The sequence below is a fragment of the Candidatus Rickettsia colombianensi genome (assembly GCF_003664375.1).
In the GTDB taxonomy this organism is placed as follows: domain Bacteria; phylum Pseudomonadota; class Alphaproteobacteria; order Rickettsiales; family Rickettsiaceae; genus Rickettsia; species Rickettsia tamurae.
Window position 1 is genome coordinate 1 of sequence record NZ_RAQN01000006.1, and the last position, 43,832, is coordinate 43,832.

Sequence of the window (43,832 nt, forward strand, 5' to 3'; positions counted from 1 at the left end):
CCACAGGCCTCCAACCTCAACATTTTAAGTTTTTAGAAAAAGCAGCTCAAACTTTACCTGTTTTATATTCTGCAAATATGAGTATAGGAGCTAGTTTGCTTAGCTATCTAGCTAAAGAAGTAACAAAAATACTAGATGATTACGATGTTGAAATTCTAGAAACGCATCACCGTAATAAAAAAGATTCACCCTCAGGAACTGCTGTTATGCTTGCTGAAACAATTGCAAGCAAAAAAGGATTAAATATAACATTTAATCGTGGTAATAGACTAAGAAGCGAAAAAGAAATAGGTATTTCCTCACTTCGTGGTGGAAATGTTCACGGTATACATGAAATATCTTTCCTAGGTGACGATGAAATAATCACCTTAAAACATGAAGCTCTGAATAAAAATTCTTTTTCTATTGGTGCAATTAAAGCCGCTATTTGGCTACAAGATAAACCTTCTGCTTTATATTCAATGCAAGATATTTATAAAATATAATTAATATAGCTTGAAATAGCTTGAAAAAATACCTTTAAGAGGCTATCTGCAGAGATATTTTAAATGATAATTAAAGAACTTTTATAGCGAAAATTAATAAGATTTTTGCTGGAATAGTTACTTATATTTCAAAAAATCTTATAATTTGCAGCAAAAAAGAATTTAATTAGCTTTAAAATATCTTTACAGATAGCCTCTAAACGACTATATTTTATGTAAATAACATAATCCTAAGGTTACTTATGATCGATTATACAAAAACTTTAACTGCCGCCTCAAAAAATAAAACTTTTGATGAAGGCTTAAGAAAATACATGCTTAAAGTATATAATTATATGGCTTTAGCACTTTTACTAACTGGTGTAGCAGCCGTAACGACTATATCAGTTGAGCCTATTTATAATTTAATGTTTCAAACAGGTTTCGGTACTATTATAATGTTTGCTCCGCTCGGTATTGCTTTATATTTCTTTATGGGCTTCGGACGAATGAACCTGCAAACGGCACAAATATTATTTTGGATTTATGCCGGTTTAACCGGTATGTCGCTTGCATATTTAGCTTTTATTTATACCGGTGCATCAATAGCTCGTACTTTCTTTATTTGCTCTTCCGTTTTTGGAGCAATGAGTTTATACGGTTATAGTACAAGTAGAGATTTAACATCTATGGGTTCATTTTTTGCAATGGGTCTTATAGGTCTTATCATTGCTTCATTAGTCAACTTGTTTCTAAAAAGCTCGGCTCTTTCTTTTGCTACTTCTCTTATTGGAATAGTAATATTTATGGGATTAATTGCTTGGGATACTCAAAAGATTAAGTCTATGTATTACACGGCAGGAAACGATGAAGTAGGACAAAAGCTTTCTATTATGGCAGCCTTTACTTTATATTTAGATTTTATAAATCTTTTCCTATATTTAATGAGATTTTTAGGCAATAGAAGAGATTAATTGGTATCATTCTTGCAAAGTCATGATTTTATTTCATTGCTTCGTTTTTTCATTGTTATATCACGATCAAATCTATAGTACTGAATAGTTTTTAAAAAGACCTCGATGTCATAATCCCCGCAAAAAAGCGGGGGCCTTGTTGCACGGCTTGGAAAACTTATTCAATGTCATTCCCACGTGGCATTGTTGCATGGATACCGAATCGTCATTGCAAGCGGTCGTAATGAACTCAGCAATCCAGAAAAAATAATAAAAAAATTCTGTAAATCAGAATGTTTACTGGATTGCTTCGTCAATTGCTGCACGGTTTTCTCACAATGATGAGGATTTTGACCCACGCAACAACACTTTTTCACTATTAGTTAGGTTATTTTTATGTATAAAGAGAAAACTCAACAGGCGTTATTATTACAAGAGCAACTTTTTAAAGCCCTGAAAACTAACGATACAGAATTGAATGCCAAAATATCTAGAGCCTGCGAAGGCATTGCTGAATCTGTTATTGACCTTTCTAATGACCAATCTTCTACTGCTGAAAGCCTATATATTAGCTATATGGCCCTAGCCGATTTAAACACTAAGGATTTAGCTAAAGTTACAACAATAATAAAAAACTCGTTTCCAGGAGATAAAAACAAGGAATTAAGGGAAATAATCGATGCACCTCTTTTACAGCATTTAGTTATGGCAGAGGCAATTGAACAACAGGTTGGATTAGATGATAGCCGATATAACGCAGATTACAGACAACTTGAAGGAATAAGAAATCCTAATGACCCTAAAAAAGCAATTGATGCTATGCTACGTGATAAGAGGGTGGCACAGCAAGCTGAGTTTGAGGGGAAAGGAAAAAAGGCAGCAGGAGTCTCGGCCGGTTATGTTGCTAAAGATAACGCCGGTAATACTTTTATTTTAAAACATTTTTATAAAACTCATGCTGCATGCCAAAAAATACAAGATAATAAGGCACAAAAACAGGCTATTGCTGACCGAAGAGACGGAGTACAAGAATTAATAGGCTCTACCATGTATCAATTTTTATTACATGATCGCGCACCAAAAGAAGGGCTGGTAACAGCGGATGAAAAACACCCTGATTCACTTTATGTACGTTCTAAATTTTTTGATAATGCTGTAACACTAACAGAATTTTCCGGTTTATCAGGTCAAACTAGAGTCAGAGCTAATGATCAAAATTTAAAAAAGTTGGAAGGATTTGAAAAAGCCATAGCTGCTTGTCATATGCTGGGGGAAGTAGATTATCATGCTGGTAATTTAATGGTGCAGGATGGTAAAACAATAACCAAAATTGATCATGGTCGCTCTTTTTTAGCATTTCACAAGAATTTTGGCAGTATGATTCAATCAACAGCTAAAATGTTTGCACATCCTGGTGTTGGCTACAGTGCTGCTATTAACGCAGGTAATTTCTCATTTAGTATAGATAAATATAGCGAATCGTTAAATCAAATGATAAGTCAATTTGATGAGAAACAGATGGAAGCAATAGTTGATCAAAAAATTGATGAATTAAAAAAAGCTGGGTTTAATCCAAAAAATATTGCGTTATCCACTAATATTAAAAATTTTGATGATTTGAGAAAACACTATAAAGACAGTATAAAAGAAAATCTTGTTAATATGCAAGAAGTGGCCAAAGGAGCTGAGATAGTAACAAAATTCAGTAATGTTTTACCTGAATTTAACAATGGTGGTTGGTTAGAGGCTTTCGCTAATTCACCTGTAAAAGACCCGGTACTCTATGCAATAGATAATAACATTACAATTGAAGGTAAAGATGCTAAAGAGTGGGCGTATGAAAATAATTACCAAATTAAAATTTCTATAGGCTTGAAAAAAGAAATAATCAAGGAACAACAATGGAGCAAAGATTTGGACGGAAAATGGAAAGAAAAAGAAGTTGATGTTATTAAGACAGGTAAAGTAGAAGTACTAATTTCTGATCCTGCAAAATCAATGCGTATACAAGACAAATCTACAGGCGAAAAATTGGCATCACTAATTGTTGATTTTACAAAGCAGGCAACAACTAAAAACGTAACCGATAAAGCAGTAGCAAAATTCTACGACAATATAATGAAAGCGCTAAAAAAAGCAACTTATCTTACCGAGCAAGATATTGAGGGTATAAAGAAAAATTTAAAATATCAGGATAATATCGAAAACACAACCAACTTATTAAATGCTAAATCTTTCAAGTTAACTGCTAAAGATATTATATATTACAAGGTAGGAAGTTTTTGTGAAAAGATAGGTTTACCTAGTATCTCAAATTATTTTATGAAACAAATTTCTCCTGAGAATTTAAATAAAATTCATAATACAGAAAAACTTATAGCGGAAAGTATAAAAATTGGTAATGTACTACAACAGCAAGAAGGACTCCAAACAAAAAGAGTAGAAACGGTAAAAGGAATCGCATTCTCTAAATTACAAGCTAGGAAGGAAAGACATCAACAAAGTAAGCACTGTTGAGTGTATACCTTAAACGTCATTGCGAGCAGTCACAGAGTCGTTGCATAGTCCTAATGTCATTTCTAGCTAAAAGCGGAAAGCCAGTACTTTTCGCTGTCATACCGTGGCTTGACCACGGTATCTAGAAAAAAATTTAAAAAAGACTAGATCCTGCGATCAAGTCGCAGGATGAGATTAATAGTTACTGGCTTTCCGCTTTTAACTAGAAATGACATACTATAGGCCAAGTTGCGGTATGACATAATAACATACAACAACTATACATTCTTATTCTTTTTCTACATTTTTTCTAGCAGACGGTGAGAGCATAATGCTTAGCTCTTTTAGAGCTTTATCCTCTACATAGCTTGGGGCGTTCATTAGCAAATCTTCAGCCTGCTGGTTTAAAGGAAACGCAATTATTTCCCTTATATTTGTTGCTTCCGCAAGCAGCATAACGATTCGGTCAATACCGGGTGCTATTCCACCATGTGGTGGAGCTCCAAACTTAAATGCTCTAATCATCCCTCCAAATCTCTTATCAACTTCCTCTTCACTATAACCTGCTATGGAAAATGCTTTATACATAATTTCCGGCTTATGGTTTCTAATAGCACCGCTGGAAAGTTCAATACCGTTACAAATAATATCATATTGGTATGCGGTAAGTTCTAATAACTCTTCAATGGTTTTAGCTTGCTCTAAAGCATCTATTCCGCCCTGCGGCATAGAAAACGGATTATGGCTAAAATCAATTTTTCCTGTTTCTTCATTTAACTCATAGAATGGAAAATCGGTAATCCAGCAGAATTTAAAACAATCTTTTTCAAGTAAATCAAGCTCTTCACCAAGTCTTATTCTAACCTTACCAGCAAGTTTAGCAGCTTTCTCTTTCTTATCGCTAGCGAAAAATACAGCATCACCGTTACTAATATTAGCTGTAGCTTTTAGACTCTCTAATTGCTGCGGGCTTAAGAATTTTACTACCGGTCCTTTTGCTTCACCGGTTTCACTAAACTGAATATAGCCAAGTCCACCTGCTCCTTCTGATATCGCAAACTCTATCATTTTATCGAAGAAACTACGAGGCAGTGCAGCTGCCTTAGGTACAGGAATTGCACGAACTATGCTACCTTTTTTAATATTCTCTCTAAAGATTGTAAAATCGGAATCTCTAAATATCTCAGTTACATCGGCAATTATAATAGGGTTACGCAAATCAGGCTTATCAGAGCCGTATTTTAGCATAGATTCATTATATGGAATACAAACGAAAGGAGTCTCTGATACTTTCTTATCAGTGAATTTAGTGAATAAATCATACATCACAGGCTCAATAGTACTAAATACGTCTTCCTGTGTAACAAACGACATTTCTACATCTAGCTGATAAAACTCGCCGGGTGATCTATCGGCTCTTGCATCTTCATCCCGAAAACAAGGAGCAATTTGGAAATAACGATCAAAGCCTGATACCATCAATAACTGCTTGAATTGCTGAGGTGCTTGCGGTAATGCATAAAACTTACCCGGATGCATTCTACTCGGTACTAAAAAATCCCTAGCCCCCTCAGGTGAGCTTGCTGTTAAAATCGGAGTTTGAAATTCGGTAAAACCGCTTGCCGTCATCAAATGACGAATATGAGAAATAATGTGTGAGCGGAGTATTATATTATTATGTAATTTCTCACGTCTCAGATCTAAAAAGCGATGTTTAAGCCTAGACTCTTCAGGAGCGTCTTTTTCAGTATTAATAACAAAAGGTAGAGTGTCCGCAGCTGACTCAACACTAAATTCCACAGCTAGCACTTCAACATGACCTGTCGGAAGCGTATTATTAATCGTGTCCTCTGATCTTGCTACAACTGTACCCCTTACCGTAATTACCGACTCATAACGCAAACGACTTGCATCCTCCATAAGCTGAGGGTTTTGATCGGTAAACACGATTTGAGTTATACCGTAATGATCACGTAAATCTATAAAAACTAGATTCCCGTGATCTCTTCTTCTATGTACCCAACCGGATAGCTTAACTTCTTTTTCTACATCGGATATTTGTAATTCGTTACAATTATGAGTTCTGTATTTATGCATTTTTATTTTTTTATTATACGATTTCCCCTATATTATATACATAAAATCGCAAATTTTCGCAAATAAAAACTAAAAACTTATCTTGCCAAAGTCTTATCTTGATATTACAGCAGCTTTTGGCTTTGATGGGCGCTGCTGATAATTTTGTTGTTGAGGTTTTACTTGATTTAACTCACCTTTAATCCATTCATATATTGCTTTCTTAGGATTTTTAATTATCTCTGCAACATTTTCGACTAGATTTATTATTCCTTTAACTAACGATAATACATCTTTTGCTATCTCATCTATAGAATTATTACTTGCTTGTAGTTTTTCTTGGTCTTGCTTAGACAAATTACTACGTATCCTATTCATTCTTGATTTAAGCTCATCTTGTTCTAGCTCTTCTTTTGTAAAATGTGACTTAAGTTTTCTATAAACAATTTTTTGTTCTTCCGGTAGTTTTGAAATATTTTCAGCAATATTTGGCATTTGTTTCTCTTATAAAGTTAAAACATATTAATTTTACATTATATATATATATTTTAACTTTATAAAAGAAAAACTTTAATAGAAATTAACCTTTGAACGCAGCCTTAATACCTAGAAAGTCTAAAAAATTTCGTAATTCTTGACGTGCAAGCACGTGTGAGCTATTAAATGCTCTATCATATTTTGCAGTTTTTAGATCAAGTAATGTTAGACCTTGTAAAAATAACTCCCTATATATTACACGTTCACTAAATCCTTCTGCGAGTTTAAAGTTAATTCTTTTAGCAAGTTTAGCTAATACATTTCCTACGCGTCTTTTATTTAATGCATCAAGATTACTTAAACGATTACGAAGTATTACCCAATCTATACTAATTCTATCACGACTAGCACGTTCCATTTTCTGCTCCCAAATCATTTGACTATATATTGATGGGCTAATAATTTCATCCTTGCTATCGACTTTTGCTATTACGTCTAAATCTAGAAAGCTATCATTAATCGGTGTAATAATTGTATCGGCGTAAGAATGAGCAACCCTTGATAAAGGAGTATGACTGCCTGGGGTATCAATCACTATACAATCGACATCCTGATTATTTTTGAGTATCTGCTCAAAACTCTTTGCTTGCTCTTCTACTTCACTTTCCGATATATGAAAATGTTTCGGTACTAATACAGGTTTATCAGGATTTTGTTTATTATATAAATCTCGATTTTTTAAATAATTCGTTAACGAACTTTGACGTGAATCGGTATCTATACTTACTACCGAATAATTTTGATAAAGCAGAGCGATTATTAGATGCATAGAACAGGTAGTTTTACCTGCTCCGCCTTTCTCATTACCTATAACAAATATATAAGGTTTATTTATTGTGTTCATAATTATATTCAGAATAAACGAATAGTAGGTATACTACGAGTAATATGTGTAATATACAAAGATCAACTTCAAAAAGAGTAATCGGTTCACAAGACGAGGAACGGAGCGTATACTTAATACGTGAGTACCGCAGTACTTGTAAAACGACGTAGCCAATTTTTGAAGTTCATCGAGTATATTCTTTGATACATTTTTCAAGTAATCTAACACCATACCCAACTGCCCCTTTCGGACCAAGTGCTGAAGCTTTATTACTATTTGCAACGCCTGCTATATCTAAATGAGCCCAATCTACTCCATCTTTAATGAAACGTTTAATGAAATGTGCAGCCGTGCAGCTTCCGGCAGCTCCCGGTACGTTCCCGATATTTGCCATATCGGCTATGTCGGAGTTAATCATTGCATCGTACTCATCATGAAGCGGCATTCTCCAAAGTTTTTCATTAACTTCTTCCCCTACTTTTATTAACTTATCAGCTAACTCATCATTATTGGAAAAACAACCAGCATATGTATTACCAAGTGCTACGGTTATTGCTCCTGTTAGAGTTGCAATGTCAATCACGCATTTAGGCTTAAATTTTTCTTGTGCATACCAAACAGCATCAGCAAGTACTAAACGCCCTTCTGCATCGGTATTTAAAACTTCGGCAGTTTGCCCTGACATAGTAGTTACTACATCCCCTGGACGCTGTGCATTACCGGACGGCATATTTTCGACAAGCCCTACAACACCGACTATATTTACAGGTAATTTTTGACCGGCAACCGCAATCATGGCACCCACAACTGCTGCAGAACCTCCCATATCGTATCTCATTAAATGCATATTACTTGACGGTTTTAATGAAATACCGCCTGTATCAAAAATCACTCCTTTACCAACCAAAGCAATAGTCGGAGCATCTTTACTGCCGCCTTTATATTCCATAACTACTAACTTTGACTCGTTTTGTGAACCTTGCCCCACACCAAGCAATGCTCCCATACCAAGATTTTTCATCTCACGTTCACCGATAACATCAACATCTACTCCTAGCGGTTCAAGTATATCAACTATTCTTTTGGCATAGACTTGCGGAGTTTTAATATTTGACGGTTCATTACTTATATCTCTTGTAAAAAATACTGCCTCAGCAATTAATTTTTTGACTTCAAATAATTTTGCCGCTTCAGTGCTATTATCGGTAAAAATTTCAATTGACTCTACTACGAACTTCTCTGCTTCTTTTAAGGTAGTTCTATATTTATTAAATCTGTAAGAAGCAAGAAACGCACCACTAGCAACTAAAGATGCAAATGTTTGAGATGTAAACCTGCTAATTCTATTTGTAAGTTTTAAGCCGATAGTAGAAATTTTACAACCGGTTACATGCTGTAAAATTTTGCCGCCTAACTCTTCAATTTTTGCTTCAGTTAATTTTTCTTCATTCCCAAGACCTGCTATTATCAAATATCTAACCTCGCCTGATTTAATGACAGACGGAATAACCTTGATCTGTCCATATTTACCGGTAAATTGCAGTTTATTCTGAATAGTTTTAGAAATTAATCCGTGATGTTGTTGATCAAGTCCTATTAAATTACTATCAAGCTTTAACCGCTCATCAATAAAAACTACTAGACCTTGATTAGTAGATGATTCTTCATTCACAAAGTTTATGTTAAGCATACTTATTCCTTATATTACTTTTGACTTTGGATAATTCTATTTATCTTGATAAAACTTTGCAAGTATTATAATTGATTTAAAACAAAATCTCATTAAATAGCATTTGACAAATGTTAACGTTTTTTATATTTTGTTGACGAATTAGTTAAATTTAAGTAATAATATGCCAGTACAGACATCACTTCTCATTTAATTAAGCAGAAGTATACATGTAACAAAGCTTTGTTTTACGGCTAATCCAGCATGGACATGGGTCGAGGTTAATATTTTGTATAAAAAGATGGATCAAGCAATAGCCAAAAAATATTACACGGCTTACCTAACGAAATAGAAACAGATCAAAATATACCTAAAATTGTCGAGTATGTATTTAAAAAATATGAAAAAATCCTACATTAACCTCTCTTACTAAACCTACATTTATACAAAAATTTTTAGCAAAGACTGGTAGATATATTCCTGCTTTTTCTAAAATAGTAAAGTTTTGGAATGAAGGAGGAATTAACTATTTTGATGAAATACAAACAAAACGAGAATTAATTGACGTTATTTATAAACAAATTGTTTCTAAAGCTTATGAAGTAGGTAAAAAAGGAGGAAAACTTGAAATAACGGATGTGAAAGCACTTTTCCCAGAGATAAATTTTGAAGAAAAAAATCAATGCTGAATCAGAAAATCTTGAAATAGAGAAAGTAGAAGTAAGTAATGAAGAGCCTTTAATTTGTAAATTATCTATTGATCAAAAACACGAAGAAGCTACGATTACTACTAATGCAAATAATGGTATTAACCCATTAGTAAACTTACTCATGTTAAAAGCTTTATATGATGGAATTCAAGAAGCACTAAAAACTTATGTTGAACATTGTTTAGCAGAAATTCAGATATCTAAAAATCAAGAAATACTTGAAAACTTCCAATATGAAGATTCTTTAGCAAGATTACAATTATACGGTAATTATAATTATGATCACAATGATACGTATATCTTTGAACAACCAGTATCTTATTTAGGTCAAAACTACGAGCATTTAATAGCACCGATCGCTTGTTATTAAAGCGTCATTCCTGCAAGCGGGAAGTAAAAAAAAAAGCCTATAAAAACCAAGTTTTTTATAGGCTTTTTTTGTCAATATTAAGACTATTTTTTTTAGATTCCTGCTTCCGCAGGAATGACATCGGTATCCACACAACAATACCTTACAAAGATCAAATTCTATATAAGTATATTTATGCATTCTCTTCGTCAAGCTTTACAGCTGCTTTACGCATTTTATCCATAAAGTAACCGGTTCCGGCAGGTACTAATCGTCCAACTATCACGTTTTCTTTTAATCCTCGTAACTTATCTACTTTACCGGCAATAGCTGCTTCAGTTAAAACTCTAGTAGTCTCTTGGAATGACGCCGCAGAGATAAACGATCTAGTTTGTAGAGAAGCTTTAGTAATACCTTGTAATATTAATTGTGCTTCAGCAGGTTTTAAACCGTTTTTAATAGCTTTTTCATTTATCTCATCGAATTCATGTCTATCTATTTTTTCACCTACTAATAACGTAGTTCCGCCTGAATCCGTAACCTCTACTTTTTGTAACATCTGACGGATAATAACTTCTATGTGCTTATCATCAATCTTTACACCTTGTAGACGATAAACGGCTTGAACCTCCTTAACAATATAATTTGCAAGAACCTCTACGCCCATTACTTTTAAAATATCTTGAAGTACTGGATTACCGTCAATCAATAAATCGCCTTTTTTAACAAAGTCACCTTCGTTAACTACAACATGCTTGCCTTTTGGTACCATATACTCAATAGACATTGTTTCATCAATCGGATGTATAATAATACGTCTCTTAGATTTATAGTCTTTACCGAATTCTACTCTACCGTCAACCTCGGCAATAACTGCGTGATCTTTAGGACGTCTTGCTTCTACAAGCTCGGCAACTCTCGGTAAACCACCGGTAATATCTTTAGTAGTGGTTGATTCTTTCGGTATACGTGCAATGATATCACCTACCGATATTTGTACTCCGTCTTCTACGCTTAAAACTGCTCCAACCGGCAAGTAATATCTAGCTTCTAAACCGTTTGATAAGGTTATAACTTCACCTTTAGCATCTAAAAGCTGTATACGCGGACGTAATTCTGCACCGCGTGAATATTGCTTTGATTCAATAATAACTTTGCTCGGTATTCCGGTAGCTTCGTCAGTTACGTCACGAATAGAAATACCCTCAACCATATCTTTGAATAAAACTTTACCTGACTTCTCTGTGATAATCGGTATAGTATAAGGATCCCACTCCGCTAGTTTTTGCGTTTTAATAACCATATCACCGTCATCAACAAGTAATCTAGCACCGTATGGAATTTTATGACGAGCCTTTTCATTACCGTTATTATCAAGCAATAATAATTCACAATTTCGGCTCATAACAATTTTGCGTTCTTCGGAATTAATAACAACGTTACGGCTTATAATTTTCACTTTTGCGTCATAGGAAGCTTCTACGGAAGAAACCTCAGCACCTTTTGTTGCCGCTCCTCCGATATGGAAAGTTCTCATTGTAAGCTGCGTACCCGGTTCACCGATAGATTGAGCAGCAATAACCCCGATTGCTTCACCCTCCGATACTAATGTACCGGTAGCAAGGTCCCTACCGTAACATATGCTACATATACCGGTAGTACTTTCACAGGTTAATACGGATTTTATCATAATTCTGTCGAGTCCAGCCGACTCAATCTGCTCTAACTTTGTTTCATTAATAAGCTCGCCTTTATTGAGAATTAGATCATTAGTTACCGGATGAAATATATCGATAGCAGCAGTACGACCTAAAATCTTTTCATCTAAAGGTACTATAACTTCCCCGCCTTCAATAACACTCTTAACTTCAATTCCTTTATCAGTTCCACAATCTTTTTCAGTAATAATACAATCTTGTGCAACATCTACTAATTTTCTTGTTAAGTAACCTGAGCTTGCCGTTTTTAAAGCCGTATCTATTTGCCCTTTACGCATTCCGTTAGCAGAATTAAAACACTCAAATTCAGTTAATCCTTCCTTAAAGTTAGAGATAATAGGAGTTTGTATAATTTGACCGTTTGATTTGGTCATTAAACCTCGCATACCGCCTAGCTGCTTAATTTGCTGGAAAGAACCTCTTGCTCCGGAAATAGCCATCATATATATAGCATTTATTTTCTGATGATTTGGATCATCATTAATCGGCGGCGTAGCAATCTCTTTCATCATGTCGTTTGCTACTCTATCGGTACATCTTGACCACGCATCAACTACTTTGTTATATTTCTCTCCGTAAGTAATTAAACCGTTTGAATATTGTTGTTCAAATTCTTTTATTTCAAGCTGAGTTTCATTGATATGAGTACTCTTAGATTCCGGTACTACCATATCGTCCATTCCAAAAGAAATACCTGAAGAACAAGCATATTTAAAACCTAGTTTCATTAGCTGATCGGCAAAAATTACCGTAGCTTTTTGACCGCAGTGACGATACACTAAATCTATAACTAATGATATGTCTTTTTTAGTTAGTTGTTTATTAATAAACTTGAATTCTATATTAGGATTAGAAGGCAATAACTCACCGACCATTAACCTACCGTAAGTAGTATCAATGATAACAGGGCCCATTTTACCTTCGGCATTTAACTGATTTCTGCGATATTTTATCTTTGTATGAATAGTTATAAATTTATTATATAAAGCATGTTCCATCTCAGCTAAATCTGAGAACATCATCCCTTCGCCTACTTCATTATCAAATGCAAGGGTTAGATAATATAAACCAAGCACTATATCTTTATCCGGTACAATAATAGGACGACCGTTTGCGGGGCTTAAGATATTATTTGTAGACATCATAAATACCCTAGCTTCAAGCTGTGCTTCAATCGATAATGGGATATGTACCGCCATCTGATCACCGTCAAAATCTGCATTGAACGCAGCACAAACAAGCGGATGAAGCTGGATTGCTTTACCTTCAATTAATAGCGGTTCAAATGCTTGAATACCAAGCCTATGTAACGTCGGAGCCCTATTAAGTAAAACCGGATGCTCTCTAATTACCTCTTCAAGCACGTCCCAAACTTCAGGTTTTTCAGCTTCCACCATTCTTTTAGCAGCTTTAATAGTTGTAGCGATGCCGTACAACTCAAGCTTAGAATAAATAAACGGCTTAAATAACTCCAGAGCCATTTTTTTAGGTAAACCGCATTGGTGAAGTTTAAGCTCAGGTCCTACCACGATAACCGAACGTCCTGAATAGTCAACCCTCTTACCGAGCAAGTTCTGACGGAAACGCCCCTGCTTACCTTTAAGCATATCACTTAATGACTTAAATGGACGCTTATTAGCATTTTTCGCTGCTCTACCGCGACGACCGTTATCAAATAACGCATCCACCGCTTCTTGTAACATTCTTTTTTCATTTCTGACTATTATATCAGGAGCTTTTGACTTTATTAATTTCTTTAAACGATTATTTCTATTAATTACTCTTCTATAAAGTTCATTTAAGTCCGAAGTAGCAAATCTTCCGCCGTCAAGCATAACAAGCGGTCTAATTTCAGGAGGAATAACCGGCAAAACATCCATAATCATCCATTCCGGCTTGTTTTCCGACTCTAAAAAATCCTCTACTAATTTTAAACGCTTTACTAATTTTTTCTTTTTGACTTCTGAGGAAGTGGTTTGTAATTCCTCGTATAATTCTTGCTTTAACTTTGAAAAATCAAGCTCTTTAAGCATTTGTTGTATTACTTCTGCACCTATAGAGGCAGTAAATGCATCTTCACCGTACTTATCTTTTGCTTTCTGTAATTCTTCCTCTGTTAAGAGTTCGCCTTTTTGTAAAATCGATAACCCTGGGTCAACTACTACATAATTTTCAAAATAAAGAATCTTCTCTACATCTCGCATTGTCATATCAAGAAGCGTACTAATTCTTGAAGGCAATGACTTTAAAAACCAAATATGAGCAACGGGAGCCGCAAGCTCTATATGTCCCATTCTTTCACGTCTTACTCTAGAAACCGTAACTTCAACGCCGCATTTTTCACATGTAATACCACGGTTTTTCATCCGCTTATATTTACCGCAGAGACATTCGTAATCTTTTACCGGACCAAAAATTCTTGCACAAAATAAACCGTCTTTCTCAGGTTTAAAAGTTCGATAATTAATTGTTTCAGGCTTTGTTACTTCACCGAAAGACCACGAACGTACTTGATCGGGACTTGCTATATTAATCCTTATCTGATCAAATTGTTGAGTATTACTTAATTGTCCGTAAAAATTTACTACGCTCATAAATACTTTTCCTTAAAAATTACTCGTATACTTCTTTATTAAAGTTCTTATTGCATGGCTCATATTTTTCGTCATTGCCATACTCCTCTTAGTCGCAGCGTTGTTGCATGGATCGTTTAATGTCATTCCCACGAAAGCGAGAATTCAGTAAAACCTATAAAAAACTTGTTTTTACAGGCTTATTTTTTAAATAAATAACTTTTATACCAATATTTGAAGTTATTTTTCTGAATCCCCGCTTTCGCGGGGATGACATCGAATAGGTTTTTTGATCCATGCAACAAAGCTAATACTATGCAAGACAATATAACTCGAGCAAATGAAGAGTAGGTATACGAAGGTCAATTTCAAAAAGAGCAAGGAGTCTGCAAGGCGAGGAGCGGAGCGTATACTTAATACGTTGCCACCTGCGAACTTGCTAGACGACGTAGCCAATTTTTGAAATTCACCGAGTATACACTTAACTCTAAGTTACTTCAAGCTTTACGTTAAGACATAAAGATCTAAATTCTTTTATCATAACATGAAATGATTCAGGAATGCCTGATTCAAAATTATTTTCACCGCGTACTATAGAATCATAAGTTTTGATCCTACCGTTTACGTCATCCGACTTAACCGTTAACATTTCCTGTAACGTATAAGCTGCACCGTAAGCTTGTAATGCCCAACATTCCATTTCCCCGAAACGCTGTCCGCCAAAATGAGACTTACCTCCAAGCGGTTGCTGCGTTACTAAGCTATAAGGTCCTATAGAACGGGAGTGAATTTTATTATCGACTAAATGATGCAATTTCAGCAAATATTTCTGTCCGACGGTTACTAGACGGTCAAAATATTCACCGGTTCTACCGTCAATTAATTTCACTTGTCCTGAAGGATCTTGACCGGCAAGTCTTAGCATATCTTTAACGTCCTGAACTTTTGCTCCGTCAAATACAGGAGTTGCAAAATGTACGCCTTTACTTACTTTATTACAGAAAGAGATAATCTCTTCTTCCGATCTTTCAAGTATATAATTAATATTCTCTCCATATAGCTCAAGTAAGAATTTCTTAATCTGCTCAATACCTATATGCTTATTTTTATATTCCTTGACTAATTCGGATATTTTTTTTGCTAAATTTATTGATGCCCACCCAAGATGCGTTTCTAAAATCTGTCCTATATTCATACGTGACGGAAGACCTAAAGGGTTAAGAACGATATCTATTACAGTTCCATTTTCTAAAAACGGCATATCTTCTTCAGGTACAATACGTGAAATAACACCTTTATTTCCGTGTCTTCCTGCCATCTTATCCCCGGGCTGTAATTTATGCTTAGTTGCAATAAATACTTTTACTACTTTTAAAGCTCCCTGAGGTAAATCATCACCGCTTTGCAATTTCTCTACTTTAGTAGAGAGTCTTTTATCGAGGGCATCTTTTTTCTCATCATAATGAGTCTTTATCTGCTCTATTTCATTCATTACATTTGCATCTTCCACGGTAAGCTGCCAAAATTGCCCTTTAGATAAACCTTTTAGCATTTCACTAGTAATTGTTTGTCCTGCTTTTACTTGCTTAGGACCGTTAATAATCACCTGCCCTACTAAAAGCTTTTCAAGCCAACTAAACACAAAATGCTCAATAATTTCTAATTCGTCGTCTCTGTCTTTTGCTAATTTTTCAATTTGTTGTTTTTCAATAGCAATAGCTCGCTGGTCTTTTTCTACACCTCTACGAGAAAATACCCTTACTTCTACTACAGTTCCGCTCACTCCGGAAGGTACATGCAGCGATGAATCTTTTACGTCAAAAGCTTTTTCCCCGAAAATAGCACGTAGTAGCTTCTCTTCAGAAGTAATAGGCGATTCACTTTTCGGTGTTACTTTTCCGACTAAAATATCACCGGCTTTTACTTCTGCACCTACATAAATTATTCCGACCTCATCAAGATGACGTAATGCTTCTTCACTTACATTCGGTATATCACGGGTAATTTCTTCAGGACCAAGGCGTGTATCTCTAGCTATTACTTCAAACTCTTCAATATGAATAGATGTAAATACATCCTCTTTTACTATACGTTCGGATATTAAAATTGAATCTTCAAAATTATAACCGTTCCAAGGTAAGAAAGCCACAAGCACGTTTCTACCTAAAGCAATTTCACCGTTATCCGTACTAGGACCGTCAGCTATAATATCGTTTTTCTTAACGTAATGACCGACCTTAACTAAAGGCTTTTGATTTATACAAGTATTATGATTGGATTTTTGGAATTTTAATAAATTATAAATATCAACCGAAGGAGAACCGTCAACTTTTTGTTCTAGAGTTCTAATCACGATCCTATTTGAATCTACCTGCTCAACAATACCGTCATGTAATGCAAGCACTGACGCTCCGGAATCTTTAGCTACTACCCCTTCAACTCCGGTACCTACAAAAGGTGCATCCGTTTTAATTAAAGGAACGGCTTGTCTTTGCATGTTTGAACCCATCAAAGCACGGTTAGCATCATCGTTTTCTAAGAAAGGTATAAGAGAAGTCGCAACCGATACTACCTGCATAGGAGTCACATCAATGAAATCTACCTCATGCGGTTCTACCATTACAAAATTACCGCCTTCAACTCGGCAATTAATAAACTCTCCTTGCAGCTTTCCATCTTTATCAACTTTAGAATTTGCTTGTCCGATTTTGTATTTACCTTCTTCAATAGCAGAAAGATATACCACTTCATCGGTTACATGCCCATCTTTAACTCTTCTATACGGACTCTCTATAAAACCGTGTTTATTTATTCTAGCATAAGTAGCCATAGAGTTAATTAACCCTATATTCTGACCTTCAGGTGTTTCAATAGGACAAATACGACCGTAATGAGTCGGATGTACGTCACGCACCTCAAAACCTGCTCGATCTCGACTAAGACCTCCAGGTCCGAGTGCCGACAGCCTTCTTTTATGAGTTATTTCCGATAATGGATTTGTTTGATCCATAAATTGGGATAATTGGGAGGTACTAAAAAATTCTTTTACTACTGAAACTAAAATTTTAGAATTTACTAAATCATGAGGCATTACGGTATCAACATCACCTGCCGACATCCTTTCAATTACAGATTTTTCCATTCGGATTAAACCTATTCTAAATTGATTTTCTATCAATTCACCTACCGATCTAACCCTTCTATTACCTAAATGATCAATATCGTCTATGATACCTTTACCGTCTTTAAGCTCTACTAAAACTTTTATGATATTTTTAATATCATCAATTGTTAAAACCGTAACTTCTTCAGAAATATTCAGCTCTAACCTAGAATTCATTTTTATTCGCCCGACTTCTGAAAGATCATATCTTTCCGCATCAAAGAATAAATTATAAAACAGGCTCTCAGCCGATTCGATATTAGCAGGTTCGCCCGGTCTTAAAACTCTGAAAATGTCACATAATGCTGCCTCGCGATCCTGATTTTTATCAGCAAATAAGGTGTTCCTTATATATGGACCACCGGATTGAGGATTGATTACTAATACGTTAACATTTTTAATTTTAAGATCATTAATAACATTTAACATATCAGCAGTAATCATTTCACCGATTTTTGCTAATACTTCATCGCTTGCAGGATCTCTTAAATCTTCGGATAGATATTTGCCGATTAAAGTTTCATGAGCTACTAAAATATTATTAAGCCCTTCCCCAAAATATTTTTTAGCCAAACGTGGGGTAATTTTTTGTCCTGCTTTCAGTAGAACATTTCCGGTATCTGCATCTACTAAATCACTTGTTAAACGATGAGCAGTAATATGCTGAGGTATAAATTTAACCACCCAACCTTTATTTTTAACAAACTTATAAGTTACTGAATTATAATAAAATTTTATAATTTCTTCAGTACTCATACCTATAGCTCTAAGCAAAGTAGTAGCATAAAGCTTTCTTTTTCTATCAATCCTGAAATAAATAACATCCTTAGCGTCAAATTCTAAATCAAGCCAAGACCCTCTATATGGAATAACACGAGCAGAATATAAAAGCTTGCCAGAAGAGTGAACTTTTCCTTCATCATGATAAAAGAACACGCCAGGTGAGCGATGCATTTGTGATACAACTACTCTTTCCGTACCGTTGATAATAAAAGTACCGTTTTTAGTCATTAATGGGATATCACCCATATATACTTCTTGCTCTTTAATCCCTTTAATTTCTCTAGTACCGGTATCCTCATCTATATCCCAAATACTTAATCTTAAAGTCACTTTAAGAGGAGCAGCATAACTTAAACTTCTTTGACTACACTCTTCTACATCATATTTTGGAGTATCGAATTCATATTTTACAAATTCTAAATTAGCAATATTGGAGGAATCTGAAATAGGAAAAATTGAGTTTAATATAGATTGTAAACCTTTGTTTTTTCTTTCAGAATCTTTAATATTTAACTGTAGAAAGTTTTTTTCATATGAATTTTTTTGAATTTCAATCAAATTCGGTATATCTGCTACTAAATTTATGTGACCGAAATTTTTTCTTATTCTTCTATTATGTGACAAGGGTTGTGCTTCTATATTATCCCTTAATGAAACCATATAATCTCCTGACTGATAAAATTACTGCCCGTATTGAAGTGATTAGGTTCTATGCACTATAATAGAATAATCATAATTATAGCTCTTTTTAGCTATAAATTATAAGATTTCTTTGAAATAGTAACAACTATACTTCCAAAAATCTTATTAATTTTCGCTTAAAAATATCTCCTAATTATAATCATTTAATCAAAAGTGCATAGAACCTAGGTTCTGTATATAAAATTTAAATTATTTATATTTTAAACAATAAAGTTTTTACTGGAATAGATACCTATTTCGATAAAATGCTTATAATTTGCAGTAAAAAACTAAAATATATTGTTTTAAATTTTTTTACATAGAACTTAAATTAAAAAAACCTAGTAAGCTTCTTATTTAGATCTTGTGTAGGCTCTGCGAACATTTCTAAAAAGATTTGATTCTGGTTATTTGTTTGTTACAAAAAATTATAAGATTTTTTTTTAAATAAGAGCATTTCTTCAAAAATCTTATTAATTTTCACTAAAAATCAATTATAAATGTTCACAGAACCTAGAAAATTTCAATAATTTAAATTTCTAGACGTATGGTACGTTAACAAAATATTTTAATTAATAAGATTTTTAATGTAATAGCTTTATCCTATTTCAAAAAAATAACTTAAATTAGCTTTAAAATAATTTTTAAACAAAAAAGCCTTATTCAAATTTAATTACTAAAATAAGGCTTTTTAGATTTTAAGAATTTAAAGCTATAAAATATTTCATCTGTAATGCAAAAAACATTAGGTCCTGTAAAGAAAAATTAATCTATATTTAGTTGTTTTTTATTGAAAATAATAAGATTTTTTCGGAATAGAAATAACTGTTCCAGCAAGAATCTTATTAATTTTTACTTGAAAATATCTAAAAATACGAATAATTTAACTTTTCTTTACAGAACCTAGTGCAGAAATAATTATTTTAATTCAACTTTTGCTCCAGCAGCTTCTAACTTACCTTTGATTTCTTCAGCTTCTGCTTTTTTTACATTGCTTTTAATCGGCTTTGGAGCTTCATCAACTAATTTCTTAGCTTCAATTAAACCAAGACCCGTGATATCTTTCACAACTTTAATTACTTCAACTTTCTTGTCACCAGCAGCTGTTAAAATTACTTCAAACTCAGTTTTTTCAGCAGCTGCCTCAGCCGCAGGAGCTGCAGTGCCAGCAGCTGCTACAACTACAGGTGCTACTGCAGATACACCCCATTTTTCTTCTAGCATTTTCACAAGCTCAGCTGCTTGCATTAATGTTAATGATGATAATTGTTCTTCAATTTTAGCTAAATCTGCCATAATTTTTTCCTTTTTACTTGTTTTTATATTGAGAGATTACTACATCAGGTATTTTAAAGTTAATTAAATTCTTTTTTGCTACAAATTATAAGATTTTTTTTAAAATAATAACAATTATTTCGACAAAAATCTTATTAATTTTCACTATAAAAGCTCTTTAATTATCAATTAAAATATCTGATGCAGTAACCTTTAAGTTAATTTTTACTAGCATGTGCTTGTATTACTTTCGCCATACTCGAAGACGGAGCTTGTAAAACACCTACAAACTTAGTAGCCGGTGCTTGTAATAACCCAACAATTTTACCTCTAAGCTCATTAAGTGAAGGTAGCTTAGAAAGTTCTTTTATTGAATTTTCATCTAACACGTAATTATTGACTATTCCACCAATAATCTTAAGATTATCATTAGCCTTAGCAAAATTAACTACTAATTTTACCATCTCAACCGGTTCTTTAGAATAAACAATAGCAGTAGGACCCGCAAATAAATTAGCAATACTATCAAGCCCTGTTTGATTTGCAGCTATTTTTGCTAAAGTATTTTTAACTACTTTAAAACCTGCTTCTTTAGATTTAAGTGATTCTCTAAGCGAACTCACTTGACTAACGGTTAACCCGTGATAATGAGTAATAATTACAGAGGGCGATTCTTTATAAATATTTACAATATCCTCTACTGCTACCGATTTTTCTGATCTTAACACCTTTTAATTCTCCTTTTATAATACAGTTTAATATATTTAAACTGATACAAATGCTTAAAATAAAAAAATTTTTTTATTATTACTATACTACCGTTAAACGGCTATAAAAACTATACTATACTAGTTAAATCTATTTGTACCGATGCTCCCATAGTAGAAGATAAATACATTGCTTTTAAATAACTTCCTTTTAATCCGGCAGGTTTTGCTTTAATTACTGCCTCAATCAATGCATTTAAATTTTTTAATAAATCTTGGTCTGAGAAAGATAATTTTCCAAGCCCTGCATGGATTATACCTGCTTTCTCTGCTCTATATTCTACCTGACCGCTTTTAGCATTTTTAATAGCATTTTTAATATCTAAAGTTACGGTACCAAGTTTAGGGTTAGGCATTAAACCTTTTGGTCCTAAAATTCTTGCAACTGAACCTATAGCTGCCATCATATCGGGAGTAGCTATACATACATCGAAATTAATTTTCCCTGATTTAATTTCATCAATGATACTTGTTGAACCTACTAAATCTGCTCCAGCACTTTTAGCTTCTTCTTCTCTTTCTTCTTTACAAATAACGGCAACTCTTACAGTTTTACCTGTACCGGCAGGTAAATTAACTACACCGCGTACCATTTGATCGGAATGCCTAGGATCAATTCCAAGCTTTATAATTATTTCTAAGGTTGGGTCAAATTTAACATATGATGCTGATTTTAATCGTTCAACTGCATTTGTTAAATTATATAAAGTATCTGATTTTACTTTTTCTCTAGCTTCTCTTATTTTTTTACCGCCGCTAATTTTTACGGCAACATCTTTCTTATTTGACATAATCATTAATCCCCTACCACTTCAAGTCCCATAGATGCAGCACTACCACAAACAATTTTTGTTGCTGCTTCAATATTTTTTGTATTTAAATCAGGCATTTTTAACTTTGCAATTTCACGACAATCATCCATAGTAACTTTACCTACTACGGCTTCTTTCTTAGTAGCACTAGAACCTTTAGTAATTTTAGCATACTTCTTTAAAAAGTAAGAAGCAGGTGGAGTTTTTATTTTAAAAGAAAAACTACTATCTTCATAAACAGTAATTACAGTCGGCAAAGGTACTCCTTTTTCCATACCTTGCGTAACATCATTAAAATCTTTACAAAATGCTGCAATATTAACTTTTCTTTGTCCTAAGGCTGGTCCTATAGGAGGAGCAGGAGTGGCTCCGGCAACCGGAATTATCAAGTTAATATAACCTTTTATTGCTTTCTGAGACATTTATAAATATCCTTATTTTTCTCTTAAATTAATATTACTTTGTAACAATTGCATGGATCGTTTTTCCTATCATTGCGAGGAAAAGCTGTAAGTTTTGACAAAGCAAGGAAGAAAAAAAATCTGTAAATCAGAATTTTTTTCTTATTTCTTCTAGATTGCCACGCAGCCTACTGCTGCTCGCAATGACGACTCATTATCCTGCAACAATGACATCCTGAACATTCGTACAATACAGCTTAAGTAATTAATAAACCGTATTTAGTCCAACTTTTAATCATTTTTCTTTACTTGATTAAAATTTAGTTCTATTGGAGTTGCTTTACCAAATATTGAAACTGAAACTTTTAACCTATTTTTTTCTTGATCTATTTCTTCTACTGTACCCATGAAAGTTTCAAAAGGACCATCTGTAACAGTCACTATTTCACCAACTTCATACAATTTAGAATTCTTTGCTTCTTTAGCTTCTGCTTCCAAATTATTAAAAATATTTTGTATTTCACTTTCTGTAAGAGCTTTTGGCGTGGTTTTGCTTCCTAAAAAGCCGGTTACTCCAGATATATTTTTCACTAAATGCCAAGATTTATCAGTCATATTCATCTTTATCAAGATATAACTCGGCATTAGTTTTTTTTCTACCTTGACATTTTTACCGCGTTTAATTTCAGAAACTCCAAAAACAGGTATTAATATATCTTCAAAAAAATCTGTCATTTTCTGTTTAGCGATTTTTCTAAGCATATCTTCTTTAATGCGTTTCTCTGCTCCTGATGCCGTATGTACCACATACCACTGCTTTACATTTTTTTCAGAAGAATACAATATATTATCTATACTCTGTTCTGTCACAATTTATTCCTTATACTATTTGCCGATATTAAGCAAAAGCTGCATTATGTTATGTATACTATAATCAAGTACCAAACAAATTAAGCTAAAAATAAAAACTGCTAATACCACTACTAATGTTGAAGCAACAAGCTCTTTTCTAGTTGGCCAAACTACCTTATAAGTTTCTTGTTTAACTTGGTCAAAAAACTTATAAATTTTATATTCTTTAAACATATTTTTGTTAGGTAATTTATTAGACTTCTTACAAAATTCTACTTCTAAAGGCAATTGAGACGATGATCCAGCACTGGAATTCTCACGTACTAGTATGTACGCTGCGATTCGAGGTGAAGTATATCTTTCAAATTTCTCTCTATAAGCGAATTTTGTAAAAATTCTATATTTTATAGCAAAAAAGCTCTAAACCTATAATGGCAGGAGCGACAGGCATCGAACCCGCAACCTCCGGTTTTGGAGACCGGCGCTCTACCAATTGAGCTACACTCCTATCATATTTTTAATAAAAAATCAATAAATTTATTAAAAAATTACTATAATAATCGGTACTTCTAATTTATAAGCTGTCACAGTAAAACAACATCTACCTTTGCAAGAGATGACATTAATTATATCTAATTAGATCCATCAATTATTTTTTAGCTTTAATAATATCAGCTACCTGACTCGGCACTTGATCATAATGAGAAAATATCATACTAAACTGAGCTCTACCTTGAGATAAAGACCTAAGCGTATTAACATACCCAAACATTTCCGCTAAAGGAACATTCGCAGTAACTACTTGAGCATTCCCTCTTGGATCCATGCTTTGAATTTGCCCTCTACGACTATTTAAATCGCCTATAATATCACCCATATATTCATCAGGAGTGATAACTTCAACTTTCATAATCGGCTCAAGTAATTTAGGATTACCTTTCGGCATCCCTTCTCTAAAGGCTGCCTTTGCAGCAATTTCAAACGCAAGTACACTAGAATCTACATCATGAAACGCACCGTCAACTAAAGTCGCTTTAAAATCAATCATAGGATAACCGGCAATAACACCGGTTTCTCTAATATTATTTAAACCTTTTTCAACACCTGGTATATATTCTTTAGGCACGGCACCGCCGACGATTTTACTTTCAAAGACAAAAGTTTTATTTTTATCTTCATCTTTTAGATCTTTTACCTCTTTTAGAGGCTCAAAAATAATTTTTACACGAGCAAATTGTCCTGCACCGCCGGATTGTTTCTTATGGGTATAATCAATTTCGCAAGTTTTTGTTATAGTTTCACGATATGCTACTTGAGGAGCTCCGATATTTGCTTCAACCTTAAACTCTCTTCTCATACGATCAATGATAATTTCTAAATGGAGTTCTCCCATTCCTTTTATCACTGTTTGTCCTGTTTCATGATCAGTTGAAACTCTAAATGATGGATCTTCTGCTGCTAAACGAGAAAGTGCTAAGCCCATTTTTTCTTGATCGGCTGTTGATTTAGGTTCTACCGCAAGCTCAATTACCGGCTCCGGAAATTCCATTCTTTCTAAGATTACTTGTTTATCAATATCGGATAATGTATCACCGGTGGTAGTATCTTTAAGACCTGCTAAAGCTACTATATCACCTGCTGATGCTTCTTTTACGTCTTCACGATTATTAGCATGCATTAATAGCATTCTACCGATTTTTTCTCTTTTATTCTTTACGGTATTAATAACAGTTGTTCCTGAAGTAATTTTACCTGAATATATTCTAATAAAAGTTAATGAACCAACAAACGGGTCATTCATAATTTTAAATGCTAAAGCTGCAAAAGGCTCAGTTACCGAAATAGGGAAATCTTTTTCTTCACCGGTACTTACTTCCATACCTTTTACTATACCTATATCAATAGGCGAAGGTAGGAAATCTACTACGGCATCAAGTAAAGGCTGTACTCCCTTATTTTTAAAAGCACTACCGCATAAAACCGGATAAAATGCTGCTGAAATAGTACCTTTTCTGATTAATCTTTTAATCTCTTCTTCTGTTACTTCTTCACCTGATAAATATTTTTCCATCACATGATCATCTAACTCAACAACCATATCAAGTAATTTAGCACGATATTCTTCAACTTTATCTTTCATATCGGCAGGTATATCTTCTTCAAAATACTCAGCTCCAAGTGATTCATCTTTCCAAATCACTGCTTTCATTTTAACAAGATCAATTATACCTTTAAAATTTTCTTCAATCCCTACAGGCAACTGAATAACAAGCGGTTTTGCCCCTAAACGATCTTTGATCATTTCAACGCATCTATAAAAATCTGCTCCCATTCTGTCCATTTTATTGACAAAACACATTCTAGGAACATTATATTTATCTGCTTGCCTCCAAACCGTTTCTGACTGCGATTCAACACCTGCTACACCGTCAAATACTGCAACCGCACCGTCAAGAACACGAAGCGAACGCTCTACTTCGATAGTAAAGTCAACGTGCCCAGGAGTATCAATAATATTAATTATTTTATCTTGCCATCTACAAGTAGTAGCAGCTGAGGTAATAGTTATACCGCGTTCTTGCTCTTGTTCCATCCAGTCCATGGTAGCACCGCCCTCATGAACTTCACCTATTTTATGCGATTTACCGGTATAATATAAAATACGTTCGGTAGTTGTGGTTTTACCGGCATCAATGTGAGCACATATACCGATATTACGAATATGCTCAAGTTTATTTATTTTACTCATTATACCCTACCTTATTTCATTTTTTTAGGGCTAAAATGAGAGAAAGCTTTATTAGCTTCAGCCATTTTATGAGTATCTTCTTTCTTCTTAATGGCAACGCCTCTATTATTAGAAGCTTCAAACAGCTCTTCGGCAAGTTTATCAATCATCATTTTTTCAGAACGTTTTGACGCAGCATTAATAATCCAACGGCTAGCAAGAGCATATCCTCTTCTTTCATCAACATGCGTCGGAACTTGATAATTAGCTCCTCCAACCCTAACCGAAGTTACTTCTAAATGCGGCTTCACGTTATGCATAGCATTATTAAAGATTTGATACGGATCAACTCTATGCTTCTTTTCAATTTTATTAAAGGCTGAATAAACAATTTTCTCTGCAAGGGCTTTCTTCCCTTCTTTCATAATATTATTGATAAATCTTGACAGTAAAATACTGTTATATTTCATATCAGGTAAAATTACTCGCTTTTCCGCGGCGTGACGACGTGACATTTTATTTTTTCTCTCTAACTAATAATTTATTTTTTTGTAACTGCAACTTGTTTACGAGGAGCACCGTAACGTGAACGACCTTGCTTACGTCCTTTAACTCCGGCAATATCATAAGCACCGAGTACGATATGATATTTCACCCCCGGAAGATCAGGAACCTGACCGCCTCTTACTAATACCCTATCATGCTCCTTTACACTATGCTTTTCACCAGGAATATATGCATTTACGGTTCTTTTATTACTTAAACGTACCGTTGCGATCTTACGAAGTGCAGAGTTAGGCTTTTTAGGGGTAACGGTTTTTACAACTAGGCAAACACCGCTTTTAAAAGGATTAGATTCTAAGGCAGGAGATTTGGTCTTACGAGTTTTTGACTTTCTCCCAAAACGTACTAATTGATTATATGTCGGCATTAAAAACAATACTCCAAAAAAAAACTTATATATACGATAATTAAAGGGTGGAAAAATACTTCCACCCTTTATTTTTAAATACAAATTATAAGAATTTGTAAATTACACTAAATTTAAATTATAATTACTTTTTCCATAAAAGCAAGTATGTTTTAATTAACAATCATTTTTTTTTCAATTATTTTTGCTATAAAGCTGATTAACATCACTAAAATATAATAACAGCACGCAGCAATAAGCATTGGAAAAAAATAATTATATGTTTCAATTGATACAATTTGTGCTCTACGCATTAAATCCATTTCTCCAAGCATAGAAATAATGGCTGATTCTTTAATCAAATTTACAAGCTCATTTACTAATGACGGAAAAATATTTTTAACTGCTTGCGGCAGGATTATATCTTTCATTATTAAAAACTTTGGAATAGCAAGAGCTTCAGCCGCTTCAAACTGCCCTTTATCAACCGCATTAATCCCCGCCCTGATTACTTCGGAAACATACGCTCCCGAATTGAGAGAAAAAGAAATAGCACCTGCCGTAAACACGCTAAATTTAACCACTATTATATACGGCGATGCAAAATAAATAATACTTAATTGAATTAATAAAGGAGTACCTCTGAAAATAGAAGTATAGAAATTTGCAAAAAACCTTAAAGCACGATTTTTATTTACCTTACAAATAGCGAGCAGCATCCCTATTACTAAACCGAATATAACGGCAATAACGCTATATTTTAAAGTTACCAAAGTTCCCTCTACAATAAAAAGGATTTTTGGATAGAATTTTGTTAAATACTCAAACATTTTTAATATATTTTTTCTTGTCATCCCGCGATTAAATCGCGGGATGACATTAAAGGTTCTAGATTCCTGCTTTCGCAGGAATGAATAAGAACATTAATTAATACACTCTTTTTGCCGGTGGAATTGCACTGATTTCATCGGTTAAAGTGGTTAATGTTACAGGTTTATAATCAAGAACTACTTTACCCGCTTCATCGATAGAGCTAAGAGTATGTTTCATCCAATCTCCATCATTACGATCAGGATAATCTTCACGTGCATGAGCTCCTCTGCTTTCTTTTCTTGCAGCTGCTGAATATACCGTAACCAAAGCTTGATCAAGTAGATTATCTAGTTCTAATGCTTCGACTAAATCACTATTCCAAATCAAAGATTTATCGTTAACTTTTATATCTTTATAGCCGCTTCTTATTTCGCTAATCATTCCTGCTCCTTCATCTAGTACCTCTTGAGTTCTAAATACCGAAGCATGGCTTTGCATAGTTCTTTGCATTTTAAGCCTTAAATCTGCAACTAAAATATTACCGTTAGCGTGACGTATTTTATCGAACCTATTAATAATCTTTTCAAAGCTTTCTTCTTTTAAAGGCCTATGAGGACTCGCAGGCTTAATAAGCTCTGCCGCTTTTAATGCAGAGCTTCTACCGAACACTACTAAATCAAGCAAAGAATTTGACCCTAACCTATTAGCACCGTGTACCGATACGCAAGCCGCTTCACCGATTGCCATGAGTCCCTTTACTACGCTATTATGATTCGTACCGTCTTTGATTATGACTTGACCGTGGTAATTAGTCGATATCCCGCCCATATTATAATGTACCGTAGGAAGTACCGGTATCGGCTCCTTAGTGACATCCACACCAGCAAAAATTTTAGCCGTCTCAGAGATACCGGGCAAACGGCTATGTAAAATTTCAGGCGATAAATGATTTAAATGCAAAAATACATGATCTTTATACTCGCCGACTCCTCGCCCTTCACGAATCTCGATGGTCATTGCTCTTGAAACTACGTCTCTTGAAGCTAAATCCTTTGCAGCAGGAGCGTAACGCTCCATAAAACGCTCTCCGTTTGCATTAACGAGATATCCCCCTTCACCTCTTGCTCCCTCGGTAATAAGGCAGCCCGCCGAATATATACCGGTCGGATGGAACTGTACAAACTCCATATCTTGCAGTGGAAGACCGGCTCTAATCGCCATACCGCCCCCGTCACCCGTACAAGTGTGAGCAGACGTCGCCGAAAAATAAGCACGCCCGTATCCGCCCGTTGCAAGCACTACATCATGAGCTCTAAAACAATGCAGACTACCATCATCTAAATTCCACGCAACTACACCTCTACATTCACCATCTTCCATCAATAAATCAATAGCAAAATACTCAACAAAAAACTGCACTTTATGTTTTAGTGACTGTTGATATAAAGTATGAAGTATGGCATGCCCCGTACGATCTGCCGCAGCACATGTACGCTGAGCTGCTTTTCCTTTACCGTACTCCGTAGTCATACCGCCAAAAGGACGCTGATAAATTTTTCCTTCTTCAGTTCTTGAAAAAGGTACACCGCAATGCTCAAGCTCTAAAATCGCATCGGGAGCGTTTTTGCACATATACTCGATGGCATCCTGATCGCCTAACCAATCAGAACCTTTTACCGTATCATACATATGCCAACGCCAATCATCTTCGCCCATATTCCCAAGAGCCGCACTAATTCCGCCCTGAGCAGCCACAGTATGACTACGGGTTGGAAATAGCTTAGTTATACAGGCGGTATTTAGCCCTTCTTTAGCCATACCGAATGCAGAACGAAGACCTGCTCCGCCCGCACCTACAACTACTACGTCAAATTTATGATGAATGATATTATATGCTTTGGTCATTAAATTAATTTTTTACTATTTTGATACGTGAATTGTCTACCCCTGTCACCCCGCGGCTTGACCACGGGGTCCAGTAATTCAATACACAATAATGCTATAAATTGTTTTCTGGATACCGCGGTCAAGCCGCGGGGTGACAATTTTTATCCCCTATAAAACATCGCTACTACAAAAGCTGCAATAGTCACAATGCAAAATAATTGCACTATTATAATCAATGTATTACGTAATTTGTGACAACTTACATAATCCTCAATCACTACACGCATACCAAGCATTGCATGATATAACGAAATAGCCACCATAATTAACAATGCTACTACGTTAAAAGGCTTTTTAAGCTCCCACATAATAATATTTATGTCATTATTTTTGTTGGTTAACGTAAAATATATTAACCATATAGAACATAAAGCTAATATAATCCCCGTTGCTCTTTGCAATAACCAATGATGAGAACCACTTTTAGCAGAACCGCTATTTTTTGCTTTTACAATTTCTGCTTTAAAATCATATACCATTAATTTTCTCTAAACATATTTTTTTCGTTAAGTTGTCATACCGCGACTTGATCGTGGTATCCAAAAAAACTTATTACTACTAAAGCATAATTTATTTTAAAAAATCTTCATATAAATCATGCCAACTTGGATTACTAGAGTTAATTAAATCTAGCTTCCATTTCCTCTTCCTTTAGACGTTTTTCACGTCCAATTGCAAGATTAACATCATTAAATTGTTCAAAATAAACTAGTTTATCTATATCGTATTTTGTAGTAAAACCTTTTCTTATCTTCTGCTTATGTTGCCAAATACGTTTTATAATATCTGAAGTAACGCCTATATGATAGAGTACCGTTACATTTATTAGAAAGTATATAAACATAATATTCTTTCATTTTATTAAGTTATTTTTTGGATACCGTGATCAAGTCGCGGCATGACACCGAAGATTATTTATATTTTTATACCCATAACAACATAGTTAATAATATAGAACATACAACTACACACCAACCGGTGATATTAACTGCTTTTATAGAAAAACCGTAACCAATATCCCAAAATAAATGCCTAATGCCGTTACATAAATGATAAAACCAAGCGTAACTAACAGCTACTAAGCATATTTTTATAATGCAGCAATTAGCAAGTTGTAAATAATTATTGTCATATTTACTAAGGATCCACCACCATGCCAAAATCGATACTGCAAAAAATAGAGCTACACCGGTCATACGATGCAAAATCGACAAATTAGAACTTATTTGCGGCTTATATATAGTTAAATGCGGCGAAGTTGGACGCTTATTATAAATTTCTTGTTTGGTTTTAGTCATAGCTATTTAATATAATAAAAAATTAGATGAAGGCAGACGAAGTTTAATTTGGAAAAGAGCAAGGCGTTTTATACTTTTTGACTGCAGCATAGTTAATCCTAAGTGAGGATCAAAAAGTATAAAACAACGTAGCCAATTTTTCAAATTAAACGAGTCTGCAACCAATGCCCTTCTGCAGGTGATAAATCATCTGCTACTGCTCTCCTATCATCAAAGACGAAACATTCACCTTGCCATAAATTATTCTTGTTTTGTGTATCTTCTAAATACTGCAATATACCGCCTTTTAGATGATATACTTCATCATAACCTATGCTTTTAAGTAAGCTGGTGGATTTTTCACACCTAATACCACCTGTACAAACCATAGCAATTTTCTTACCTTTGAGCAATTCTTGATTCTGCTGAACCCAAGCAGGAAATTGTTTAAATGTTTTGGTATTAGGATTAATTGCTGATTTAAATGTACCGACCTCTACTTCATAATCATTACGAGTATCTATTACTATAACATCTTGTTTTGTGATAAATTCATCCCAATCTTTCGGCTCTATATATTCGCCTTTAAACAAATCAACATTCAAATCTTCAACATTCATCGCTACAATCTCTTTCTTAAGCCTTACTTTCAGCTTCTGAAAAGGATGAACATCACTATAATTTATTTTAACGTTAACATCTTTGGGGCCGGTTAGCTTTATTAGTTCTTCAAGTACAAGATTTACATTTTCATATGAACCTGAAAAAGAACTGTTAAAACCTTCATTAGCTAATAAAATAGTACCTCTAACATATTTTTTTTTACTGATAAGCAAAAGCTTTGGTATTAAATTCACCGGCTCTTCTATATTAACAAAACTATATGCACTTAAAATTGCTATTTTTTCATTCATAATTATTTAGGTGTCATACCGTGGCTTGACCACGGTATCTAGTTAAAAATTTAAAAAGACTGGATACCGTGGTCAAGCCACGGTATGACATTTAATCACAGCACCGATAACGGCACGAACACACTTGTATCGCCCCTTTTAATCAAGAGCAAAATATTTTGCTTATCTGATTTTTTAGCATTTTCATATAATTCTTCTAGCTTACTTATATCGTCTATGCTTTCCTGATTAATATTGGTTATCAGATCACCAATTTTGAAGCGACTTTCTTCTTCATCAATATTGGTTATAACTATTCCCATTTTATCTTGAGGAATAGTATATTTTTGTCTTAGTTCTTCAGTCAAATTACTAAAAGTAATATTACTTTTAGTAATAGATAAATTATTTTCTTCTTTGTTTGTTATTTCTTCCTTATTGGTCTCTTCTGTAGAATCTTTGGTAACCTCTTCATTATCCGAAATAATTTTAATAGGTAATTCAAGCTCTTTTTTATCGCGAAGTATTTTTACTTTTACTTCCTGATCAATAGGAGCATCTGCAATAATTACACGTAATTTTTTAGTATTTTTAACCGGTATATCTGCAAACTCTATTATTATATCACCTGTTTTAATTCCTGCTTTATCACCTGGACCGTCTTCTTGTACTTTAGCTACTAACACCCCCCTAGTATTTTTAAGTCCTAGCCCTTCAGAAATTTCCTCGGTTAAATCTTGTATTGTTACTCCAAGGCGTCCTCTACTTACTTTTCCATCTTTCTTAAGACGTTCAATTATAGGCTTTGCAGTATTTGACGGTATTGCAAAACCGATCCCTATATTAGTACCGAGCGGTGAAAAAATTGCCGTATTTACGCCAATTACTTTCTGATCCAAATTAAACATAGGACCACCTGAATTACCGTTATTAATTGCAGCATCCGTTTGAATAAAATTATCGACTATATTGTCCGTATCTATATCGATATCCCGCCCTTTAGAGGATATAATACCGCTTGTCACCGTACCTCCTAGATTACCGAACGGATTACCGATTGCAATAACCCAATCTCCTACTCTTGCATCATTTGAATCTCCAAACTCAACAAAAGGTAGAGGTTCCTCGCTATCTATTTTTAAGAGAGCTAAATCGGTTTTAGTATCGCTACCTATTAATTTAGCCGATAATTCGGTATTATCTGCAAGTTTTATATTAATTTTCTCAACATTTGCAATTACATGATAATTTGTCACTATTAAGCCGTTAGGTTCAATAATAAATCCTGAACCAAGCGGAACGCTTTTAGGAGTTTGATCTACCTCTTCTAAATTCAGCGGTATATTAAGCTTTTCTAAAAAATCATTAATGAAATCTAAAGTTTTTTTTTCTTGCAGAGAATCTTTCTCGGCATTTTCCGATTTACTATTAACATATTCTATTGTTGAAATATTAACGACTGCAGGAATTAATGGTTCAACTATATCGGCAAAGCTATAACGGGTGGCTTCACTTACTTTTAAAGGAGCAGAATTTATTTCCGTAAACTCATTCTCTTCTTGATCTGCTACTTTTAAATACTTATTATTTTCTTTTGCTAGAACAACGTTACTTGATATTAAAACTATTATAACAAGAACTATTTTCAGATTAACCATATACTCCAAGTAAATAAAAAGTAGATAGACGAAGTTTAATTTGGAAAAGAGCAAGGCGGTTTATACTTTTTGACCGCAGCGTAGTTAATCCTACGTAAGGATCAAAAAATATAAAACAACGTAGCCAATTTTTCAAATTAAACGAGTATACTACTTAGTTAGATTTAGATATTTTAAAACTTCAGCATCCGGTGAAATTACAAAATTAGTATCCTCTTTCTTTAAAGAATTTTTATATACTAAAAGTGATCTATAAAATTTATAAAATTCCGGGTCGACTGAATAAGCAGAATTATATATTTTTGCCGCTTTCTCATCGCCGTCACCTTTAATAATTTGTGCATCTCGATAAGCTTTAGCAAGTATTATTTTACTTTCTTTATCTGCTTTTGAACGAATACGCACGCTTTCTTCTTGCCCTTCCGCTCTAATTTGGGTTGCTTCCTTTTCACGTGCCGTTTGCATACGACGATAAATAGCCGCACTATTTTCTTTCGGTAAGTCTGCTCTTAAAATTCTAACATCTACAACGTCAATACCAAAGCTTTTAGCTTCTCCGTCCACTTGATTTAAGATATTTAACATTACGTTACTACGTTCCTGACTTAAAAGGCTACTTAACGAGATTTTACCTATCACCTTACGCATTGACGATTCAAGATTACGCGTTAACCTAATTTTCACGCCTTGATAATCATGTACCGTTTTATAAAACATTACGGGATTATTAATTTGGAATTTGGCGTAAGCATCAACAATAACTCGCTTACCGTCAGCAGCCGTTAATTCTTTTGCCTCAACCTCAACATCTAAAAGACGCTTATCAAAAAATTCAACATTTTGAATAAACGGGATTTTAATATTTAGCCCTGGATTTTCTATAGTTCTAACTGCCTCACCAAACTGGAATACTACAGCAGATTGGCGTTGGTCAACTGAAAATAAGGAGCTAGAAATCAGTATCAGCCCAAAAACAATTGTAAAAATTATATAATAAATCTTTTGTTGCATTTAATATTCCTTGTTGTTTTTTTGTATTCTATGCTGTTATAATGTCATCCCGCGATTTGATCGCGGGATCCAGTCTTTTTTAATTTTTTTCTGGATACCGTGGTCAAGCCACGGTATGACAAAGTGGATTCCCGCTTTCGCGGGAATGAAATAGTACCCTACGGTTTTATGGCCATGTGCGGCAGTAGTGCATTATTAATAATCGTTTTATTGGAACCGCTTAATATCTCTTCGACTACTTCTAAATATAATCTATCTCTAGTTACTTGCCTACCTGTAGCATATTGTTTATAAATAGCATTAAATCTTTGGCTATAACCTTCTGCTTTTGATATAACTTCTTCTCTATAACCTTCTGCTTCTTGTATAATCTTTGCAGCTGCTCCTCTAGCTTCCGGTAAAATCTTATTATTATAGGCTTGAGCTTGATTTATTTCTTTCTCTTTATCTGCTTTTGAAGTTTGCACGTCTCTATAAGCGTCTATTACTTCGGCAGGCGGCTCGGCTTTTAATAATTGTACTTTCTCAATCATCACACCAGCATTGTAACTATCCAGTATCTTCTGGGCTAATTTTTCTATTTTATAAGTAATTTCTTGCTTTCGATCGGATAATACCCAAGAAATAGGAGTATTGCCTATTACTTCCCTAACGGCACTTTCTACTGTTGCTTTTACTGTTTCTTCAGGTCTTTGTAAATTAAAAATAAAATCTTCAAGATTATTAATATGCCACATTACGTCACAATTTAAAGCAACGATATTTTCATCACCGGTAAGCATTATACTTTCACCGGCAATATTTTTAGTATTATCGCCACCGCTACGCAGAGAGCTATTTGTACGATAACCAATCTCAATCCGGCGTGATTGCTTCACTTTCTCAACTATTATCTTTTCAAAAGGAGCCGGTAAATGATAATTAAGCCCGGGGGAACCCTTACGCACAAAACGCCCAAACCTTATTACTGCTGCTTCTTCACCTTCTTTTATTTCATAAATACCCGAAGCAAACCATAAAGCAACCATCGCAACAACAGCTAAAATTATTGTTTTAGCATTGAAATTAAACTGGAATTGAAATTTATCAAAATTAAATTGATTTTTACGTGGTCTTGTGAATATGTTATCTTCTTTATTAGAATCAAAATCTTTCCATGGGGATTTTTTTAAAATCGAGATATATTTTTTATTAAGCATTTGCTTTGTTGTTTTATATTATTTTAAAATACTTCTTGTAAAATTCGCTTATAGAGAGGGATTTGAAGGAAACACGAAACGCAGCACCGCAGCGTACAAAAAAGTACGTGAGGATGTGAGTACCGGATTGACGTACAAATTACCTCTAGAAGTAGAGTTTTACAAAAAGTAATGAGGATTTAAGTGATTATATATATTATAGTATATAACGTCAAGTGACGAGCTTAAACAGCTTTAAAAAGGAAATTTAATTATGGCGAATTTACACCAACGACAAATTATAGATAAAATTCAGAATATTACCTTTAAAGACGGTACTTTTTTAAATGAAGTTATATCGGATATTATAATTAAGGGGAATAATATCGGTTTCTCCATAGATATATCAGGTAAAAACAAGTTAGAAGCCGAGGAAATTAGACTTAAGGCAATTAATAAACTTAACGAGATTTCGGAAGTAAATAAAATAACAATTGTTTTCACCGAAAGTAAACCGATGGAGAAAAAAGTTCAAAAACCAAAACATTTTATAGAAAACGTAAAAAAAATTATCTTAGTAGCGTCAGGCAAAGGCGGAGTCGGAAAATCTACAATATCAGCTCTTATTGCTCAGCAGTTAAGTCTAGAAAATTACCAAGTCGGAATAGTAGATGCGGATATTTACGGTCCGTCAATTCCGCATATATTCGGCATTAACGAAGTACCGAAAACGAAAGATGGACGAATAATACCGGTACTTGCTCAAAGCATCGAAATTATGTCTATAGGCTTCTTCGTTAAAGACCACTCGGCAATTATGTGGCGTGGTCCTATGGCGAGCAAAACTATCTATCAATTATTATCGGTAACAAAATGGGATAATTTAGATTATCTAATTATCGATATGCCGCCGGGGATAGGTGATATTCATTTAAGTATGCTAGAAAATTATCATTTAGACGGCGTAATAATCGTAACTACGCCGCAAAAAATATCAGAAATAGACGTAATACGTTCTATAGATTTATATCAAAAACTAAATTTACCTATTTTGGGAATAATTGAGAATATGAGCTATATGCTTAAAAATAATAGCGGCGGGTATTTATCGCAAAAATATAATATACCACTAATCGCTCAAATCCCGATCACACCGCAAATAGCCGATGCTTGCGATAAATCACTGCCTCTAACAAACTTATTAACATTACCTTTAGAGAAGTATTTACGATGAAAATACACGTATTGGCAGATGATAGAACAGGCAACACCCATCAGGCTATTGCACTTGCTGAAAAATTAACAGAAGAATATACCGCAATTAAGCTTGAATATAATTGCTTAGCTAAGTTACCGAACTTTTTACTAAAATATTATCCTATTCATATAAAAAGTGAGCTATTGCAAGATATTATGGCAAAGCCTTTACCCGATATGATAATTACCGCCGGAAGAAGAACGGCAGTACTAGCATTTTATTTAAAAAAGAAATTTAAAGATATCAAGTTAATACAAATAATGCAGCCCTCTTTGCCTTATGATGCATTTGATGCCGTTATTCTGCCTTATCATGATTTAAGTAATAGCCAAAATGTCATACCGTGGCTTGACCACGGTATCCAAAAAAAAATTAAAGAAGACTGGATTACGCGATCAAGTCACGGAATGACAATCATCCCCATCAATGGAGCCATCAACAACATAACCGATCAGTTTGCTGCTGCGAATCTAGAACTGCAAAAACATTATCCTAATCTTAAACAGTTTATTGCAGTGATAATCGGTGGGAATAATAAAAAATTTAATTTCAATGAAGATGAAGCAGTTTTATTTTCTTCATTATTAAATAAAATATATACTAATCAACAAATACCTTTCCTCATTAGTTTTAGTAGACGTACACCACAAACTGTAAAATCAATTATTAAAAATAATATGCCGTCTCCCACAATTATTTATGACCCGAATGAAGACGCAGGCTATAATCCTTATATAGCTATGCTCGCCAAAGCAAAATATATAATCTCTACGGCCGACTCAATCTCAATGTGCAGTGAAGCAGCTTCAAGCGGTAAACCTCTTTATATATTCTGCCCACCAAACTTTAATTCTTCAAAGCATAAGATTTTTATAAAGCAGTTAGTAGAACAGAAGATAGCAAGAATTTTTGATAAGTCGGTTATTGCTCTAGAAGAATATAGCTACAAACCCTTAAATGAAGCAGAAAGAGTAGCTGAAATTATTAAATCTTTAGGTTTAACGATTTTATGATACCTTGCAGCGTTTGGACTTCAGGGGAAGAGAGACTATTTATACGTGTAAATATATTAGTGATATTTTGTTGCATAGCAGGTTTTTTGTCGGGAGCCTTGAAGAATCCGGCTTTATCGAGTTTGCCGAATAAATTTACTAAAAAATGCTCTATTTCTTCTTTAGTAGCTAATTTTTGAATGTTATGTATATCCTCTCTGGGCGTAGAATTACGAAATAACTCATAGCATATTATAATCACCGCTTGAGCAATATTTAATGAGCTAAATTCAGTTGTGTTAATAGTGATAATCTTATTGGCAAGTGAAATCTCTTCATTGCTAAGTCCATTATTTTCCCGCCCGAACATTATCCCAACTTTTGCAGAATTTGGATAATCTAAAGGCAAATGTTGTGAAAATACATAATCTTTATTTATAGCCCTTTTAATGCAAGTAGTAGCATATAAATATTCGAGGTCTTTAATGCTATCTTCAAGGCTATCATAAACTTTTGCATTATCTATAATATTAACCGCTCCGACTGCATTACTACGTGCTTGCTCATTAGGCCAGCCGTCTCTTGGAGCTACGATTCTAAGCTCATTTAAGCCAAAATTCTTTATTGCTCTTGCAGTAGCACCGATATTCTCACCCATTTGCGGGGCAACTAATATTATTATTGGATTCATTTTAATAATTTTTTGTAACTAAGCAGGTATAGGCAATCGCTACGGCGTCAGCTTCATCGGAATTGGTAATTAAGGAAGTGCCAGGCAGCAAAAGCTTTATCATATGCAAAATTTGGTCTTTCTCTGCATGCCCATATCCTGTTACGGTTTTTTTTACCGTATTCGGCTTAAATTCTCGTAAGCCTAAATTATATCTACCGATCAGCGACATTATCGCCCCTCTAGCATATCCAAGTTTTAAAGAAGTCACGCTATTAGTATTAACAAATGTTTCTTCAATCGCTGCCATATTTGGTTGATATTCTAATATTACTTTTTCTAATGTACTATTAATAAAAGCAAGTCTATGATGAATTTCATTCTTACTATTTGTTTTAATAATACCGCTAGCTAAATATTTCAACTTTGCGGTCTCTTTTGCAACTACTGCCCATCCAAGACTCCCAAGTGCCGGATCAATCCCAAGTACTATCATGATTACATATACCGTGTCACTCCGTGGCTTGACCACGGGGTCCATAAAATAATTTTAAAATACTGGACCCCGTGGTCAAGCCACAGGGTGACAGCTTTATATCTTCATATATTGATAAAATTCTTGATTATTTTCCCACAGCTCACGCACCTTAACGAACAAAAATAAATGAACAGGAGATCCAAAAAACCTCTCCATTTGCATTCGGGATTTTGCTCCTATCTCTTTAATTTTAGAACCGTTTTTACCGAGTATTATAGTTTTGTAACTCTCTCTTGAGACTACTATAACTTGATTAATCTTTACGGATTTGTCTTTAAGCTCTTCCCACTTTTCGGTTTGTACGGTTAATTTATAAGGGAGTTCTTGCTGCAAATTTAAAAATAACTGCTCTCTTGTAATTTCTGCTGCAATAAAATGCATAGGTAAATCCGTTATGTCGTCTTCCGCATAAAGCCAAGGAGAAATTTTTGCCTTACTTGTTATATATTCAAGTAATCCATCAATATTTTTGTCCGATAAAGCAGATATAGGAAAAAGTAAGCTATCAGGATGATTTTTCGTTAAAAAAGCTTTAATGTCATTTAGATATTTTGATTCGATGTCTATTTTGTTCAATAAAAATATCGGAACAATATTAAGTGAGCGAAGCTTATCTAAAATATTATGCGTTACATCATCAAACGGTTTTAAACTATCAATAATTAACAAAACTAAATCCGCACTATGCAAACTAGACCACGCACATCTGACCATCGCCTTCTCAAGCGTTCCTTTCGGCTCAAATATACCGGGCGTATCGTATAAAATTACCTGCGTATCTTTTAAGGTAATAATACCGGTAATAATTGACCTAGTCGTTTGAACTTTTGGGGTAACAATTGAAAGCTTCTCACCGATTATTCTGTTTAACAAAGTCGACTTCCCACTATTTGGTCGTCCGATTATACAAACCGATACCGTTTTCTGATTAGACATCTTCCCAAACTTCGCTTCTAGAGGTAATTTAGACGTCGACCCAGTACTCGCATCCTCACGTACTAGTGTGTACGCTGCGGTGCTGCATTCCGTGCCTCCTTTAAATTCCTCTCTATAAGCTGGTTTGGAAAGATATCTATTAGTCATTTTTAAGTCTATGCAATAAACTTCGTGCTGCGTTTTTCTCTGCTTCTTTTATCGAGTGACCAGTGCCTGTTTGTTCATAATCTTTTACTTTTACAAGAACCGTAAAAGTCGATGAATGGGCGGCTCCTTCTCTTTTTATCAGACGGTATATAGGTAGGTGATGATCACTAGCTTGAGCCCATTCTTGTAAAGCAGTTTTTGGGTCATAATCCGTTAAATTCTGAACTTTTATAAATTCTTCCCATAATTTCCCGATAATATTATGGGTTGTTTCAATATTACTATCAAGATATATAGATGCAATCAAAGCTTCCGTAGCATTTTCTATATTACTAGGATTGTCACGCCCGCCTGCTACTTCTTCCCCATGAGTCATAATTATATAATCTTTTAAAGCAAGCTTAGCCCCAACCATACATATTGTTTCTCTGCAAACTAAATATGATCTAATTTTAGCTAAATTTCCCTCATTATAATTTGCAAAATTCTTAAATAAAATTTCCGTGATTACTAAATTTAATACGGCATCACCTAGAAACTCTAATCGTTCATAATCTTTATCATCCTTGTACTCGTGATGCTGCCTTAAAGACGGGTGACTCAACGCTTCTATTAAAAGCTCTTTATTTTTGAAACTATAGCTAAGTAGCTTTTCTAACTTCTCAAATGATTCCATTACTCATCCGTGTTATAAAGATTTCTGAAAATTTGATTTAACCTAACAGATTCAATCCATGGCTTTAACTTTAGTACTAGATTAATAACTCCTATATCATTATCCCACCAAGTTATTTTTGTTGAGAACCAAATAAATTGTGCTTTAGCAATAAAATTTTCAAACGGTACAAATCCAAGATTTACTCTACTATCATTTGACTGATCTCTATTATCCCCTAAAAAGAAATATTTCCCTTCAGGTACATAAAAAACATCCGTATTACCGTATCTATCATTATATATAACGCCAAAAATAGGAGCAAGCTTATAAGAAAAATATGTTCTACCGTTTGGCAGTGTTTCTTTAAACTTCAAATATTTTATTCCCTCTTCGCTTATATAAGTTCCAACTTCCGTGCGTTCTATTTTTTTATCGTTAATATATATTACATCATCAATCAATTGAATTTTATCACCGGGTAGCCCTATTAAACGTTTTATATATCTAACACTCATATTGTTAGGCGGACGAAAAACTACAATATCGCCACGCTCCGGTTCACGAGCAAATATTCGCCCTTTAAAAAGAGGAATAAAATCAAAAAAAGATAAAGAATAATTACTATAACCATAACTATATTTCGTAGAAAATATATAGTCATTCTCAAGTATGGTTGCCTTCATAGAACCGGTCGGAACGGTAAACGGCTCCATAATAAGTATTCTAATAAGTAAAGCGATGCATATTACAAAAGCAAAAGACCCCCACTCTTGCTTAGCTGTTTTATTAGTGTTTGATTTTGTATTATCTGTTTGCATAATCTCTTAATTATTTATAAATAATATTTGTTACATGGCTCTTACCTATGTCGTTCTCGTGGAAGACTATTACTGCAGAGTTGCCGATGTCATTCCTGCGTGGTATTGTTACGTGGATCGAAAAACGCATTTGGTGTCATGCCGTGGCTTGACCACGGTGTCCAGAAAAACAATAAAAAATACTAATAATTTTAGTATTTTTAACTGGATCCCGCGATCAAGTCGTGGGATGACAGAGGTGAAATTGATCCACGCAACAATACCTACCTACGGCTGCGTAGCTCATGACGGTTGGGTATCCACGCAACAAGACCCGCTCGCAATGATGATAAAGTCAAGCCACGCTATAACTCTTTATCCTCTCCTCAATCTCGCTTCTAAAATGGCGTATCAGCCCTTGAATCGGCCAAGCTGCCGCATCACCTAAAGCACAGATAGTATGCCCCTCTATTTCTTTCGTAACGTTAAGGAGTTCGTCTATCTCAGATTTTTTGGCATTACCTTTAACTAGCCGCATCATAACTCGCCACATCCAGCCCGTACCCTCACGGCAAGGAGTACATTGCCCGCATGATTCATGCATGTAAAATTTACTAAGCCTTGCTATTGCATAAATAATATCGGTAGATTTATCCATAACTATAATACCGCCTGTACCAAGTCCGGAACCTGCGGTTCTTAAACTATCAAAATCCATATCTACTTCACATAATGACTTAGGAAGTAAAGGCACGGAAGAACCACCCGGGATTATGGCTTTAAGGTTATCCCAACCGCCTCGAACACCGCCGGCATATTTCTCAATCAATTCTTTTAACGAGATTCCCATTGCTTCTTCAACATTACAAGGCTTGTTAACATTCCCTGATATACAGAAAATCTTAGTTCCCGTATTGTTAGGTTTACCTATACCGGCAAACCAGCTAGCTCCTCGTCTTAAAATGGTTGGCACTACTGCAATAGACTCAACATTATTTATAGTAGTCGGGCAACCATATAACCCAAAGCCGGCAGGAAAAGGCGGCTTAAGCCGTGGCATACCTTTTTTGCCTTCTAAACTTTCAAGTAATGCAGTTTCTTCACCGCAAATATAAGCCCCTGCCCCACGATGTAAATAAATATTACAATCGAAGCTCGAACCGCAAGCATTCTTTCCTATTAACCCTTCTTTATAAGCTTCATCTAAGGCACGCTGAATATTAGAGGCTTCATTATAAAACTCACCTCTAATATAGATATAACAATCATTCGCTCCTATAGCAAAGCTTGCAAGCAAACAACCTTCTATTAATTTATGCGGCTCAAACCTTAATATATCACGGTCCTTACACGTACCAGGCTCAGACTCGTCAGCATTTACTACTAAATAGCAAGGCTTCTCTGAATTTTTGGGCATAAACGACCATTTCATACCGGTAGAAAATCCGGCACCGCCTCGCCCTCTAAGCCCTGATTTCTTAACCTCTTCAATGATGAAATCTCTACCTTTATCAAGCAAAGCTTTAGTATTCTCCCAATCGCCTCGCTTCTTGCTAGATTTCAAATCATGGCTTTGCTGCCCATGTAGGTTAGTAAAAATTTTGTCTTCTTCTTTTAGCATAAACTATTCTCGTTATGGCTTAAAAACGTCATTGCGAGGAAAAATTGAAAATTTTGACGAAGCAATCTCGTGCCAAAATCCTGAGATTGCCACGCAGCCTACGGCTGCTCGCAATGATGATTCATTACCTTCCTATTACTTTTTTATTAAACTTCCTATTAACAAACATTGTAAGTATCGGAGCAGAGATAAAAATCGAGGAATAAGTACCAGCTATTATCCCAAAAAATACAAGTACGCTAAAACTACGGATTGCCTCACCGCCAAAAAGAATAAGGGCTAAATTGGCAAGTAGCGTGGTAATTACCGTTAAAATAGTTCTTGATAAAGTCTCATTAATACTTAAATTTATAATTTCCGTGATATTTTTTTTATGATATTTACGTAAATTTTCTCTAATCCTATCATATATTACTACCGAATCATTAACGGAATAACCTATAATAGTTAACACTGCAGCAATAGTACTTAAGTTAAAATCAAGCTTTGTCATACTCATAAACCCAAGAGCAAGTATTACGTCATGCACTAAGGCGATAAGTATACCAAGACCGAAATACCACTCAAAACGCACCCAAATATAAACCATAATCGCTAAGAAAGAGAACAACATCGCCATAGCCCCTGCTTCTATTAGCTGTCTACCCACCTGCGGACCAACAAAATCTACCTTACGATATTCAAACTTATACGGA

At 34.4% G+C, this 43,832-nt stretch carries 36 protein-coding genes, 1 tRNA gene and 2 pseudogenes; 7 read left to right on the forward strand and 32 right to left on the reverse strand.

Features of this window, described 5'->3' with window-relative positions; genetic code table 11:
• From dapB to risK1, 3 genes are all read left to right on the forward strand, one after another.
• On the forward strand, positions 1-485 hold a 485-nt coding region (dapB, locus tag D6968_RS01250), incomplete at its 5' end, for a 4-hydroxy-tetrahydrodipicolinate reductase (protein WP_121542852.1).
• Positions 486-727: 242 nt separating this feature from the next.
• Positions 728-1,438, forward strand: a complete 711-nt coding sequence (locus D6968_RS01255; RefSeq protein WP_121542854.1) for a Bax inhibitor-1/YccA family protein — start codon at positions 728-730, stop codon at positions 1,436-1,438.
• 375 nt (positions 1,439-1,813) lie between these two features.
• On the forward strand, positions 1,814-3,934 hold the full coding sequence (gene risK1, locus D6968_RS01260; protein ID WP_121542856.1) for a T4SS effector phosphatidylinositol 3-Kinase RisK1: 2,121 nt from the start codon (positions 1,814-1,816) through the stop codon (positions 3,932-3,934).
• A 267-nt stretch (positions 3,935-4,201) separates the two neighbouring features.
• Here the strand turns inward: risK1 and aspS are convergent, their stop codons facing one another.
• The 4 genes from aspS to D6968_RS01290 all read right to left on the reverse strand — a co-directional run bounded on the left by aspS (position 4,202) and on the right by D6968_RS01290 (position 9,042).
• A complete protein-coding gene (gene aspS / locus D6968_RS01270) occupies positions 4,202-6,010 on the reverse strand; it encodes an aspartate--tRNA ligase (protein WP_121542858.1) in 1,809 nt (602 codons plus the stop codon).
• Between the two features lie 93 nt (positions 6,011-6,103).
• Complete coding sequence (locus tag D6968_RS01275; protein ID WP_121542860.1) at positions 6,104-6,484, reverse strand: DUF3106 domain-containing protein; 381 nt, start codon at positions 6,482-6,484, stop codon at positions 6,104-6,106.
• Positions 6,485-6,569: 85 nt separating this feature from the next.
• On the reverse strand, positions 6,570-7,370 hold the full coding sequence (locus D6968_RS01280; RefSeq protein ID WP_121542862.1) for a division plane positioning ATPase MipZ: 801 nt from the start codon (positions 7,368-7,370) through the stop codon (positions 6,570-6,572).
• A gap of 166 nt (positions 7,371-7,536) precedes the next feature.
• A complete protein-coding gene (locus tag D6968_RS01290) occupies positions 7,537-9,042 on the reverse strand; it encodes a leucyl aminopeptidase (protein ID WP_121542864.1) in 1,506 nt (501 codons plus the stop codon).
• Positions 9,043-9,235: 193 nt separating this feature from the next.
• Here D6968_RS01290 and D6968_RS01295 point away from each other — a divergent pair.
• Positions 9,236-10,101 (forward strand): annotated as a pseudogene (locus tag D6968_RS01295) (DNA-binding protein); the annotation flags it as partial.
• Between the two features lie 172 nt (positions 10,102-10,273).
• Here D6968_RS01295 and rpoC read toward each other — a convergent pair.
• From rpoC to hflK, 21 genes are all read right to left on the reverse strand, one after another.
• Complete coding sequence (rpoC, locus tag D6968_RS01300) at positions 10,274-14,392, reverse strand: DNA-directed RNA polymerase subunit beta' (protein ID WP_121542866.1); 4,119 nt, start codon at positions 14,390-14,392, stop codon at positions 10,274-10,276.
• A 466-nt stretch (positions 14,393-14,858) separates the two neighbouring features.
• Positions 14,859-18,977, reverse strand: coding sequence for a DNA-directed RNA polymerase subunit beta (rpoB, locus tag D6968_RS01310; protein ID WP_121542870.1), 4,119 nt, complete (start codon positions 18,975-18,977; stop codon positions 14,859-14,861).
• 939 nt (positions 18,978-19,916) lie between these two features.
• Positions 19,917-20,294 (reverse strand): 50S ribosomal protein L7/L12, encoded by a 378-nt coding sequence (gene rplL / locus D6968_RS01315; protein ID WP_121542872.1) that lies wholly within the window; start codon positions 20,292-20,294, stop codon positions 19,917-19,919.
• 197 nt (positions 20,295-20,491) lie between these two features.
• Entirely contained in the window at positions 20,492-21,001 is a 510-nt protein-coding gene (rplJ, locus tag D6968_RS01320) for a 50S ribosomal protein L10 (RefSeq protein WP_121542874.1), read from the reverse strand.
• Between the two features lie 110 nt (positions 21,002-21,111).
• On the reverse strand, positions 21,112-21,831 hold the full coding sequence (rplA, locus tag D6968_RS01325) for a 50S ribosomal protein L1 (RefSeq protein WP_121542922.1): 720 nt from the start codon (positions 21,829-21,831) through the stop codon (positions 21,112-21,114).
• A gap of 5 nt (positions 21,832-21,836) precedes the next feature.
• Positions 21,837-22,274, reverse strand: a complete 438-nt coding sequence (gene rplK, locus D6968_RS01330) for a 50S ribosomal protein L11 (protein ID WP_121542876.1) — start codon at positions 22,272-22,274, stop codon at positions 21,837-21,839.
• Between the two features lie 270 nt (positions 22,275-22,544).
• Complete coding sequence (gene nusG / locus D6968_RS01335; protein ID WP_121542878.1) at positions 22,545-23,123, reverse strand: transcription termination/antitermination protein NusG; 579 nt, start codon at positions 23,121-23,123, stop codon at positions 22,545-22,547.
• Between the two features lie 15 nt (positions 23,124-23,138).
• Positions 23,139-23,339, reverse strand: a complete 201-nt coding sequence (gene secE, locus D6968_RS01340) for a preprotein translocase subunit SecE (RefSeq protein ID WP_245969037.1) — start codon at positions 23,337-23,339, stop codon at positions 23,139-23,141.
• Between the two features lie 198 nt (positions 23,340-23,537).
• Positions 23,538-23,613: transfer RNA gene (locus D6968_RS01345), tRNA-Trp, on the reverse strand.
• A gap of 141 nt (positions 23,614-23,754) precedes the next feature.
• A complete protein-coding gene (gene fusA, locus D6968_RS01350; RefSeq protein ID WP_121542882.1) occupies positions 23,755-25,854 on the reverse strand; it encodes an elongation factor G in 2,100 nt (699 codons plus the stop codon).
• Between the two features lie 11 nt (positions 25,855-25,865).
• A complete protein-coding gene (rpsG, locus tag D6968_RS01355; protein ID WP_121542884.1) occupies positions 25,866-26,348 on the reverse strand; it encodes a 30S ribosomal protein S7 in 483 nt (160 codons plus the stop codon).
• 26 nt (positions 26,349-26,374) lie between these two features.
• A complete protein-coding gene (gene rpsL / locus D6968_RS01360) occupies positions 26,375-26,764 on the reverse strand; it encodes a 30S ribosomal protein S12 (protein ID WP_004996647.1) in 390 nt (129 codons plus the stop codon).
• Positions 26,765-26,916: 152 nt separating this feature from the next.
• A complete protein-coding gene (locus tag D6968_RS01365; protein WP_008579660.1) occupies positions 26,917-27,573 on the reverse strand; it encodes an amino acid ABC transporter permease in 657 nt (218 codons plus the stop codon).
• A gap of 97 nt (positions 27,574-27,670) precedes the next feature.
• Positions 27,671-29,461 (reverse strand): succinate dehydrogenase flavoprotein subunit, encoded by a 1,791-nt coding sequence (sdhA, locus tag D6968_RS01370; RefSeq protein WP_121542886.1) that lies wholly within the window; start codon positions 29,459-29,461, stop codon positions 27,671-27,673.
• A 143-nt stretch (positions 29,462-29,604) separates the two neighbouring features.
• On the reverse strand, positions 29,605-29,982 hold the full coding sequence (gene sdhD, locus D6968_RS01380) for a succinate dehydrogenase, hydrophobic membrane anchor protein (protein ID WP_121542890.1): 378 nt from the start codon (positions 29,980-29,982) through the stop codon (positions 29,605-29,607).
• A 140-nt stretch (positions 29,983-30,122) separates the two neighbouring features.
• The gene (locus D6968_RS01385) at positions 30,123-30,347 is read right to left on the reverse strand and encodes a GIY-YIG nuclease family protein (protein ID WP_245969036.1); all 225 of its coding nucleotides are present in this window, start codon (positions 30,345-30,347) and stop codon (positions 30,123-30,125) included.
• 79 nt (positions 30,348-30,426) lie between these two features.
• Positions 30,427-30,801, reverse strand: coding sequence for a succinate dehydrogenase, cytochrome b556 subunit (gene sdhC / locus D6968_RS01390; RefSeq protein WP_121542892.1), 375 nt, complete (start codon positions 30,799-30,801; stop codon positions 30,427-30,429).
• Positions 30,802-30,941: 140 nt separating this feature from the next.
• The gene (gene trhO / locus D6968_RS01395) at positions 30,942-31,694 is read right to left on the reverse strand and encodes an oxygen-dependent tRNA uridine(34) hydroxylase TrhO (RefSeq protein ID WP_121542894.1); all 753 of its coding nucleotides are present in this window, start codon (positions 31,692-31,694) and stop codon (positions 30,942-30,944) included.
• A gap of 95 nt (positions 31,695-31,789) precedes the next feature.
• Entirely contained in the window at positions 31,790-33,331 is a 1,542-nt protein-coding gene (locus D6968_RS01400) for a Do family serine endopeptidase (RefSeq protein ID WP_121542896.1), read from the reverse strand.
• Between the two features lie 150 nt (positions 33,332-33,481).
• Positions 33,482-34,342 (reverse strand): protease modulator HflC, encoded by an 861-nt coding sequence (gene hflC / locus D6968_RS01405; protein WP_017443458.1) that lies wholly within the window; start codon positions 34,340-34,342, stop codon positions 33,482-33,484.
• A gap of 158 nt (positions 34,343-34,500) precedes the next feature.
• Positions 34,501-35,541, reverse strand: coding sequence for an FtsH protease activity modulator HflK (gene hflK, locus D6968_RS01415; protein ID WP_121542898.1), 1,041 nt, complete (start codon positions 35,539-35,541; stop codon positions 34,501-34,503).
• 34 nt (positions 35,542-35,575) lie between these two features.
• Between hflK and D6968_RS05685 the strand changes: the two are divergent.
• The 3 genes and pseudogenes from D6968_RS05685 to D6968_RS01430 form a co-directional block, all read left to right on the forward strand.
• Positions 35,576-35,707 (forward strand): annotated as a pseudogene (locus tag D6968_RS05685) (palindromic element RPE1 domain-containing protein); the annotation flags it as partial.
• A gap of 87 nt (positions 35,708-35,794) precedes the next feature.
• Positions 35,795-36,754, forward strand: a complete 960-nt coding sequence (locus D6968_RS01425) for an Mrp/NBP35 family ATP-binding protein (RefSeq protein WP_121542900.1) — start codon at positions 35,795-35,797, stop codon at positions 36,752-36,754.
• The gene (locus tag D6968_RS01430; protein WP_121542902.1) at positions 36,751-37,791 is read left to right on the forward strand and encodes a mitochondrial fission ELM1 family protein; all 1,041 of its coding nucleotides are present in this window, start codon (positions 36,751-36,753) and stop codon (positions 37,789-37,791) included. The genes D6968_RS01425 and D6968_RS01430 overlap by 4 nt, the downstream gene beginning before the upstream one ends.
• Here the strand turns inward: D6968_RS01430 and D6968_RS01435 are convergent.
• The 7 genes from D6968_RS01435 to secF form a co-directional block, all read right to left on the reverse strand.
• Positions 37,763-38,461: an RNA methyltransferase gene (locus D6968_RS01435; RefSeq protein ID WP_121542904.1), complete on the reverse strand. Its 699-nt coding sequence runs from the start codon at positions 38,459-38,461 to the stop codon at positions 37,763-37,765. The two genes, D6968_RS01430 and D6968_RS01435, sit on opposite strands and share 29 nt — an antisense overlap.
• A 1-nt stretch (position 38,462) precedes the next feature.
• On the reverse strand, positions 38,463-38,936 hold the full coding sequence (ruvC, locus tag D6968_RS01440) for a crossover junction endodeoxyribonuclease RuvC (protein ID WP_121542906.1): 474 nt from the start codon (positions 38,934-38,936) through the stop codon (positions 38,463-38,465).
• 96 nt (positions 38,937-39,032) lie between these two features.
• Positions 39,033-40,061 carry a GTPase Era gene (era, locus tag D6968_RS01445; protein ID WP_121542908.1) on the reverse strand — a complete coding sequence of 343 codons (1,029 nt, stop codon included), beginning with the start codon at positions 40,059-40,061 and terminating at the stop codon, positions 39,033-39,035.
• A complete protein-coding gene (gene rnc / locus D6968_RS01450; RefSeq protein WP_121542910.1) occupies positions 40,054-40,737 on the reverse strand; it encodes a ribonuclease III in 684 nt (227 codons plus the stop codon). Before rnc ends, era begins: the two co-directional genes overlap by 8 nt.
• Complete coding sequence (gene lepB / locus D6968_RS01455) at positions 40,737-41,537, reverse strand: signal peptidase I (RefSeq protein ID WP_121542912.1); 801 nt, start codon at positions 41,535-41,537, stop codon at positions 40,737-40,739. Before lepB ends, rnc begins: the two co-directional genes overlap by 1 nt.
• A 334-nt stretch (positions 41,538-41,871) precedes the next feature.
• The gene (gene nuoF / locus D6968_RS01465; protein WP_121542916.1) at positions 41,872-43,137 is read right to left on the reverse strand and encodes an NADH-quinone oxidoreductase subunit NuoF; all 1,266 of its coding nucleotides are present in this window, start codon (positions 43,135-43,137) and stop codon (positions 41,872-41,874) included.
• A gap of 124 nt (positions 43,138-43,261) precedes the next feature.
• On the reverse strand, positions 43,262-43,832 hold a 571-nt coding region (gene secF, locus D6968_RS01475), incomplete at its 5' end, for a protein translocase subunit SecF (protein ID WP_121542918.1).

Excerpts from the sequence above, each read along its gene's own strand:
- rplA (WP_121542922.1), bottom strand. The coding sequence starts at position 21,831 with ATGTCAAATAAGAAAGATGTTGCCGTAAAAATTAGCGGCGGTAAAAAA.
- nuoF (WP_121542916.1), bottom strand. The coding sequence starts at position 43,137 with ATGCTAAAAGAAGAAGACAAAATTTTTACTAACCTACATGGGCAGCAA.
- ruvC (WP_121542906.1), bottom strand. The coding sequence starts at position 38,936 with ATGATAGTACTTGGGATTGATCCGGCACTTGGGAGTCTTGGATGGGCA.
- secE (WP_245969037.1), bottom strand. The coding sequence starts at position 23,339 with ATGTTTAAAGAATATAAAATTTATAAGTTTTTTGACCAAGTTAAACAA.
- aspS (WP_121542858.1), bottom strand. The coding sequence starts at position 6,010 with ATGCATAAATACAGAACTCATAATTGTAACGAATTACAAATATCCGAT.
- D6968_RS01280 (WP_121542862.1), bottom strand. The coding sequence starts at position 7,370 with ATGAACACAATAAATAAACCTTATATATTTGTTATAGGTAATGAGAAA.
- D6968_RS01290 (WP_121542864.1), bottom strand. The coding sequence starts at position 9,042 with ATGCTTAACATAAACTTTGTGAATGAAGAATCATCTACTAATCAAGGT.
- risK1 (WP_121542856.1), top strand. The coding sequence starts at position 1,814 with ATGTATAAAGAGAAAACTCAACAGGCGTTATTATTACAAGAGCAACTT.
- D6968_RS01400 (WP_121542896.1), bottom strand. The coding sequence starts at position 33,331 with ATGGTTAATCTGAAAATAGTTCTTGTTATAATAGTTTTAATATCAAGT.
- rpsG (WP_121542884.1), bottom strand. The coding sequence starts at position 26,348 with ATGTCACGTCGTCACGCCGCGGAAAAGCGAGTAATTTTACCTGATATG.
- D6968_RS01385 (WP_245969036.1), bottom strand. The coding sequence starts at position 30,347 with ATGTTTATATACTTTCTAATAAATGTAACGGTACTCTATCATATAGGC.
- trhO (WP_121542894.1), bottom strand. The coding sequence starts at position 31,694 with ATGAATGAAAAAATAGCAATTTTAAGTGCATATAGTTTTGTTAATATA.
- era (WP_121542908.1), bottom strand. The coding sequence starts at position 40,061 with ATGACTAATAGATATCTTTCCAAACCAGCTTATAGAGAGGAATTTAAA.
- rpsL (WP_004996647.1), bottom strand. The coding sequence starts at position 26,764 with ATGCCGACATATAATCAATTAGTACGTTTTGGGAGAAAGTCAAAAACT.
- D6968_RS01275 (WP_121542860.1), bottom strand. The coding sequence starts at position 6,484 with ATGCCAAATATTGCTGAAAATATTTCAAAACTACCGGAAGAACAAAAA.
- D6968_RS01435 (WP_121542904.1), bottom strand. The coding sequence starts at position 38,461 with ATGAATCCAATAATAATATTAGTTGCCCCGCAAATGGGTGAGAATATC.
- sdhD (WP_121542890.1), bottom strand. The coding sequence starts at position 29,982 with ATGGTATATGATTTTAAAGCAGAAATTGTAAAAGCAAAAAATAGCGGT.
- D6968_RS01255 (WP_121542854.1), top strand. The coding sequence starts at position 728 with ATGATCGATTATACAAAAACTTTAACTGCCGCCTCAAAAAATAAAACT.
- D6968_RS01430 (WP_121542902.1), top strand. The coding sequence starts at position 36,751 with ATGAAAATACACGTATTGGCAGATGATAGAACAGGCAACACCCATCAG.
- rpoB (WP_121542870.1), bottom strand. The coding sequence starts at position 18,977 with ATGGTTTCATTAAGGGATAATATAGAAGCACAACCCTTGTCACATAAT.
- rnc (WP_121542910.1), bottom strand. The coding sequence starts at position 40,737 with ATGGAATCATTTGAGAAGTTAGAAAAGCTACTTAGCTATAGTTTCAAA.
- rplL (WP_121542872.1), bottom strand. The coding sequence starts at position 20,294 with ATGGCAGATTTAGCTAAAATTGAAGAACAATTATCATCATTAACATTA.
- D6968_RS01365 (WP_008579660.1), bottom strand. The coding sequence starts at position 27,573 with ATGTTTGAGTATTTAACAAAATTCTATCCAAAAATCCTTTTTATTGTA.
- lepB (WP_121542912.1), bottom strand. The coding sequence starts at position 41,537 with ATGCAAACAGATAATACAAAATCAAACACTAATAAAACAGCTAAGCAA.
- sdhC (WP_121542892.1), bottom strand. The coding sequence starts at position 30,801 with ATGACTAAAACCAAACAAGAAATTTATAATAAGCGTCCAACTTCGCCG.
- fusA (WP_121542882.1), bottom strand. The coding sequence starts at position 25,854 with ATGAGTAAAATAAATAAACTTGAGCATATTCGTAATATCGGTATATGT.
- D6968_RS01425 (WP_121542900.1), top strand. The coding sequence starts at position 35,795 with ATGGCGAATTTACACCAACGACAAATTATAGATAAAATTCAGAATATT.
- rplK (WP_121542876.1), bottom strand. The coding sequence starts at position 22,274 with ATGTCTCAGAAAGCAATAAAAGGTTATATTAACTTGATAATTCCGGTT.
- rpoC (WP_121542866.1), bottom strand. The coding sequence starts at position 14,392 with ATGAGCGTAGTAAATTTTTACGGACAATTAAGTAATACTCAACAATTT.
- hflK (WP_121542898.1), bottom strand. The coding sequence starts at position 35,541 with ATGCTTAATAAAAAATATATCTCGATTTTAAAAAAATCCCCATGGAAA.
- sdhA (WP_121542886.1), bottom strand. The coding sequence starts at position 29,461 with ATGACCAAAGCATATAATATCATTCATCATAAATTTGACGTAGTAGTT.
- hflC (WP_017443458.1), bottom strand. The coding sequence starts at position 34,342 with ATGCAACAAAAGATTTATTATATAATTTTTACAATTGTTTTTGGGCTG.